The sequence below is a fragment of the Neisseria sp. SLRRB23 genome, assembly GCF_050896295.1.
GTDB lineage: Bacteria > Pseudomonadota > Gammaproteobacteria > Burkholderiales > Neisseriaceae > Neisseria.
In genome coordinates this window covers 1-53298 of the sequence record NZ_JBPBFH010000014.1, presented here as the reverse complement: position 1 = coordinate 53298, position 53298 = coordinate 1, and the positions used below count along the sequence as shown (strand labels likewise).

64 protein-coding genes, 3 tRNA genes, 3 pseudogenes and 1 riboswitch (1 of these 71 only partly in view) are annotated in these 53298 nt (G+C 51.3%); of the genes and pseudogenes, 43 read left to right on the top strand and 27 right to left on the bottom strand.

The window, feature by feature from the left end; translation table 11 throughout:
* From ACRPFF_RS05280 to ACRPFF_RS05265, 4 genes are all read left to right on the top strand, one after another.
* Window positions 1-89: the end of a uracil-DNA glycosylase family protein gene (locus ACRPFF_RS05280; protein WP_118784211.1), read on the top strand. 652 nt of this gene lie to the left of the window's left edge; 89 of the gene's 741 nt are visible here — the last part of the coding sequence; its start codon lies off the left edge, out of view; it ends in the stop codon at window positions 87-89.
* Window positions 90-150: 61 nt separating this feature from the next.
* The gene (pyrE, locus tag ACRPFF_RS05275) at window positions 151-792 is read left to right on the top strand and encodes an orotate phosphoribosyltransferase (protein ID WP_118784210.1); all 642 of its coding nucleotides are present in this window, start codon (window positions 151-153) and stop codon (window positions 790-792) included.
* 73 nt (window positions 793-865) lie between these two features.
* Window positions 866-1294 carry an MJ0042-type zinc finger domain-containing protein gene (locus tag ACRPFF_RS05270; RefSeq protein ID WP_432674010.1) on the top strand — a complete coding sequence of 143 codons (429 nt, stop codon included), beginning with the start codon at window positions 866-868 and terminating at the stop codon, window positions 1292-1294.
* A 194-nt stretch (window positions 1295-1488) separates the two neighbouring features.
* On the top strand, window positions 1489-3507 hold the full coding sequence (locus ACRPFF_RS05265) for a prolyl oligopeptidase family serine peptidase (protein WP_432674009.1): 2019 nt from the start codon (window positions 1489-1491) through the stop codon (window positions 3505-3507).
* A gap of 56 nt (window positions 3508-3563) precedes the next feature.
* Here the strand turns inward: ACRPFF_RS05265 and ACRPFF_RS05260 are convergent, their stop codons facing one another.
* The gene (locus tag ACRPFF_RS05260; RefSeq protein WP_308031037.1) at window positions 3564-3890 is read right to left on the bottom strand and encodes a rhodanese-like domain-containing protein; all 327 of its coding nucleotides are present in this window, start codon (window positions 3888-3890) and stop codon (window positions 3564-3566) included.
* Between the two features lie 79 nt (window positions 3891-3969).
* Window positions 3970-4626, bottom strand: a complete 657-nt coding sequence (locus ACRPFF_RS05255) for a protein-L-isoaspartate O-methyltransferase family protein (protein ID WP_308031038.1) — start codon at window positions 4624-4626, stop codon at window positions 3970-3972.
* A 206-nt stretch (window positions 4627-4832) separates the two neighbouring features.
* Between ACRPFF_RS05255 and tpiA the strand changes: the two genes are divergently transcribed.
* The 4 genes from tpiA (at window position 4833) to ACRPFF_RS05235 (ending at window position 6503) form a co-directional block, all read left to right on the top strand.
* Complete coding sequence (gene tpiA, locus ACRPFF_RS05250) at window positions 4833-5597, top strand: triose-phosphate isomerase (protein WP_432674008.1); 765 nt, start codon at window positions 4833-4835, stop codon at window positions 5595-5597.
* Between the two features lie 15 nt (window positions 5598-5612).
* On the top strand, window positions 5613-5972 hold the full coding sequence (gene secG, locus ACRPFF_RS05245) for a preprotein translocase subunit SecG (protein WP_432674007.1): 360 nt from the start codon (window positions 5613-5615) through the stop codon (window positions 5970-5972).
* A 17-nt stretch (window positions 5973-5989) separates the two neighbouring features.
* A tRNA-Leu gene (locus tag ACRPFF_RS05240) sits at window positions 5990-6075 on the top strand.
* Between the two features lie 221 nt (window positions 6076-6296).
* Window positions 6297-6503, top strand: coding sequence for an Arm DNA-binding domain-containing protein (locus ACRPFF_RS05235; RefSeq protein ID WP_432674006.1), 207 nt, complete (start codon window positions 6297-6299; stop codon window positions 6501-6503).
* A gap of 147 nt (window positions 6504-6650) precedes the next feature.
* Here the strand turns inward: ACRPFF_RS05235 and ACRPFF_RS05230 are convergent, their stop codons facing one another.
* Together ACRPFF_RS05230 and queF are read right to left on the bottom strand one after the other, a co-directional pair.
* Window positions 6651-7337, bottom strand: a complete 687-nt coding sequence (locus ACRPFF_RS05230) for a 7-cyano-7-deazaguanine/7-aminomethyl-7-deazaguanine transporter (RefSeq protein ID WP_432674005.1) — start codon at window positions 7335-7337, stop codon at window positions 6651-6653.
* A 74-nt stretch (window positions 7338-7411) separates the two neighbouring features.
* Window positions 7412-7885, bottom strand: coding sequence for a preQ(1) synthase (gene queF, locus ACRPFF_RS05225; RefSeq protein ID WP_003749980.1), 474 nt, complete (start codon window positions 7883-7885; stop codon window positions 7412-7414).
* Between the two features lie 3 nt (window positions 7886-7888).
* A riboswitch (PreQ1 riboswitch) is annotated at window positions 7889-7933 on the bottom strand.
* A gap of 393 nt (window positions 7934-8326) precedes the next feature.
* On the opposite strand from queF, the gene ACRPFF_RS05220 reads away from it, so the two are divergent.
* The 4 genes from ACRPFF_RS05220 to rpmG all read left to right on the top strand — a co-directional run bounded on the left by ACRPFF_RS05220 (window position 8327) and on the right by rpmG (window position 11704).
* Window positions 8327-9481 (top strand): efflux RND transporter periplasmic adaptor subunit, encoded by a 1155-nt coding sequence (locus ACRPFF_RS05220; RefSeq protein WP_432674004.1) that lies wholly within the window; start codon window positions 8327-8329, stop codon window positions 9479-9481.
* Window positions 9482-9504: 23 nt separating this feature from the next.
* The gene (gene farB, locus ACRPFF_RS05215) at window positions 9505-11031 is read left to right on the top strand and encodes a fatty acid resistance MFS efflux transporter permease subunit FarB (protein ID WP_432674015.1); all 1527 of its coding nucleotides are present in this window, start codon (window positions 9505-9507) and stop codon (window positions 11029-11031) included.
* A gap of 255 nt (window positions 11032-11286) precedes the next feature.
* The gene (rpmB, locus tag ACRPFF_RS05210; protein WP_002216391.1) at window positions 11287-11520 is read left to right on the top strand and encodes a 50S ribosomal protein L28; all 234 of its coding nucleotides are present in this window, start codon (window positions 11287-11289) and stop codon (window positions 11518-11520) included.
* Window positions 11521-11548: 28 nt separating this feature from the next.
* The gene (rpmG, locus tag ACRPFF_RS05205; RefSeq protein WP_002212306.1) at window positions 11549-11704 is read left to right on the top strand and encodes a 50S ribosomal protein L33; all 156 of its coding nucleotides are present in this window, start codon (window positions 11549-11551) and stop codon (window positions 11702-11704) included.
* Window positions 11705-11916: 212 nt separating this feature from the next.
* Here rpmG and ubiM read toward each other — a convergent pair whose 3' ends face one another.
* From ubiM to rplU, 4 genes and pseudogenes are all read right to left on the bottom strand, one after another.
* Window positions 11917-13101 (bottom strand): 5-demethoxyubiquinol-8 5-hydroxylase UbiM, encoded by a 1185-nt coding sequence (ubiM, locus tag ACRPFF_RS05200; RefSeq protein WP_411712766.1) that lies wholly within the window; start codon window positions 13099-13101, stop codon window positions 11917-11919.
* A gap of 163 nt (window positions 13102-13264) precedes the next feature.
* Window positions 13265-13396 (bottom strand): annotated as a pseudogene (locus tag ACRPFF_RS05195) (IS5/IS1182 family transposase); the annotation flags it as partial.
* Window positions 13397-13440: 44 nt separating this feature from the next.
* The gene (rpmA, locus tag ACRPFF_RS05190; RefSeq protein WP_002212328.1) at window positions 13441-13713 is read right to left on the bottom strand and encodes a 50S ribosomal protein L27; all 273 of its coding nucleotides are present in this window, start codon (window positions 13711-13713) and stop codon (window positions 13441-13443) included.
* Window positions 13714-13737: 24 nt separating this feature from the next.
* Window positions 13738-14046 (bottom strand): 50S ribosomal protein L21, encoded by a 309-nt coding sequence (gene rplU / locus ACRPFF_RS05185; protein ID WP_002216394.1) that lies wholly within the window; start codon window positions 14044-14046, stop codon window positions 13738-13740.
* Between the two features lie 223 nt (window positions 14047-14269).
* On the opposite strand from rplU, the gene ispB reads away from it, so the two are divergent.
* The 4 genes from ispB to pilB all read left to right on the top strand — a co-directional run bounded on the left by ispB (window position 14270) and on the right by pilB (window position 17904).
* Window positions 14270-15244: an octaprenyl diphosphate synthase gene (gene ispB / locus ACRPFF_RS05180; RefSeq protein ID WP_061694686.1), complete on the top strand. Its 975-nt coding sequence runs from the start codon at window positions 14270-14272 to the stop codon at window positions 15242-15244.
* A 4-nt stretch (window positions 15245-15248) separates the two neighbouring features.
* Window positions 15249-15695, top strand: a complete 447-nt coding sequence (locus ACRPFF_RS05175; RefSeq protein WP_308031043.1) for a DUF441 domain-containing protein — start codon at window positions 15249-15251, stop codon at window positions 15693-15695.
* A 20-nt stretch (window positions 15696-15715) separates the two neighbouring features.
* Window positions 15716-15787: transfer RNA gene (locus ACRPFF_RS05170), tRNA-Arg, on the top strand.
* Window positions 15788-16227: 440 nt separating this feature from the next.
* Complete coding sequence (pilB, locus tag ACRPFF_RS05165) at window positions 16228-17904, top strand: type IV-A pilus assembly ATPase PilB (protein WP_250314389.1); 1677 nt, start codon at window positions 16228-16230, stop codon at window positions 17902-17904.
* A gap of 92 nt (window positions 17905-17996) precedes the next feature.
* Here the strand turns inward: pilB and yacG are convergent, their stop codons facing one another.
* The 4 genes from yacG to ACRPFF_RS05145 form a co-directional block, all read right to left on the bottom strand.
* A complete protein-coding gene (yacG, locus tag ACRPFF_RS05160; RefSeq protein ID WP_432674003.1) occupies window positions 17997-18206 on the bottom strand; it encodes a DNA gyrase inhibitor YacG in 210 nt (69 codons plus the stop codon).
* Window positions 18199-18831: a dephospho-CoA kinase gene (gene coaE / locus ACRPFF_RS05155; RefSeq protein ID WP_432674002.1), complete on the bottom strand. Its 633-nt coding sequence runs from the start codon at window positions 18829-18831 to the stop codon at window positions 18199-18201. The genes yacG and coaE overlap by 8 nt, the downstream gene beginning before the upstream one ends.
* Before the next feature lies 1 nt (window position 18832).
* A complete protein-coding gene (locus ACRPFF_RS05150) occupies window positions 18833-19693 on the bottom strand; it encodes a prepilin peptidase (protein WP_432674001.1) in 861 nt (286 codons plus the stop codon).
* Window positions 19694-19766: 73 nt separating this feature from the next.
* Entirely contained in the window at window positions 19767-20999 is a 1233-nt protein-coding gene (locus tag ACRPFF_RS05145) for a type II secretion system F family protein (RefSeq protein ID WP_432674014.1), read from the bottom strand.
* 357 nt (window positions 21000-21356) lie between these two features.
* Between ACRPFF_RS05145 and pgi the strand changes: the two genes are divergently transcribed.
* The 4 genes and pseudogenes from pgi (at window position 21357) to fabI (ending at window position 24968) form a co-directional block, all read left to right on the top strand.
* Entirely contained in the window at window positions 21357-23000 is a 1644-nt protein-coding gene (gene pgi / locus ACRPFF_RS05140) for a glucose-6-phosphate isomerase (protein ID WP_432674000.1), read from the top strand.
* Window positions 22970-23104, top strand: coding sequence for a hypothetical protein (locus ACRPFF_RS05135; RefSeq protein WP_432673999.1), 135 nt, complete (start codon window positions 22970-22972; stop codon window positions 23102-23104). Before pgi ends, ACRPFF_RS05135 begins: the two co-directional genes overlap by 31 nt.
* A 103-nt stretch (window positions 23105-23207) precedes the next feature.
* Window positions 23208-24028, top strand: a pseudogene (dapD, locus tag ACRPFF_RS05130) (2,3,4,5-tetrahydropyridine-2,6-dicarboxylate N-succinyltransferase).
* A 154-nt stretch (window positions 24029-24182) separates the two neighbouring features.
* Entirely contained in the window at window positions 24183-24968 is a 786-nt protein-coding gene (fabI, locus tag ACRPFF_RS05125; RefSeq protein WP_432673998.1) for an enoyl-ACP reductase FabI, read from the top strand.
* On the opposite strand, the gene ACRPFF_RS05120 is transcribed toward fabI, so the two are convergent.
* On the bottom strand, window positions 24935-25225 hold the full coding sequence (locus ACRPFF_RS05120) for a hypothetical protein (RefSeq protein ID WP_432673997.1): 291 nt from the start codon (window positions 25223-25225) through the stop codon (window positions 24935-24937). The two genes, fabI and ACRPFF_RS05120, sit on opposite strands and share 34 nt — an antisense overlap.
* Window positions 25212-26210: a branched-chain-amino-acid transaminase gene (ilvE, locus tag ACRPFF_RS05115; RefSeq protein WP_432673996.1), complete on the bottom strand. Its 999-nt coding sequence runs from the start codon at window positions 26208-26210 to the stop codon at window positions 25212-25214. Before ilvE ends, ACRPFF_RS05120 begins: the two co-directional genes overlap by 14 nt.
* Before the next feature lie 301 nt (window positions 26211-26511).
* Between ilvE and ACRPFF_RS05110 the strand changes: the two genes are divergently transcribed.
* Genes ACRPFF_RS05110 through gloA form a run of 3 tightly spaced genes read left to right on the top strand, consistent with a single transcriptional unit; the run spans window position 26512 to window position 28446 of the window.
* Window positions 26512-26826: a LapA family protein gene (locus ACRPFF_RS05110; RefSeq protein WP_432673995.1), complete on the top strand. Its 315-nt coding sequence runs from the start codon at window positions 26512-26514 to the stop codon at window positions 26824-26826.
* 10 nt (window positions 26827-26836) lie between these two features.
* Window positions 26837-28006, top strand: coding sequence for a lipopolysaccharide assembly protein LapB (gene lapB / locus ACRPFF_RS05105; protein ID WP_432674013.1), 1170 nt, complete (start codon window positions 26837-26839; stop codon window positions 28004-28006).
* Between the two features lie 23 nt (window positions 28007-28029).
* A complete protein-coding gene (gene gloA / locus ACRPFF_RS05100; protein ID WP_002241072.1) occupies window positions 28030-28446 on the top strand; it encodes a lactoylglutathione lyase in 417 nt (138 codons plus the stop codon).
* 172 nt (window positions 28447-28618) lie between these two features.
* Here the strand turns inward: gloA and tspA are convergent, their stop codons facing one another.
* Entirely contained in the window at window positions 28619-31543 is a 2925-nt protein-coding gene (tspA, locus tag ACRPFF_RS05095) for a FimV/HubP family polar landmark-like protein TspA (RefSeq protein ID WP_432673994.1), read from the bottom strand.
* 288 nt (window positions 31544-31831) lie between these two features.
* Here tspA and ACRPFF_RS05090 point away from each other — a divergent pair, with 288 nt between their 5' ends.
* The 7 genes from ACRPFF_RS05090 to dusA all read left to right on the top strand — a co-directional run bounded on the left by ACRPFF_RS05090 (window position 31832) and on the right by dusA (window position 36284).
* Window positions 31832-32362 (top strand): septation protein A, encoded by a 531-nt coding sequence (locus tag ACRPFF_RS05090; protein ID WP_250314381.1) that lies wholly within the window; start codon window positions 31832-31834, stop codon window positions 32360-32362.
* Between the two features lie 2 nt (window positions 32363-32364).
* Window positions 32365-32655, top strand: a complete 291-nt coding sequence (locus tag ACRPFF_RS05085) for a YciI family protein (protein WP_192879973.1) — start codon at window positions 32365-32367, stop codon at window positions 32653-32655.
* The gene (locus ACRPFF_RS05080) at window positions 32655-32933 is read left to right on the top strand and encodes a BolA family protein (RefSeq protein ID WP_411712757.1); all 279 of its coding nucleotides are present in this window, start codon (window positions 32655-32657) and stop codon (window positions 32931-32933) included. The genes ACRPFF_RS05085 and ACRPFF_RS05080 overlap by 1 nt, the downstream gene beginning before the upstream one ends.
* A 48-nt stretch (window positions 32934-32981) precedes the next feature.
* On the top strand, window positions 32982-33848 hold the full coding sequence (locus ACRPFF_RS05075; protein ID WP_432673993.1) for a peptidyl-prolyl cis-trans isomerase: 867 nt from the start codon (window positions 32982-32984) through the stop codon (window positions 33846-33848).
* A gap of 69 nt (window positions 33849-33917) precedes the next feature.
* Window positions 33918-34676, top strand: coding sequence for a peptidyl-prolyl cis-trans isomerase (locus tag ACRPFF_RS05070; protein WP_411712755.1), 759 nt, complete (start codon window positions 33918-33920; stop codon window positions 34674-34676).
* A gap of 75 nt (window positions 34677-34751) precedes the next feature.
* The gene (dtd, locus tag ACRPFF_RS05065) at window positions 34752-35243 is read left to right on the top strand and encodes a D-aminoacyl-tRNA deacylase (RefSeq protein WP_115119645.1); all 492 of its coding nucleotides are present in this window, start codon (window positions 34752-34754) and stop codon (window positions 35241-35243) included.
* Window positions 35244-35273: 30 nt separating this feature from the next.
* Window positions 35274-36284: a tRNA dihydrouridine(20/20a) synthase DusA gene (dusA, locus tag ACRPFF_RS05060; RefSeq protein ID WP_432673992.1), complete on the top strand. Its 1011-nt coding sequence runs from the start codon at window positions 35274-35276 to the stop codon at window positions 36282-36284.
* Window positions 36285-36353: 69 nt separating this feature from the next.
* Here the strand turns inward: dusA and gluQRS are convergent, their stop codons facing one another.
* From gluQRS to tal, 4 genes are read right to left on the bottom strand one after another with little or no spacing between them, the layout of a single operon-like run.
* Window positions 36354-37241, bottom strand: a complete 888-nt coding sequence (gluQRS, locus tag ACRPFF_RS05055) for a tRNA glutamyl-Q(34) synthetase GluQRS (protein WP_432673991.1) — start codon at window positions 37239-37241, stop codon at window positions 36354-36356.
* A gap of 18 nt (window positions 37242-37259) precedes the next feature.
* Window positions 37260-37550, bottom strand: a complete 291-nt coding sequence (locus ACRPFF_RS05050; RefSeq protein WP_432673990.1) for a hypothetical protein — start codon at window positions 37548-37550, stop codon at window positions 37260-37262.
* Window positions 37551-37554: 4 nt separating this feature from the next.
* Window positions 37555-37689 (bottom strand): hypothetical protein, encoded by a 135-nt coding sequence (locus tag ACRPFF_RS05045; RefSeq protein WP_301001478.1) that lies wholly within the window; start codon window positions 37687-37689, stop codon window positions 37555-37557.
* A 14-nt stretch (window positions 37690-37703) separates the two neighbouring features.
* Window positions 37704-38759, bottom strand: coding sequence for a transaldolase (tal, locus tag ACRPFF_RS05040; protein WP_432673989.1), 1056 nt, complete (start codon window positions 38757-38759; stop codon window positions 37704-37706).
* A gap of 96 nt (window positions 38760-38855) precedes the next feature.
* Between tal and ACRPFF_RS05035 the strand changes: the two genes are divergently transcribed.
* The 6 genes from ACRPFF_RS05035 (at window position 38856) to ACRPFF_RS05010 (ending at window position 42751) form a co-directional block, all read left to right on the top strand.
* A complete protein-coding gene (locus ACRPFF_RS05035) occupies window positions 38856-39830 on the top strand; it encodes a KpsF/GutQ family sugar-phosphate isomerase (RefSeq protein WP_432673988.1) in 975 nt (324 codons plus the stop codon).
* Between the two features lie 217 nt (window positions 39831-40047).
* A complete protein-coding gene (locus ACRPFF_RS05030) occupies window positions 40048-40584 on the top strand; it encodes a KdsC family phosphatase (protein WP_123821838.1) in 537 nt (178 codons plus the stop codon).
* Complete coding sequence (gene lptC, locus ACRPFF_RS05025) at window positions 40581-41162, top strand: LPS export ABC transporter periplasmic protein LptC (RefSeq protein WP_432673987.1); 582 nt, start codon at window positions 40581-40583, stop codon at window positions 41160-41162. Before ACRPFF_RS05030 ends, lptC begins: the two co-directional genes overlap by 4 nt.
* The gene (gene lptA / locus ACRPFF_RS05020) at window positions 41143-41673 is read left to right on the top strand and encodes a lipopolysaccharide transport periplasmic protein LptA (protein ID WP_432673986.1); all 531 of its coding nucleotides are present in this window, start codon (window positions 41143-41145) and stop codon (window positions 41671-41673) included. The genes lptC and lptA overlap by 20 nt, the downstream gene beginning before the upstream one ends.
* A 73-nt stretch (window positions 41674-41746) precedes the next feature.
* Entirely contained in the window at window positions 41747-42481 is a 735-nt protein-coding gene (lptB, locus tag ACRPFF_RS05015; protein WP_002261126.1) for an LPS export ABC transporter ATP-binding protein, read from the top strand.
* Between the two features lie 194 nt (window positions 42482-42675).
* Window positions 42676-42751, top strand: a tRNA-Phe gene (locus ACRPFF_RS05010).
* Between the two features lie 201 nt (window positions 42752-42952).
* On the opposite strand, the gene mtgA is transcribed toward ACRPFF_RS05010, so the two are convergent.
* Window positions 42953-43654 (bottom strand): monofunctional biosynthetic peptidoglycan transglycosylase, encoded by a 702-nt coding sequence (gene mtgA, locus ACRPFF_RS05005; protein WP_308075178.1) that lies wholly within the window; start codon window positions 43652-43654, stop codon window positions 42953-42955.
* Between the two features lie 2 nt (window positions 43655-43656).
* Entirely contained in the window at window positions 43657-44466 is an 810-nt protein-coding gene (gene aroE / locus ACRPFF_RS05000; RefSeq protein ID WP_432673985.1) for a shikimate dehydrogenase, read from the bottom strand.
* A gap of 303 nt (window positions 44467-44769) precedes the next feature.
* Between aroE and glnA the strand changes: the two are divergent.
* The 7 genes and pseudogenes from glnA to ACRPFF_RS04965 all read left to right on the top strand — a co-directional run bounded on the left by glnA (window position 44770) and on the right by ACRPFF_RS04965 (window position 49873).
* Window positions 44770-46188, top strand: a pseudogene (gene glnA, locus ACRPFF_RS04995) (type I glutamate--ammonia ligase).
* A gap of 20 nt (window positions 46189-46208) precedes the next feature.
* On the top strand, window positions 46209-46334 hold the full coding sequence (locus tag ACRPFF_RS04990; RefSeq protein ID WP_256864599.1) for a hypothetical protein: 126 nt from the start codon (window positions 46209-46211) through the stop codon (window positions 46332-46334).
* Window positions 46335-46337: 3 nt separating this feature from the next.
* Window positions 46338-47621: an MFS transporter gene (locus ACRPFF_RS04985; protein WP_432673984.1), complete on the top strand. Its 1284-nt coding sequence runs from the start codon at window positions 46338-46340 to the stop codon at window positions 47619-47621.
* Window positions 47618-47893, top strand: coding sequence for a GIY-YIG nuclease family protein (locus ACRPFF_RS04980; RefSeq protein WP_014573772.1), 276 nt, complete (start codon window positions 47618-47620; stop codon window positions 47891-47893). The genes ACRPFF_RS04985 and ACRPFF_RS04980 overlap by 4 nt, the downstream gene beginning before the upstream one ends.
* Window positions 47894-48051: 158 nt before the next feature.
* Complete coding sequence (locus tag ACRPFF_RS04975) at window positions 48052-48366, top strand: colicin immunity domain-containing protein (protein ID WP_096109205.1); 315 nt, start codon at window positions 48052-48054, stop codon at window positions 48364-48366.
* Window positions 48367-48807: 441 nt separating this feature from the next.
* The gene (locus ACRPFF_RS04970; protein WP_304675324.1) at window positions 48808-49581 is read left to right on the top strand and encodes an RTX iron-regulated FrpC family protein; all 774 of its coding nucleotides are present in this window, start codon (window positions 48808-48810) and stop codon (window positions 49579-49581) included.
* Between the two features lie 16 nt (window positions 49582-49597).
* On the top strand, window positions 49598-49873 hold the full coding sequence (locus ACRPFF_RS04965; protein WP_002253078.1) for a hypothetical protein: 276 nt from the start codon (window positions 49598-49600) through the stop codon (window positions 49871-49873).
* 86 nt (window positions 49874-49959) lie between these two features.
* Here ACRPFF_RS04965 and ACRPFF_RS04960 read toward each other — a convergent pair whose 3' ends face one another.
* The 6 genes from ACRPFF_RS04960 to ACRPFF_RS04935 form a co-directional block, all read right to left on the bottom strand.
* Complete coding sequence (locus tag ACRPFF_RS04960; protein WP_432673983.1) at window positions 49960-51093, bottom strand: hypothetical protein; 1134 nt, start codon at window positions 51091-51093, stop codon at window positions 49960-49962.
* 63 nt (window positions 51094-51156) lie between these two features.
* Complete coding sequence (locus ACRPFF_RS04955) at window positions 51157-51534, bottom strand: immunity 41 family protein (protein WP_002216453.1); 378 nt, start codon at window positions 51532-51534, stop codon at window positions 51157-51159.
* Window positions 51535-51564: 30 nt separating this feature from the next.
* Window positions 51565-51963 (bottom strand): immunity 41 family protein, encoded by a 399-nt coding sequence (locus ACRPFF_RS04950; protein WP_432673982.1) that lies wholly within the window; start codon window positions 51961-51963, stop codon window positions 51565-51567.
* A gap of 5 nt (window positions 51964-51968) precedes the next feature.
* Window positions 51969-52025 (bottom strand): toxin C-terminal domain-containing protein, encoded by a 57-nt coding sequence (locus ACRPFF_RS04945; protein ID WP_369414993.1) that lies wholly within the window; start codon window positions 52023-52025, stop codon window positions 51969-51971.
* Window positions 52026-52031: 6 nt separating this feature from the next.
* Entirely contained in the window at window positions 52032-52487 is a 456-nt protein-coding gene (locus tag ACRPFF_RS04940; protein WP_432673981.1) for a hypothetical protein, read from the bottom strand.
* Window positions 52468-53298, bottom strand: an 831-nt coding sequence (locus ACRPFF_RS04935; RefSeq protein ID WP_432673980.1) for a MafB family polymorphic toxin, incomplete at its 5' end; no start/stop codon positions are given. The genes ACRPFF_RS04935 and ACRPFF_RS04940, both read right to left, overlap by 20 nt.

Sequence of the window (53298 nt, the reverse complement as noted above, 5' to 3'; positions counted from 1 at the left end):
CCCGGCTTTTACGCCAACCCGAACTTAAAGCCCGAAACTGGCAGGTGTTGAAACAGTTGAAACGCGCCTTGCAGGCAGGCGGCAGTTGAAGCAGGCCGCACGGGGCGGTAGAATCACAACTGCATCGCAATACCTGACAGAAAGCAAAAAATGACCGATTTCCGCCAAGATTTCCTTAAATTCTCCCTCGCCCAAAACGTCTTAAAATTCGGCGAATTTACCACCAAGGCAGGACGGCAGTCGCCCTATTTCTTCAATGCCGGTCTCTTTAACGACGGTTTGTCCACGCTGCAACTGGCAAAATTCTATGCACAATCCATCATTGAAAGCGGCATCCAATTCGATATGCTGTTCGGCCCCGCCTACAAAGGCATTATTTTGGCGGCGGCAACTGCGATGATGCTGGCGGAAAAAGGCGTAAACGTCCCGTTTGCCTACAACCGCAAAGAAGCCAAAGACCACGGCGAAGGCGGCGTGTTGGTCGGTGCGCCGCTTAAAGGCCGCGTGCTGATTATCGACGACGTGATTTCCGCCGGAACATCCGTGCGCGAATCGATCAAGCTGATTGAAGCGGAGGGCGCAACCCCCGCCGGTGTCGCCATCGCGCTCGACCGTATGGAAAAAGGCACGGGTGAATTGTCCGCCGTTCAGGAAGTGGAAAAACAATACGGACTGCCCGTCGTTCCCATCGCCAACCTGAACGACCTCTTCACACTGCTGCAAAACAACCCCGAATTCGGACAGTTCCTTGAACCCGTCCGAGCCTACCGTCGGCAGTACGGCGTAGAATAAAAACAAAGCATATGCCGTCTGAACCGCCTTACGCCTCAGACGGCATCAAACCTGACACACACGAGGAAATACCATGCCCGCCTGTTTCTGCCCCCACTGCAAAACCCGTCTCTGGGTCAAAGAAACCCAGCTCAATGTTGCCCAAGGCTTCGTCGTCTGCCAAAAATGCGAAGGGATGTTTAAAGCCAAAGACCATCTGGCAAGCACGAAAGAGCCTATATTCAACGATTTGCCCGAGGCTGTTTCGGATGTCAAACTCGTTCACCGTATCGGCACGCACGCCATTGGCAAGAAACAGATTTCCCGCGACGAAATCGCCGATATCCTCAACGGCGGTACAACCCTGCACGATACGCCGCCTGTGCCTGCTGCCGCCCCTGCCGCCGCACCGCAGGTTGCCGTACCACCGCCCGCCCGTCAGGAAGGGTTCAACTGGACTATTGCAGCCCTGTTTGCCTTTATCGTCCTCATCATGCAGCTTTTCTATCTCACGCTCTTATAAAAATGCCATGCCGTTTGAACGCTGCTTCAGACGGCATATCGTTTAAATCTTTGCAGGTCGGGAATTAAAAACAGACATTTTCAAACCTGCCGCCTATCGGGCGAACAAGACCTCATCCCATCCTGAACTGCCTTCGTCATCATCTGCCTGAATTTCCGATATAATCCGCCTTCTACTGTTCAGACGGCATATTGATGAAATCCTACCCTGATACCTATCTCCATTTCGAAAACCTCGAATCTCCCGAAACGCAAAACTTTGCTGCCGAAGCGAATGCCGAAACGCGTGCGCGCTTTTTGAACAACGACAAAGCGCGCGCATTGTCCGACGGCATTTTGGCGCAGTTGCAGGACACGCGGCAGATTCCGTTTTGTCAGGAACACCGCGCGCGGATGTACCATTTCCATCAGGATGCGGAATATCCGAAGGGCGTGTACCGCGTGTGTACGGCGGCGACCTACCGTTCGGGCTATCCTGAGTGGAAAATCCTGTTTTCGGTGGCGGATTTCGACGAGCTGCTCGGCGACGATGTGTATTTGGGCGGCGTGTCGCACTTGGTGGAAAAGCCCAACCGCGCGTTGTTGACTTTGAGCAAATCAGGCGGCGATACGGCGTACACGCTGGAAGTGGATTTGGAAGCAGGGGAGTTGGTAGAAGGCGGTTTTCACTTTCCAGCAGGCAAAAACCATGTGTCGTGGCGCGATGAAAACAGCGTGTGGGTGTGTCCGGCTTGGGACGAACGCCAGTTGACCCAATCGGGCTATCCGCGCGAAGTATGGCTGGTGGAACGCGGCAAGAGTTTCGAGGAAAGCCTGCCTGTGTACCAAATCGGCGAAGACGGGATGATGGTGAACGCGTGGCGTTATCTCGATCCGCAAGGTTCGCCGATTGATTTGATTGAAGCGTCGGACGGTTTTTACACCAAAACCTATTTGCAGGTGTCAGCCGAAGGCGAGGCGAAACCGTTAAACCTGCCCAACGATTGCGATGTGGTCGGCTATCTGGCGGGACATCTTTTGCTGACATTGCGCAAAGACTGGCACCGCGCGAACCAAAGCTATCCGAGCGGCGCATTGGTGGCAGTAAAATTAAACCGCGGCGAATTAGGCGTGGCGCAGCTTTTGTTTGCNCCCGATGAAACGCAGGCATTGGAAAGCGTGGAAACGACCAAGCGTTTTGTGGTGGCGAGCCTTNTGGAAAACGTACAAGGCCGTCTGAAAGCGTGGCGTTTTACCGACGGCAAATGGCAGGAAGCCGAACTGCCGCGCCTGCCCTCGGGCGCGCTGGAAATGACCGACCAGCCTTGGGGCGGCGACGTGGTTTACCTTGCCGCCAGCGATTTCACTACGCCGCTGACGCTGTTCGCGTTGGATTTGAACGTGATGGAACTGACCGTCATGCGCCGCCAGCCGCAGCAGTTTGTTTCAGACGGCATCGAAGTGCAGCAGTTTTGGACGACTTCAGCCGACGGCGAGCGCATTCCTTATTTCCACGTCGGCAAAAACGCCACGCCCGACACGCCGACCTTGGTTTATGCCTACGGCGGTTTCGGTGTACCCGAGCTGCCGCATTATCTGGGCAGCATCGGCAAATACTGGTTGGAAGAGGGCAATGCCTTTGTATTGGCAAACATCCGCGGCGGCGGAGAATTCGGCCCGCGCTGGCATCAGGCGGCGCAGGGAATCAGCAAACACAAAAGCGTTGATGATTTGCTTGCCGTCGTGCGTGATTTGTCCGAACGCGGCATGAGTTCGCCCGAACACATCGGCTTGCAGGGCGGCAGCAACGGCGGCCTGATTACCGCAGCCGCCTTCGTGCGCGAACCGCAAAGCATAGGCGCGCTGGTGTGCGAAGTGCCGCTGACCGACATGATCCGTTATCCGCTGCTGTCCGCCGGTTCAAGCTGGACGGACGAATACGGCAATCCGCAAAAATACGAAGTCTGCAAACGTTGGCTGGGCGAATTGTCGCCGTATCACAATCTTTCAGACGGCATCGATTATCCGCCTGTGCTCATTACCACCAGCCTCAGCGACGACCGCGTCCATCCTGCTCACGCGCTCAAGTTCTACGCCAAACTGCGCGAAACCTCCGCGCAATCGTGGCTTTACGCTCCCGACGGCGGCGGACACACCGGCAACGGCACGCAACGCGAATCCGCCGACGAAATGGCGTGTGTCTTATTGTTTCTAAAAGAATTTTTGGCATCATAAATCAAGACGGCATTCCGTACCGTATTTGATAAGGAATGCCGTCTGAAATATCCACCTCAATAACGCATCATATTGCCGTCAATCTCGGCCGCCCATGCATCGATGCCGCCCTGAAGGTTGTACAGGTTTTCAAACCCCGCATCGGCCAAATACATAGCCGTATGCAGGCTGCGGATACCGTGATGGCAATACACCACAAGCGGCACGCCGTCGTCCGGCAGTTCGTTCTGCCGTAGCGGAATCAGATTCATCGGGATATGTACCGCATCGGGCAGCGAACAAATCGCCGCTTCTTCATCCGTACGCACGTCCAACAAACAAAACATCCGTCCTTCGTCCATCCACGCCTTCAATTCCGCCGGCCCAAGTTGCACAATATCCATCGCAAAAACTCCAAAAAACCAAGCAAAATGCCGTCTGAAGCCCCAAACCCGCTTTCAGACGGCATGACCTGTCAACATCTTAAAAATCGAAACCGCCAAACGGATCGGCATCCTTATCGTCCAAATGCGCCACCAAAGTATCGAACAGTGCCTTCTCTTCAAACGTATCGCCTTGACGCGTAATCAAAAGCGCGCGCTGAACAGGCTTGCGTCCTACGATAACCACCATGCGTCCGCCATCTTTTAACTGTTCTTTCAACACTTCAGGCACAAGGTTTACCGCGCCGCCGACGTAAACCGCATCAAACGGCGCGCCTGCGGAAAGTTCGGTCAACCCGTTATTTTGCACATAATCAATGTTTTCCAAAGACAGGCCGTCCAAAACCGCTTTGGCGCGCTTTTGCTGTTCGGCATCGATATCGTCCGAAACCACTTTGCCCGCCAATTTTGCCAAGAGCGCGGTCGCATAGCCCGAACCCGTGCCGATTTCCAAAACTGTATCGTTTTTCGTCAGCTTCAAGCCCTGCGCCAGCCGCGCCACAACTTTCGGCTCCAGCATCTTATGCCCGTTGGCAAGCGGCAGTTCCATATCCGCATACGCCAAACCCTGCAAGGCCTCATTGACGAAAAGTTCGCGCGGAATCTCCTCCAATGCGTCCAACACATCAAAATCCAATACATCCCAAGGCCTAACCTGCTGCTCGACCATGTTGAAGCGCGCTTTATCAAAATCCATTTTATGCTCCGTCAAGTACCTGTTTTACTCATGACATACATTATAAAACCTCAATAAGCACATCGCCAATCTTCAGACGGCATTACACAAACCGGAAACGAAATAAATCATTCATATCTGCTCCCGTTATTGCTAAGCCACCGCATATCTACTAAACTGCACGTCAACTTTGCATACACGCGGTCAAACAGCAGGGAGCAGACAAGATGTATCACGAAATCGGAATGTGGGATCAGAAATGGGTCATCGGCAACTGGAAAATGAACGGCCGACTCCAAAACAACAATGCACTCATGCACCGCTTCCGCATCATGCCCACCGCCGAACGCGTCCTGATCGGACTCGCAGCGCCGACCGTTTACCTGCTGCAACTGCACAACGCCATGCAGATTGTTCTCAATAACCGTATCCTTACTTGCGCCCAAGATGTCAGCCGCTTCCCCGGCAATGGCGCATATACCGGCGAAGTGTCCGCAGAAATGCTTGCCGATATCGGCACCGACATCGTCCTTATCGGACACTCCGAACGCAGCCTTTATTTTGGCGAGAAAAACGAAATCCAACGCCGCAAAATGGAAAACGTCCTTAACGCCGGACTTATTCCCCTTTTATGCGTCGGCGAAAGCTTGGAAGAACGCGAAGCCGGTAAAGAACACGAAGTCATCGCCCACCAGCTTTCCATCCTGCAAGGTTTGAACACCAAAAACATCGCCGTTGCCTACGAACCGGTATGGGCAATCGGTACCGGCAAAGTCGCCACCGTAGAACAAATTGCCGACATGCATGCATTCATCTACAAAGAAATCTTGTCTTTGTGCGGAAGCGATGTTAAAATCCGCGCTCTTTACGGCGGAAGTGTGAAAGCGGATAACGCAGCCGACATCTTTGCAGTACCTCATGTAGACGGCGCATTGGTTGGCGGCGCGTCATTATCATATGATTCATTTGCCGCCATTATCAACGCAGCATAAGCCTCGTAGAAAAATATGGAAGCTTTTAAAACCCTTATCTGGATTATTAATATTATTTCCGCCTTGGCCGTCATCGTGTTAGTATTGCTGCAGCACGGTAAAGGGGCGGATGCGGGTGCCACCTTCGGGTCAGGCAGCGGCAGCGCGCAAGGCGTATTCGGCTCTGCGGGCAAGGCCAACTTCCTCAGCCGATCTACTGCGTTGGCAGCAACCTTTTTCTTTGCAACCTGCATGGCTATGGTGTATATTCACACCCACACGACAAAACATGGTTTGGACTTCAGCAGCGTACAACAAACGCAACAGGCTCCCAAACCGGCAGTTCCTGTTAAAAACAATACCGAACCTGCTGCACCTGTTCCTCGGCAGCAGTAAATAAAAGTAATTCAAATGCCGACATGGTGAAATTGGTAGACACGCTATCTTGAGGGGGTAGTGGCCGTAGGCTGTGCGAGTTCAAATCTCGCTGTCGGCACCAACACACGAAAACGCTTAGAAATTCTAAGCGTTTTTTTCGTTTAATCCTGTCTAATGCCGTCAACCAAGCCTAATAAATACAAGGCTTTCAGACTGGTTACTATCCTATCATCCTCTTTCTGACTGTCCAACTCCGTCTAATTCATATTAATTGAAGCAACCAAAATTAGGGGGTATGTTTTCGGGGGTATCTAAAAATACCCTCGAAAACGTACCCCAGCTATGCCGCTGAACGATCGTCAAATCAAAAACGCCAAACCCGCCGAAAAACCGTTTAATCTGAATGACGGCAAGGGCTTGTATCTGTATATCAATACGAGCGGCGGGAAGTTATGGCGGTTTGATTTTTCGCATAACGGAAAACGTAAAACGCTTTTAATCGGCAAATATCCAACCGTATCACCGGCAGCAGTCTTCTTTACTGAATGATGTTTTTGAAACAATTGTTTGTCGACAATATATCGAAAGCCTAATCTGTTCAAAGGCGATATGCCATACGGATTTTGCAATATTCTAAAATATAAGTTTTTCCTGTTGTCGATTTCAGACGGCCTTCCGATTTCTTAGAACTTGGAATCAGGAATTTTGCAGGGGCGTGGGTGGGCGGTTTGGTATTTCTTCTGTCTGCAGAGTGGTCAGTTTTGCAGTCAGGATGTTGAGCAGGATACCGTAGGCAGGCAGGAAAAATAGGGTACAGATGGTGAGTTTGAACAGGTAATCGACAAAAGCGATGCCCTGCCAGTTTGCCGCCATAAATTCATCGCTGCTTGCGTAAAAGGCAACGGCAAAAAATACTAACGTGTCCAGTGCATTGCCGATGACGGTTGATGCGGTCGGGGCAATCCACCACGCTTTCAGACGACGTAATTTGTTGAACACAAAAATATCAAGGATTTGTCCGAGCGCGTAGGCGGCAAAACTGGCTAAGGCGATGCGTCCGACAAAGGTGTTGAATTCGGATAGTGCGCCGAAGCCTGTCCAACTGCCGTTGTGGAACAAAACGGAAAAGACGTAGGAAAGCAAAAGGGCGGGGAACATCACCCAAAAGATAATCCGCCGTGCCAAGTGCGAACCGAAAATGCGGACGGTCAGGTCGGTGGCGAGGAAGATGAAGGGGAAGGAAAACGCACCCCAAGTGGTGTGGATGCCGAAAATTTGGAAGGGGAACTGCACCAGATAGTTGCTGGCGGCGATGATGAGGATATGGAAAAGCACCAGCCAGAAGAGTGCCTTCTGTTGCTGTGCGGCAGTAAATGCGTACATAAAAATCTTTCGGAAAGGCGTTCAGACGGCATATCGTATCGAAGGAATGCCGTCTGAAATATGGGAAGGATGGTTTATTGTGCGTCGTGCTCAAACAGGCGTTTACGCGCCAATGTTTCGAACTCGGTGCCTGCTTTGCCGTAATTGGCAAAAGGATGAATGGCGATGCCGCCGCGCGGTGTGAACTCGCCGAATACTTCGATGTATTTCGGATCCATCAGGGCAATGAGGTCTTTCATGATGATGTTGACGCAGTCTTCATGAAAATCGCCGTGGTTGCGGAAGCTGAAGAGGTAGAGTTTTAGGGATTTGCTTTCCACCATTTTGATGTGCGGAATGTAGCGGATGTAGATGGTGGCGAAGTCGGGCTGGCCGGTCATGGGGCAGAGGCTGGTGAACTCGGGGCAGACGAATTTGACGAAATAGTCGTTGTCGGGATGTTTGTTGTCGAATGCTTCGAGAATTTCAGGCGCGTAGCCGATCGGATATTGGGTTTTTTGATTACCCAAAAGCGAGATGCCTTGCAGCTCTTCGGTATTGCGGGACATAGGGTTTCCTTAGTTTTTTAGTGTGGGAGGTTTTCGAACCACGGGCGGCGATTGTAATATAAGTGGCGGTATCTGTGTAGTTTTCTTCAGACGGCATGGTTTGGACGGCGGCGTTTTCCGTGTCATATATAGTGGATTAACTTTAAACCAGTACGGCGTTGCCTCGCCTTAGCTCAAAGAGAACGATTCTCTAAGGTGCTGAAGCACCAAGTGAATCGGTTCCGTACTATTTGTACTGTCTGCGGCTTCGTCGCCTTGTCCTGATTTTTGTTAATCCACTATATAAACGAAATATATTTTCAGTTTTGCCGCCTGAAGCATTGTTTTTTGAATATTGCATCTAAAATACTGACTTGATTGCGTTATTGCGCGGATATAGAATCTGCCTCCTATTGAAAGAACATTGTTTATATGAAATCAGGAAATTTGGAACCCAATCTTATGGATACGCACACGGACGAAACAAAACTTCAAAACACGCAAGCCAAACGCAAACGCCGCCTGACGGCATTGACGCTGCTGTTCGCGCTTGCCGCCGTAGCCGCCGGGTCGGCGTTTTTTTTATGGTGGCAGCACGAAGAGGAAACGGAAGACGCTTATGTTGTCGGACGCGTGGTTCAGATTACGCCGCAAACGGGCGGTATGGTGCGGAAGGTGTTGCATGATGATACGGATGTTGTGAAGAAAGGCGATGTGTTGGCCGTATTGGACGANGGCAATTATGTGTTGGCGTATGAACGGGCAAAAAACGAGCTGATTCAGGCGGTGCGGCAAAACCGCCAGCAAAATGCCGCCACTTCGCAGGCGGGGGCGCAGGTTGCCTTGCGCCGTGCGGATTTGGCGCGCGCGCAGGATGATTTGCGCCGCCGGTCCGCTTTGGCGGAATCGGGTGCGGTGTCCGCCGAAGAGCTGGCACATGCCCGTGCGGCAGTGTCTCAGGCTCAGGCGGCAGTTAAGGCGGCTTTGGCGGAAGAGTCTTCGGCGCGTGCGGCTTTGGGTGGTCAGGTCGCTTTGCGCGAACAGCCGGCGGTTCAGACGGCAGTCAGCAGGTTGAAAGATGCGTGGTTGAACCTTCAGCGGACGCAAATCCGCGCGCCGGTGGACGGTCAGGTGGCAAAGCGTTCGGTACAGGTTGGACAGCAGGTGGCGGCCGGTGCGCCACTGATGGCGGTGGTGCCGTTGTCGGATGTGTGGGTTGATGCCAATTTTAAAGAGACGCAGTTGCGGCATATGAAAATCGGACAGCCTGCCGAGCTGGTGTCCGATTTATACGGTAAACAAATTGTTTATCGCGGCAGGGTGGCAGGGTTTTCGGCAGGTACGGGCAGCGCGTTTTCGCTGATTCCGGCGCAAAATGCCACGGGTAACTGGATTAAAGTGGTGCAGCGTGTCCCTGTCCGTATCGAATTGAACCGTGAAGATGTAGACAGGCATCCGTTGCGCATCGGTTTGTCGATGACGGTAAAAGTGGATATTTCCGCCGCAGGTGCGCCTATTTCAAAAACGCCGGATGCCGTGTTGCCGGAAACTGAAGGCACGGATTGGTCGGAAGCCGACAGGCTGGTGGACGAAATTCTTGAGCAATACGCGCATTGATGCCGTCTGAAACGGAGGACACAATGGATTATCCACCGCTTAAAGGTGCGGCATTGGTATGGCTTACGCTGTCTTTGGGACTTGCCGTATTTATGGAAGTTTTAGATACGACTATCGCCAATGTCGCCGTTCCCGTTATCGCCGGCAACCTCGGTGCGGCAACCACTCAGGGGACGTGGGTCATTACTTCTTTTGCTGTGGCAAACGCCGTTTCCGTGCCGTTAACGGGATTTTTGGCAAAACGTATCGGCGAGGTCAAATTGTTTACCGCCGTCGCCGTCGGTTTCGTCGTCACATCGTGGCTGTGCGGCATTGCGCCCAACCTTCAGTCGCTGGTTGTTTTCCGCATTTTGCAGGGCTTTATCGCCGGGCCGCTGATTCCCCTGTCGCAAAGCCTGTTAATGGCATCCTATCCGCCCGCAAAACGGACGCTGGCACTGGCATTGTGGGCAATGACCGTCGTTGTCGCCCCTGTTCTCGGGCCGATACTCGGCGGTTGGATTTCCGGAAACTGGCATTGGGGTTGGATTTTCTTCATTAATATCCCTATCGGTATCATATCGGCATGGATTACATGGAAACATTTGAAATATCGGGAAACGGAAACCGTTAAAATGCCGACCGACTATGTCGGGCTTACATTGATGGTAGTCGGTATCGGCGCGTTACAGATGATGCTGGACAGGGGTAAGGAACTCGACTGGTTCGCCTCTGGAGAAATCATTACCTTGGGCGTAGTCGCACTGGTGTGCTTGTCGTATTTTATTGTTTGGGAATTGGGAGAAAAATATCCGATTGTCGATTTATCGCTGTTTAAAGATCGGAATTTTACCGTCGGCGTAATTGCCACCTCGTTGGGTTTTATGGTGTATATGGGGACGCTGACCCTGCTGCCGTTAGTGTTGCAGACCAACCTGGGCTATACCTCCACGTGGGCAGGGCTTGCCGCCGCGCCCGTCGGCATCCTTCCTGTTTTCCTGTCACCCATTATCGGCAGATTCGGCAACAAGGCCGATATGCGCCTGCTCGTAACTGCCAGCTTCCTGACCTTTGCCTTTACTTTCTATTGGCGTACGGATTTTTATGCCGATATGGATATTGGCAACGTCATCTGGCCTCAGTTTTGGCAAGGTGTCGGTGTTGCCATGTTTTTTCTGCCGCTGACGACCATCACCTTGTCACACATGAAGGGAGGGCAGATTGCCGCTGCCAGCAGCTTGTCGAACTTCTTGCGCGTGCTTATGGGCGGTGTCGGCGTATCATTCGTCAGTACCCTGTGGGAACGGCGCGAAGCGTTGCACCACACACGCTTTGCCGAACACATCACGCCATATTCCGCGACATTGCATGAAACGGCCGTTCATTTGTCCCAGCACGGCGTTTCCGACATTCAAACCGCAGGTATTATCAACAATACCATTACCCAGCAGGGTTTCATTATCGGCTCGAACGAAATCTTTATGGCAGGCAGCTTGTTATTCATTATCATGATACCCGTCATATGGCTGGCAAAACCGCCGTTCCACAATAATGGAGGGGGAGGACATTAATACTCCCTGCCTCGACTAAAATGCCGTCTGAAAATACATGTGGAAACATGTTCGGACAGTATTTTAGAATGCAGGCATCTGTGAAATCCGCTATAATCGCATTCCGTCTGTTTCGTATCGGCAAACGTTTCCCGAATGCAACAATCGGCAGGATAATTCGCGTAAAACAGCCGTTTTTCTCTAAAACACTTGAACTAACACTGTTTTTCGTGGTATAAATCACGTTTTACTATTTTAGAAGTTTGGAGACTGACCATGGCACGAGTTTGCAAAGTGACCGGTAAGCGCCCGATGTCTGGCAACAACGTATCACACGCCAACAACAAAACCAAACGTCGTTTTTTGCCTAACTTGCAATCACGTCGTTTTTGGGTAGAAAGTGAAAACCGCTGGGTTCGCCTGCGCGTTTCTAACGCTGCATTGCGTACCATCGACAAAGTAGGCATTGATGTCGTATTGGCTGATTTGCGTGCTCGCGGTGAAGCTTAATTTAAACCCTTAGTTAAGGATTACTGCAATGCGCGATAAAATCAAACTGGAATCCAGTGCAGGTACTGGTCACTTCTACACCACTACCAAAAACAAACGCACTATGCCCGGCAAATTGGAAATCAAAAAATTTGATCCGGTTGCCCGCAAACACGTAGTGTATAAAGAAACTAAACTGAAATAATTTCCGTTTGGCAAACAAAGCCTCCGATTGTTCGGAGGCTTTGTTTTTAAGTATTGTAAATTTCTTATTTTCAGTCGGTGTCAGATGATATTGTGTAATCAGTCAACTTATACAGGGTAATGGATTTGTCTGTCGAACTTGAACGGCAATATAGCAGGCAGTCAAATAAAATGCCGTCTGAACATGTTTCAGACGGCATTTTTTATATGATTTTAACCGGTCAGTTGTTTGGTGATCAGTTTCTTCAGCGGCGGGAAATTGTTGCTGGCACGCAATACCAAGCTGCGCAACAGTTTTGCCGGTGCGGTCTCATTGGTAAACAGTTTCAGCATCATATTGGTTCCGTGATAAAGCGGCTGGGCATGCAGCATATGTTTGTTACTGTATTTTTCCAATAAGGAAGCCGCGCCGATGTCCTGACCGCGCTGTTCGGCTTCGAGTATCAGTTTGGCCAGAATATCTGCGCTGGACAGACCCAAGTTGAAACCGTGTGCGGTAACGGGGTGCATACCGACCGCCGCATCGCCGATCAGCGCGCTGCGTTTGCCGTAGAAACGTTTGGCAATCATGCCGACAAGGGGGTAATGGTGGATGCTGCTGACCAGTTCCATGTCGCCGAGCCTACCCTTGAGTTGTTCTTTTACGCTTGCGGCCAATTCTTCAGGCGAAAGGTTTTGAACGCTGTTGATTTTATCGGTATCGACGGTAATGACGGTATTGGTTAGGTGCTCTTCTAATGGCAGCAGTGCGATGGTGCGCCCGTAATGGAAGCATTCGTAAGCGGTATGCTGGTTGGAAAGAGTATGCTTCATGCGGCAGACGAACATGGTTCGGCTGTAGTCGTGCATATCTGAAGAAATGCCGAGTTGACGGCGGGTTTGTGAGAAACGGCTGTCTGCTGCCAAAAGGAGACGCGCGGTCAGAATGTCTCCATTTTCCAAAAAGACTTGCGCTTCATTATCAGATGTTTTGACTTCTTTAACGGCCGTATCGGTCAGAATGGTAATGTTGTCGAGTTGGGATACGACTTCGTAGGCGGCGCGTCGGATATTGTGGTTGGAAATCAAATAACCCAAACAGTCGGCAGGTTCGCCGCGCGCTTCAGTCGGTTGGGGAAAGTGGAGCTGGTAGTCGGAACGTCCGTTCAGTACTTTGGCATCGCGCAAAGGGTAGATTTCGTTTTCGGGAATTTTGTCCCACATACCCAGACGCTGCATGATTTCGCGGGAAAAATGGGTCAGGGCGATTTCGCGTCCGTCATATGGAGGATTTTGCAGAACAGTCAGTGGGCTGCGTTCGATCAGGGTAACTTTCAAACCGCTGCCGGCAAGTTCGGCTGCAAAACTTAAACCCGCCGGGCCTGCGCCGACGACGAGGATGTCGCTGTGTAAACTCATAAAATATCCTTTGCATAGGCGGATGCCGATGATTTCAGACGGCATTTGTAAGGGTTTGAATGCCGTTTGAACTATCTGTAACAGATAGGCGATTATATCAAAACCCACTGTTGAAGAAATATGCAGGGGAGGGTGTATGCGGATTTTTACTTTCAGCTTAATGTGTATCAAATCGGGTGTGGGGTATGTATAGTGGATTAAATTTAAACCAGTACGGCGTTGCCTCGCCTTGCTGTACTATTTGTACTGTCTGCGGCTTCGTCGCCTTGTCCTGATTTAAATTTAATCCACTATAAAAAGCCGCATCGTGAAAAGATGCGGCTTCAGGTATCGGTTGGATTATTCTTCAGAACCGGTGTAAGGACGGATGCTGACAGTTTTACGGTTCAGCGCGCCTTTGGTTTTGAATTCGACATAACCGTCAACTTTGGCGAACAAAGTGTGGTCTTTGCCCATGCCTACGTTGTCGCCTGCGTGGAATTTGGTACCGCGTTGGCGTACGATGATGGAACCTGCGGGAATCAGCTCGTTGCCGTAGGCTTTAACGCCCAAGCGTTTGGCTTCTGAATCGCGACCGTTGCGGGTGCTGCCGCCTGCTTTTTTACTTGCCATTTGTAATGCTCCTAAGTTTTAAGGTTAGGCGATTGCCACGATTTCGATTTGGGTGAAATTTTGGCGGTGGCCTTGGCGTTTTTGGTAGTGTTTGCGGCGGCGCATTTTGAAGATGCGGACTTTTTCGCCACGACCGTGTGCCACTACTTTAGCCGTTACTTTTGCACCTTCGATAAAAGGTGCGCCAACTTTTACAGATTCGCCGTCAGCAATCATCAAAACTTCGGTCAGTTCGATTTGGCTGTCGAGTTCGGCTGGTATCTGTTCTACTTTCAATTTTTCGCCAACGGAAACTTTATACTGTTTGCCGCCGGTTTTTACGACCGCGTACATACTCAACTCCATAAGGGTTATGGTTAATATCCGCACACCATTGTGCGGAATTCGGCATTATATTGTTATTTGCCTGTTTTGTCAAAGTTTGCGCGGTTCGGATAACCATATGCCGTCTGAAAAGATGTACCCTGATGGCTTTGCTGATATAATTGCCCGCTATTTGAATCAGCTTTCAAGCGGTATCTGCCGTTTGACGGAAACGTAAACCTGAGAGTCTGCCATGCTCGAGAATCTGCCCTATTTCCAGCGACATCTGCCTGAAGACCTTGCCAAAGTCAATGAAGTCATCAACCGTGCGGTGCAATCCGATGTCGCACTGATTTCGCAAATCGGTACATATATCATCAGCGCGGGCGGCAAACGTCTGCGTCCGATTATGACGATTTTGGCGGGTAAGGCGGTCGGTTATGATGACGAGAAACTGTATTCGCTGGCGGCGATGGTCGAGTTTATCCACACTTCCACCCTCCTGCACGACGATGTCGTCGATGAAAGCGATTTGCGCCGTGGGCGGGCAACGGCAAACAATCTGTTCGGCAATGCGGCGGCAGTGTTGGTTGGCGACTTTTTATACACGCGCGCCTTTCAACTGATGGTTGCCTCGGGCAGTATGCGCGTTTTGGAAGTGATGGCGGATGCAACCAACATCATTGCCGAGGGCGAAGTCATGCAGCTGATGAACATCGGCAATACGGACATTACCGAAGAACAATATATCCAAGTCATCCAATATAAAACGGCCAAACTGTTTGAAGCTGCCGCTCAAGTCGGCGCAATTTTGGGCAAGGCTTCCCCCGAGCACGAACAGGCGTTGAAAGACTACGGTATGTATGTCGGTACGGCATTCCAAATTATTGACGATGTGCTGGATTATTCGGGGGAAACCGAAGAAACCGGCAAAAACGTCGGCGACGATTTGGCAGAAGGAAAACCGACTTTGCCTTTGATTTATCTGATGCGTCAGGGTTCCGAACAGGTTGCGAACGATGTGCGTACTGCTTTGGAAAATGCAGATCGCAGCTATTTTGAGAAAATCCACGATTATGTCGTCCGTTCGGATGCTTTGGCATATTCAATAGGCGAGGCGCGCAAAGCAGTCGATTGTGCCGTTGCCGCCTTGGATGCCCTGCCCGACAGCGAAGTGAAGGATGCCATGATTCAGCTGGCGAAGGAATCTTTGGTCAGGGTGTCTTGAGGCGATGAATGTCAGTTTTGTTTCCCTGTTTCTGGTTGCGATGATTTTTTTGGGGGTAATCAGCCAAAACAATTCGATTACGATTTCGGCAACCATATTGCTGCTGATGCAGCAGACGGCATTGGTGCAGTTTGTCCCTCTGATTGAAAAACACGGTTTGAATATCGGCATCATTATATTGACCGTGTCCGTTTTGAGCCCTTTGGTTTCAGGCAGAATTCAGATACCGCCTGCCGCCGGATTTCTCAACCTTAAAATGGCGGCAGCCGTCGCCATCGGTATTTTTGTAGCGTGGATTGCCGGGCGCGGCGTACCTTTAATGGGTCAGCAGCCTGTTTTAATTACAGGGCTGTTAATCGGGACGGTCATCGGGGTGACATTTATGGGCGGTATCCCTGTCGGGCCGTTGATTGCGGCTGGTATCTTGTCTTTTGTCGTCGGAAAGGGTTAAAATCTCCATCTTCATTTTGGCTCGCCATAGTTCAACGGATAGAACGTATGCCTCCTAAGCGTAAAATACAGGTTCGATTCCTGTTGGCGAGGCAGAAGACCTAAAAACGGGGTTTCCAAGCCGATGCAATGCGTAATAATCGGCGATAGCAAACCAAAGTAAAACAAGCCTTTCAGCGATATGAAAGGCTTTTTGCGTTGTACGGGAACTTTTTTGCCGGGAAACGGGGGTGTTTTTGGGGCGCATTTTTTAATGCGGATGATATGGCAGAAGAAAATATTAATTTTGATGACGACATAAAAAAAGCCCCTTTCACTTGGTCGTCAGAGGGGTTTGTTAAGAAAAGCAATGCGCCCTTTGACGGGACGTAATATATTAAGGAAGGAAAGGCGTATGCCGCCCGTTTGCTGGGATATATGGAAATATGCCGAATTTGCAAGGCGGTTGTTTTTTTGATAATCTGTTCGCCGATAATATTCAATGACAAAAGTTATATTGGTATAACAATGAATGAATTTGGGGAAAAGGCTGTATGAGCGTAGGTTTGCTGAGAACCTTGGTTCAAAACCAAGTGGTTACTGTCGAACAGGCCGAACACTATTATAAGGAGTCGCAGGCAGGTAAAGAAGTGTTGCCGATGCTGTTTTCAGACGGCGTCATTTCGCCTAAATCCCTTGCGGCACTGATTGCGAGGGTGTTCAGTTATTCGGTTCTTGATTTGCGTCATTATCCGCGCCACAGGGTGCTGATGGGGGTGTTGACTGAGGAACAGATGGTGGAGTTCCGTTGTGTGCCGATTTTCCGCCGGGACGACAAGGTATTTTTTGCGGTTTCTGACCCGACACAGATGCCTCAGATTCAGAAGACCGTTTTTGCGTCAGGGATTTCGGTTGAGTTGGTGATTGTCGAAGACGATCAGCTGGCCGGGCTGTTAGAGTGGGTGGGTTCACGCTCGACTGCGTTGCTTCAGGAAATCAGTGCGGAACAGGAAGAACAGGAAAGCCATACTCTGTATATTGATAATGAAGAGGCGGAAGACGGTCCTGTTCCGAGGTTTATCCATAAAACTTTGTCGGATGCTTTGCGCAGTGGGGCATCGGATATTCATTTTGAGTTTTACGAACATAATGCGCGTATCCGGTTCCGTGTGGATGGGCAGCTTCGCGAGGTAGTCCAACCCCCGGTTGCGGTGAGGGGGCAGCTTGCTTCTCGGATTAAGGTGATGTCGCGCTTGGATATTTCCGAAAAACGGATACCCCAGGACGGTCGGATGCAATTGACCTTCCAAAAGGGTGGCAAGCCTGTCGATTTCCGTGTCAGCACTTTGCCGACGCTGTTTGGTGAAAAGGTTGTGATGCGGATTTTGAATTCTGATGCGGCTTCTTTGAATATCGATCAGCTTGGTTTCGAACCGTTTCAGAAGAAATTGCTGTTGGATGCCATCCACCGTCCTTACGGGATGGTGTTGGTAACCGGTCCGACAGGTTCGGGAAAGACTGTGTCGCTCTATACCTGTTTGAATATTTTGAATACGGAGTCGGTAAATATTGCAACGGCGGAAGACCCTGCCGAGATTAACCTGCCGGGCATCAATCAGGTTAACGTCAATGATAAGCAGGGTCTGACTTTTGCCGCTGCTTTGAAGTCTTTCCTGCGTCAGGATCCGGACATCATTATGGTCGGTGAGATTCGCGATTTGGAAACTGCCGATATTGCGATTAAGGCGGCGCAGACCGGTCATATGGTGTTTTCCACCCTGCACACCAATAATGCTCCAGCGACGTTGTCGCGTATGCTGAATATGGGTGTCGCGCCGTTTAATATTGCCAGTTCGGTCAGCCTGATTATGGCGCAGCGTCTTTTACGCAGGCTGTGTTCGAGCTGCAAACAGGAAGTGGAACGTCCGTCTGCCTCTGCTTTGAAGGAAGTCGGTTTCACCGATGAGGATCTTGCAAAAGATTGGAAACTTTACCGCGCCGTCGGTTGCGACCGTTGCCGGGGTCAGGGTTATAAGGGGCGTGCCGGTGTTTATGAGGTTATGCCTATCAGCGAGGAAATGCAGCGTGTCATTATGAACCATGGTACGGAAGTGGATATTATGGACGTTGCTTATAAGGAAGGTATGGTTGATTTGCGCCGTTCCGGTTTGTTGAAAGTTATGCAGGGTATTACTTCGTTGGAAGAGGTAACGGCAAATACTAACGATTAGGTTTAAGAATGAAAATGCCGTCTGAAACATGTTTGTTTCAGACGGCATTTATTTTGAGCAGTAGAGGGGGCGGTCAGGCGGATTTTTTAAAATCAGCGGTATATACACTCAAATTCGGATATTTCCAATAAACCTTCTTCTTGGGCTGTAACCGTATATTCCTCATCTGCCCATCCGCCCAAGTCGATCAGTTTGCAGCGTTGCGAACAGAAGGGGCGGAATGCGTTTTCGGGTTTCCATACTACTGCCGTTTGACAGGTCGGACATTTGACTTGAAGGCGTATTTGCCGCGACTCAGCCATTGTGTTTTCCTTGTGTTGGTTTTGAGGCGAAAATCCCTGAATAAAACGCGTGCAGGAGCATTGTTTTCTCACGTAGGCTTTTGAGGCTGCCGTCATTGAGCAGTACATCGTCTGCAAGCAGCAGGCGTTCGGATTCGGATGCCTGATGGCTGATGATGGTCTCCACCTCGCCGCGCGTCAGCCCGCTGCGGACCATCACCCTGCCGATACGTTTTTCCACAGGGGCACTTATTGTCAGCACGCGCTGTATCAATTTCATGAATTGACGTTTTTCTGTCAGCAGTGGGATTTCGATAATGCCGTAGGGTGCGTCGTTAAATGTTTCTTGCTGTTTTTTGATTTCTGAGAAAATCAGCGGCAACATCACGGATTCGAGCAAGGCTTTTCGCGATGGGGAGGCAAAGACTTCTTTACGCAATATGTCGCGCCGCAACAAACCCTGTGTGTCGAAAACGGTGTCGCCGAACAGCCGCCTGATTTCCGGCAGGGCGATGCCGTCTGAATCTGTCAGTGCATGTGCTGCCGCATCCGCATCGATACGCGGTACGCCTAAATCGGCAAAACATTGCGCGGCTGCTGATTTGCCGCTGCCGATTCCTCCGGTCAGTCCGACCCATACCGTCATCTTACAGCACCGGATGGGTCAGCCACCAGTTGACCGCCCGCCATACGGAATCGTTTGCCGTAAAAATTATCCAGCCCGAAACTGTCAGTGCGGGGCCGAAGGCAAAATGCCGCCCCTTGGCGACGCGCATAACGATTGCCGCGACCAAACCGATCAGAGAGGAAACAAAAATCAGCACGGGCAATGCGGATATGCCGAGCCACGCGCCCAATGCGGCAATCAGTTTGAAATCTCCGTTGCCCATACCGGTTTTTCCTGTGAGCAGTTTATACACCGCACATAAGAGCCATAATGAACCATAGCCGGCAACCGCACCTAAAACGGCAGACTGCAAAGGCACGAAGCCGCCGTCCAAATTAAATATCAGCCCCAGCCAAATCAAGGGCAGTGTCATCGAGTCGGGCAGGTATTGGGTGTCCGCATCGATAAAGGTCAGGGAAATCAGAAACGCGGTCAGTACCAATCCGCCCAGCGTAATCCAAGACCAGCCGTATTGCCAGGCGACCAGCCCGAACAATACGCCGGTCAGCAGTTCGATTAAGGGATAACGTATGCTGATTTTGGTTTGGCAGGAGGCGCATTTGCCGCGCAGGAGCAGGTAGCTGACAATCGGGATGTTCTGCCACGCGCGTATCGGCACGCGGCATTTGGGACAGCAGGAATCCGGTTTCATCAGGTTGAAGGTACGGCTTTCCTCTTCGGTCAGCGGCAGGTTTAAATGTTCTTTGGCAAATACCGTCCAGCCGCGTTCCATTATGACCGGCACGCGGTAAATGACGACGTTTAAGAAACTTCCGACCAATAAACCGAAAACTGCTGCCAAAGGCACGGCAAACGGCGACAATACAGACAAATCAGACATATTTTGTTCTCAATGTATTCAAAACAAAAACAAACCGGCGCAGAGCGAATCCGCGCCGGATCTGTGCGGCAAATCAGCCGACCACGTTACCCAAGTTGAACAGCGGCAGATACATCGCTACCAGAAGCGTACCGATGATCAGACCCAAAACCACGATGATAATCGGTTCCATCATGGCGGACAGTCGGCCGACCGCATTATCCACCTCGTCTTCATAAAACTCGGCAGCTTTGTTGAGCATGTCGTCTAAAGAACCCGATTCCTCGCCGATGGAGGACATCTGCACCATCATATTGGGAAACAGTTCCGTTGCACGCATCCCGGAAGTCATGGACAGACCTTGAATTACTCGAGTACGGATTTCTTGGGTGGCTTCTTCGTAAATCAGGTTGCCCGCCGCACCTGCAGTCGAATTCAATACATCGACCAGCGGTACGCCTGCTGCAAACAGTGTTGCCGTCGTCCTGCCCCAGCGTGCAATAGTTGCTTTTTGTACAATGTTGCCAAAAATAGGCATACGTAGCAGAAAGGCATCCATACGGCGTTGGATTTTGGGTGAACGCTCTTTAAGTTTGAGAAAGCCGTATATCGAGCAGCCAAGCGCAATCAGAATTATCCAGCCGTATGCGACAAAAAACTCGGAAATATCCATGACGGTCTGAGTCAGTGCGGGCAGTTCGGCACCCATATTGGAATAAACTTCTTTAAACGCCGGCAGTACGAAGATCATCATCACAAATACCAAGCCGATGGCGACGGCGATGACGGATACCGGATAGGTTAGCGCGGTTTTTACCTTTTTGCGGATGGCCTGGGTTTTTTCCTTGTAAATTGCCAATTTGTCCAGCAGGCTTTCCAATACGCCGCCCGTTTCGCCCGCCGCAACCAAGTTGCAGTAGAAGCGGTCGAAGTATTTGGGATAGCGTGAGAACGCGCGACTCAGGGTGGTGCCCTGTTCTACTTCACTACGGATTTCCACCAACATTTCCGTCATGGACGGGTTGGCATGACCGCGCGCCACAATCTCAAATGCCTGCATCAGCGGCAGGCCCGCTTTCATCATAGTTGCCAACTGGCGTGTGAAGACGGTAATGTCTTCTTGTGTAATTTTGCGTTTTGAAGTTGTTTTTACACGGCTAATCTGTAACGGGCGGATGCCGCGTTTTGCCAGTTTCTTGCGTGCCTCTTCTTCGGTAAACGCAGATGCTTCACCGTTGACTATTTTGTCGGAGGCAGAATGCCTGCCTTCAAAGATAAAGCGTTTTTCTTTCTTTGAAAATAAAGAAAGTCCTCCGTTTTTAGCCAGATCCCAGTCCCGTAAAATAATTGGAATAAATAAATATAAGAAATACCGTTAAAACAATAAGATCGGTATTTTACCGATTAAATGTAATCACTAAGTATGCCCATATGCGTCCGGCAAATGGAGCGTACCTGGGCGTAATTATACCTTATTAAACGGTTGTCTGGCATCTATGCGCACGCAATAAATCTTGTAGGATATTGTTGTGGGTTAAATTCCGACCAAGGGTATTTTCGCTATATGGAAATAAGATGTTATTGAATGCGGATGGCGGTATTTCGGAGATTCGCCAAAGCGGCTTTCGTTTGTTACACTGCATCCTGTTATATTTTTAATCCGAATCTAGAATCAAGGAAAATCATGGATGCTTTTACCCAGGCGTGGCGGGAGCTTGAACAACATTGTCAGGATACGCGACATATTCTTTTGCGCGACCGCTTTGCCTGCGAACCGGACCGCTTTGACCGTATGCACGAACGTTTGGACGGCATGTTGTTCGATTACAGCAAGAACCGGCTTGGGGAAGATACGCTTCAACTGCTCTGTAGCCTTGCAGATGCGGCAGGGCTCGGACGGAAAATGCATGATTTGCAGACGGGTGCGAAGGTCAACAACAGTGAGGGGCGTGCCGCGCTGCATACGGCTTTGCGCCTGCCCGACGGTGCGGATGCCGTTTATGTGGACGGCAGGGACGTGTTGCCCGAAATCCGCCGCGAGTTAAATCGTGCGTTGAAGTTTGCACACAGTTTGGACGACGGTTCGTATCAGGGGATAACTGGGAAACGGATTACGGATTTTGTCCACATCGGCATAGGCGGATCCGACCTCGGGCCGGCAATGTGCGTTCAGGCACTCGAGCCGTTCAGACGGCATATCNCCGTCCATTTTGCCGCCAACGCCGACCCTGCCTGCCTGGATGCGGTTTTATGCCGTCTGAACCCTGAAACGGCGGTGTTTTGCGTTGCCAGCAAGTCCTTTAAAACACCGGAAACCCTGCTCAATGCACAGGCGGTCAAGGCGTGGTATCGCGGTGCGGGGTTCTCGGAATCCGAAATGGCGCGCCATTTTTGCGCGGTGTCTGCCGATACGGAAGCGGCGCAAAGTTTCGGCATTGCGGCGGAACGTGTGTTTGCGATGTACGACTGGGTGGGCGGACGCTATTCCGTCTGGTCGCCTGTCGGGCTTCCTGTGATGGTCGCCGTCGGCGGGGCGTGTTTTCGGGAATTGTTGGCGGGGGCGCACGCGATGGACAGGCATTTTTTCAGTACGCCGACGCGTCNTAATATCCCCGTTTTAATGGCACTGATTGCCGTGTGGTATAACAATTTCCAGCACGCGGATGGGCAGACTGCCGTTCCGTACAGCCACAACCTGCGCCTGCTGCCGGCGTGGCTGAACCAGCTCGATATGGAGAGTTTGGGCAAAAGCCGCGCTTCAGACGGCAGTCTCGCCGCGTGCAAAACGGGCGGCATCGTGTTCGGCGGTGAAGGGGTCAACTGCCAGCACGCCTATTTCCAACTGCTCCACCAAGGCACGCGCCTGATTCCCTGCGACTTTATTGTCCCGATGACGGCGCAGGGCGTGGAGGACGGACGCAGCCGTTTTACTGTTGCCAACGCCTTTGCACAGGCTGAAGCCTTGATGAAGGGCAAAACCTTGGACGAAGCACGCGCCGAACTGGCAGATTTGCCCGAAGCGGAACGCGAACGCCTCGCGCCGCACAAAGAGTTCCCCGGCAACCGCCCCAGCAACAGCATCCTGCTCGACCGCCTCACGCCCTACAATCTGGGTATGCTGATGGCGGCTTACGAACACAAAACTTTTGTCCAAGGCGTAATCTGGAACATCAACCCCTTCGATCAGTGGGGTGTGGACTACGGCAAACAGTTGGCAAAAACCATCATCGGAGAACTGGAAGGCGGCACGTCTGTACACGATGCCTCGACCGAAGGGCTGATGGCGTTTTACCGCGAATGCCGTCTGAAAAACGACGGCGCGGCATAAAAGTACCGCCGCCGTTCTGTATTGATTCGGGTGCGGAAAAGGCAATGCCTGCCGCCCGCCCGATTCCGAAACGCCGGCATCCGGCAAACCCACAGCGCGGCTGACGGGCGGGTGTTTGTATGGCACAATAGCACGTTTGTTCCAACCGCCATGCCGTCTGAACAATACCGGCAAGCGTCCCGAAATATCTCGAACCAAGGAAACATTATGTCTTTGCAAAACATCATCGAAACCGCCTTTGAAAACCGCGCGGACATCACCCCGTCCACTGTTGCTCCCGAAGTCAAAGAAGCCGTGTTGGAAACCATCCGCCAGCTCGATTCCGGCAAATTGCGCGTCGCCGAACGCTTGGGCGTGGGCGAGTGGAAAGTCAACGAATGGGCGAAAAAAGCCGTGTTGCTGTCCTTCCGCATCCAAGACAACGAAGTCCTCAACGACGGCGTGAACAAATACTTCGACAAAGTGCCGACCAAATTTGCCGACTGGTCTGAAGACGAGTTCAAAAACGCAGGCTTCCGCGCCGTACCGGTGCCGTTGCCCGACGCGGCAGCTTTGTGGCGAAAAATGTCGTGCTGATGCCGTCTTACGTCAACATCGGCGCATACGTTGACGAAGGTGCGATGGTTGACACTTGGGCGACTGTCGGCTCTTGCGCGCAAATCGGCAAAAACGTGCACTTGAGCGGCGGCGTCGGCATCGGCGGCGTACTCGAACCCCTGCAGGCCGCACCCACCATCATTGAAGACAACTGCTTCATCGGCGCGCGTTCTGAAATCGTTGAGGGCGTGATTGTCGAAGAAGGCAGCGTGATTTCTATGGGCGTGTTCATCGGTCAATCCACCAAAATCTTCGACCGCACTACCGGCGAAATTTATCAAGGCCGCGTACCGGCCGGTTCGGTTGTCGTGTCCGGCAGTATGCCTTCCAAAGACGGCAGCCACAGCCTCTACTGCGCCGTCATCGTCAAACGCGTGGACGCGCAAACCCGTGCGAAAACCAGCGTGAACGAATTGTTGCGCGGCATCTGATGCCTTAAACCGTATTTGAAACGTCCAATGCCGTCTGAAATCCGCTTCAGACGGCATTGCCGTTTGCACGCTGCAACGTGAAAACACAGAAACAGGGACAATTTGCTATAATCAACGGTTTAGAACGAACCGAACACTATTTGAAGGATACAAAATGGGTTTTCTGCAAGGCAAAAAAATTCTGATTACCGGCATGATTTCCGAGCGTTCCATCGCTTACGGCATCGCCAAAGCCTGCCGCGAACAAGGCGCGGAACTGGCGTTTACCTACGTTGTGGACAAACTGGAAGAGCGCGTCCGCAAAATGGCCGCCGAATTGGATTCCGAACTCGTATTCCGCTGCGATGTCGCCAGTGACGACGAAATCAACCAAGTGTTCGCCGACTTGGGCAAACATTGGGACGGCTTGGACGGTTTGGTGCATTCCATCGGCTTCGCACCGAAAGAAGCCTTGAGCGGCGATTTCCTCGACAGCATCAGCCGCGAAGCGTTCAACACCGCACACGAAATTTCCGCATACAGCCTGCCCGCATTGGCAAAAGCCGCCCGTCCGATGATGCGCGGCAGAAATTCCGCCATCGTCGCCCTGAGCTACTTGGGCGCGGTGCGCGCGATTCCGAACTACAACGTGATGGGTATGGCAAAAGCCAGCCTTGAGGCGGGCATCCGCTTTACCGCCGCCTGTTTGGGCAAAGAAGGCATCCGCTGCAACGGCATTTCCGCAGGCCCGATCAAAACGCTTGCCGCCTCCGGCATCGCCGATTTAGGCAAACTCTTGGGACACGTCGCCGCCCACAATCCGCTGCGCCGCAACGTTACCATCGAAGAAGTCGGCAATACCGCCGCCTTCCTGCTGTCCGACCTGTCGTCCGGCATTACCGGCGAAATCACTTATGTTGACGGCGGTTACAGCATCAATGCCTTGAGCACCGAGGGATAATCCGCCGTTTTCAAATCCGTGCGCCGTCCGTGCCGCGTATCGGTTTCGGGCGGCGTTTTGCCGTCTGAAGCGTATTTCCAGAGAAATGCCCGACTTGCGGCAGGCGGGATGAGAAATGCGGACGCTTGTTTTAACCGATTGCCTTTGTGCCGACTTGCTGCAGGTGCGGCGGAAACGGTCTGGACGTGAAAATGCCGTCTGAAACGCCAAACGGGTTTCAGACGGCATTTTTTATTTAAAGCATCAGCACACTTCAACCAGCCAGCCGTATTTGTCTTCCGCCAAACCATACTGGATGTCGGTAATCGCCTTACGGATGGCATAGCCGCGTTCTTGGCTCTTCACTTCGATTTCTTTGCTGCCGATGACGAAGGAAGTAACGGGCGAGATGACGGCTGCCGTACCGGTCAAAATGGCTTCCGCACCGTTTTCCACCGCAGCTTTCAGTTCATCAACCGTGAAATTACGTTCGCTGACGGTATAGCCCAAATCTTTGGCGACAGTCAGCACGGAATCGCGGGTAACGCCGTGCAGGAATTCGTCTGTCAACGGTTTGGTAATGATTTCATCGCCGTTAATCAAGATAAAGTTGGACGCGCCGGTTTCTTGTACGTCGCCGTTCGGGCAGAACAGAACCTGATTTGCGCCGTATTCGGCTTTCGCCTTCAGCACCCAGTGCATGGCGGAAGCGTAGTTGCCGCCGCATTTGACGCGGCCCATATGCGGGGCGCAGCGGATGTGTTCGGTTTCCACCAAGATTTTAACGGGCGAGCCGACTTTGAAATAGTCGCCGACGGGGGAAGCCAAAATATACAGCAGGGCGGTTTCGGAAGGAGAACCGGCCTTGCCGATAACGGGATCGGTACCGATTAAGGTCGGGCGCAGGTACAGCGCGGCAGGTGCATCGGGAATCTCATCGGCAGCGCGTTTAACCAATTCAACCAAAGCATCGAGATAAGCTTGGGTTTCGGGGCGCGGCAGGTGCAAAATGTCCGCACTTTGCCGCATACGCGCGATATTGGCGGTCGGGCGGAACAGCACGATTTTACCGTCTGCCTGACGGAAAGCTTTCAGTCCCTCGAAACATTCGCTGCCGTAGTGCAGGGCGTGCGCGCCGGGTGCGAGGGTGAGGTCTTGGGAAGATTGCCATTCGGTCGGCTGCCATTTGCCTTCGCGGTAGGCGAGGACGGGCATTTGACTGTGAAAAACGCTGCCGAATACGGCGGGTACGGGTCTGCTCATGATGAAAAGCCTTTCTTATTCTGATATGAACGGTTTAAATTTGAAGACTGTAAAGATACGCCTGCAAACAGGGTTTTGACAAGTGCGCGGCGGGTTTTTCTGTCGATGCGGTGTCCAATCCGTTATTTTTCAAATGGAAAGGAACGGTGTATTTGGTAAAATTGTCGGCAATCGCATACTCCGTATGCCGTCTGAACACGCTGCCGCATCCTATCCGAAACCGTGCAAATCGTTTAAACTAGCGCAATCTTGGTTCAGAGTGCGAAGCTGTCGGCGCGGCGTTTTTATTTACGGAGCAAACATGAAACTTATCTATACCGTCATCAAAATCATTATCCTGCTGCTCTTCCTGCTGCTTGCCGTCATTAATATGGATGCCGTTACCTTTTCCTATCTTCCGGGGCAGAGTGTCAATCTGCCGCTGATTGTCATATTGTTTGGCGCATTTGTAGTCGGTATTGTTTTTGGAATGTTTGCCTTGTTCGGACGGTTGTTGTCGTTACGTGGCGAGAACGGCAGGTTGCGTGCCGAAGTAAAGAAAAATGCGCGTTTGACGGGGAAGGAGCTGACCGCACCACCGGCGCAAAATGCGCTCGAATCTGCCAAACAGCCTTGAGAAAGCCGATATGGACAATGAATTGTGGATTATCCTGCTGCCGATTATCCTTTTGCCCGTTTTCTTCGCGATGGGCTGGTTTGCCGCCCGCGTGGATATGAAGACTGTATTAAAGCAGGCAAAAAGCATACCGTCGGGATTTTATAAAAGTCTGGATGCCTTGGTTGACCGCAACAGCGGACGTGCCGCCAGGGAATTGGCAGAGGTCATCGATCAGCAGCCTCAGTCATACGACCTGAACCTCACCCTAGGCAAGCTTTACCGTCAGCGTGGCGAAAACGACAAAGCCATCAATATGCACCAAACATTGCTGGACTCTCCCGATACAACCGGAGCCAAGCGTGCGCGCGTATTGTTTGAATTGGCGCAAACCTATCAAAGTGCGGGGTTGGTTGACCGTGCCGAACAGATTTTCCTCAGTCTGCAAGACGGTGAAATGGCGCGTGAAGCCAGACAGCACCTGCTCAATATCTACCAGCAGGACAGGGATTGGGAAAAAGCGATTGAAACCGCCCAACTTCTCAGTCACGACGAACAGACATATCAGTTTGAAATCGCACAGTTTTATTGCGAACTTGCACAGGCTTCATTGTTTAAGTCCAATTTTGATGTTGCACGTTTTAATGTCGGCAAAGCCCTTGAGGCCAACAAAAGATGTACCCGTGCCAATATGATTTTAGGCGACATTGAATACAGGCAGGGCAATTTTCCTGCATCGGTTGAAGCGTATGCCGCCATCGAGCAGCAAAATCATGCCTATTTGAGCATGGTCGGAGAGAAACTTTATGACGCTTATGCGGCGCAAGGAAAGCCTGAAGAAGGATTAAATCGCCTGATAGGGTATATGCAGACCTTCCCGGAACTTGATTTGATTAACGTCGTGTACGAGAAATCCTTATTGCTCAGGGGGGAGAAAGAGGCTGCACAAACTGCTATCGAGCTTGTTCGGCGCAAACCGGACTTGAACGGTGTTTACCGCCTGCTCGGTTTAAGAATCAGCGATATGGATCCGACTTGGAAAGCCGATGCCGATATGATGCGTTCGGTTATCGGACGGCAGCTCCAGCGCAGCGTGATGTACCGTTGCCGCAACTGCCACTTCAAATCCCAAGTCTTTTTCTGGCACTGTCCCGCCTGCAACAAATGGCAGACGTTTACGCCAAACAAAATCGAAGTTTAACCACCACCGAGAGGAACACAAAAATGCGCTTACTCCATACTATGCTCCGCGTGGGCAATCTCGAAAAATCCCTCGATTTCTACCAAAACGTTTTGGGTATGAAACTGCTCCGCCGAAAAGACTATCCCGAAGGCAGATTTACCCTTGCCTTCGTCGGTTACGGCGACGAAACCGACAGCACGGTTTTGGAACTGACGCACAACTGGGATACGGAACGATACGACTTGGGCAACGCCTACGGACACATCGCGATTGAAGTGGACGATGCCTACGAAGCCTGCGAACGTGTGAAGCGGCAGGGCGGAAACGTCGTCCGCGAAGCCGGCCCGATGAAACACGGCACAACTGTGATAGCCTTCGTCGAAGACCCCGACGGATACAAAATCGAGTTCATTCAAAAGAAAAGCGGCGACGATTCGGTTGCCTATCAAACTGCCTGATACCGCCGCCACCAATGCCGTCTGAAGCCTTTAGGGGGTTCAGACGGCATTTTGTTGCCGGCAGTCTGCTGTTTGAGCCTGTGCCGGGTCAAACTTTATCCGTTACACCGATAAGGCAAAAAAAGATGCCGTCTGAAACGGCATCCTTGATCTGCAAAAGGGCAGTTGGGAATCAAATACCCAATTCTTGCGCCAATGCTTGGGCACGTTTGAGTACGTCGCCTTCCGCTTCTTCCAGCAATTCCTGCACTGTCTCGGCAGCGGCATCGCGGTCGCCGATTTCGAGATACATTTTGGCAAGGTCGTATTTCGCTTCGGACGGTGCGTCAGAACCCACAGATTCCGAAGTGAAACCGGTACCCGCATTATTTGGAATATTTTCTTCCGCAAGGGAAATGCTCCAATCTACCGTTTCTTTTTCCCCGTCTTTCAGGAAGTCGGGCAAAGCGTCTGCTTCAGAGGTGTTGGAATCAGGCGTTTCCAAAGTGATTTCCGCTGCATTTTCCTCAACGGCCGGTGCTTCGGCAGGTTGCAGCAGCGCGGACAAATCGTCGGCAACGGTGTGGAAGTCGGGCGTTTTATCAACGGTTTCCGCTGCTTTTTCTTCAACAGCCGGTGCTTCAAATTTCTCAACGGCAGGTGTTTCAAAAGGTTGCAGCAGCGCGGACAAATCGTCTGCGGTGGCGTTGAAATCAGCTATTTCGGCAACGGTTTCTGCTGCGGTTTCCCCAACGTCAGGCGTTTCAAACGGTTGCAGCAGCGCGGACAAATCATCGGCAACGGTTTCCGTTACATTTTCCTCAACAGCCGGTGCTTCAGCAGGTTGCAACAGTGCAGACAAATCGTCGGCAACGGTGTGGAAGTCGGGCGTTTCGGCAACGGTTTCCGCCGCTTTTTCCTCAACAGCCGGTGCTTCAGCAGGCTGAAGCAATGCGGACAAATCGTCTGCAACGGTATGGAAGTCGGACGTTTCGGCAACAGTTTCCGTTACATTTTCCTCAACAGCCGGTGCTTCAGCAGGTTGCAGCAGTGCGGACAAATCGTCGGCAACGGTGTGGAAGTCGGACGTTTCGGCAACGGTTTCCGTTACATTTTCCTCAACAGCCGGTGCTTCAGCAGGTTGCAGCAGTGCGGACAAATCGTCTGCGGTGGCGTTGAAATCGGGCGTTTCAGGCGCAGTTTCCGCGACGGCATCGGTTTCGTACACTTTCAGGAAATCGTGCAACTCTTCCGGTGTTTGGACTTCGGCAACTGTTTTTTCCAAGATGGTTTCGGGCGAGGAAGCCTTCAGGAAGCCTGCCAGTCCGGAGGGTGCGGCAGGTTTTGCGGAAGCTGTTTCTTCTGTGCCGATATGGTTGTTTGAGAACAGGTTGTTGTAGAAATCGGTATCGACGGTTTCCGGTTTGTTTTCGGCAGTTTGGGCGACAGATTCCGGTTTGGGCGTGTCGATGACGATTTTGACAGGGTTGTACGGGTTGAAGGTCTCAGGCTCGTACACGCTGTCTGTGGATTCGATGGCGTTCCAATCGGCATCCGCGCGTTTTTGGGTTTCTTCATCCTGCGTAAGTGCGCCGGACAAAATGCCGTTTTGCGCGGCTGCCAGGCTGTCGAAATCCAAGTCGATGCGGTTGGAAGGCGTATCGGTTTCGACATCGAACGTTTGTTTTGCCGATAACTCTTCTTCAGATTCCCCACCTAAGGCAAGTGTGTCGTTTACATCGTTTTTCGGAGCGGGTTCGGGCGTTGCCGGAGTTTCGACTTCGGCAAAGGTGATTTCTATGCCGTCGTCTGCCGCGTCGTCAAGGTCAAGCTCTTCTTCAGGGACGGATTCTTCGGTACGGCGCGCGCGTTTGGATTGGGCAAGGCGCAAAAGCAGCAGCAGGGCAATCAATGCCGCGCCTCCGCCGGCAAGCAGCAAGGTGTACGAACCGTCGAACAGACCGTCAAACAGTCCGCTTTCGGTTTCTTCTTCGGCAGGAACCTGTTCGACAGGTTCGGCAACGGGTTCGGCGGCAACTTCACTGGCTGTTTCCGCAATAGGTTCGGAAACGGCGTTGCCGATTTCGTCGGTCGGCGTGTCGATGGCAGAAGCGGCGGCTTCTTGAGGGGCGGATTCGGCAGCAGTTTCCGATGCGGCAGTATTTGCAGCGGGTACAGGTTCGGGTTGGCGTTCTGTCGCCGAAGCCGGAGTTTCTGACACTGCGGGTTTGGGTTCGGGTCGAACGGCCGGTTTTTCCGCTTTTGCTTCGAGCGCGGCAACTTTTGCTTCAGGTTTTTCAACCGGTTTTTCGACAGGTTTCTCTATCGGTTTCTCTACCGTTGCCTGTTTGGACGGTTCAGATGGCATGGATACGGTTTCGGCTTTGGGTTTCGCCGTTTGCGGTTTGGGTTGTTCCGCTTTGATTTTTTTGGGTGCTGCCGCTTTGATCCTATTCAGATTCGGAATGTGAAGCACGCTGCCCGCACGCAGTCTGCCGTGTGCGGAAACATTTGGGTTTGCCTTCAGTAGCGCATCGGCAACCTGTTCGAGCGTCAGGTGTTTCGGACGGATGGCGGCGGCAATCTGTTTGAGCGTTTCGCCTTTGCGGACGGTATGGGTTTTGCCGTTATGCGCCGATTTGACGGCTGCGTTCGCGCTGTCTTTTTTATCGGTTTTGCGGAGGGCTTTGGTGTTTTGATTTTCTTGGGACTCTGCTGTCGGAGTGGTTTTGCGGTGTGTCTTGCCGTCTGAAAGTGCAGATTTGGTTTTGGGCGAGTAGCCGACAGGATCGAGGATGGCGGTGTATTCGCGTACCTGCGCGCCTGCACCGATGCGGAACACCAGGACGGGATCGCGGACTGCCTGCGCGGAAGAAACGGCAATGACGGCTTTGTCGCCCAACTTGTGGACTTTGGCGGTCAGGCCTTTTTCGGAAACGGTAACGCTGCCGCCGCCTAGCAGGGCTTTGGCTTCTTCGCCGGTTACGGTAATGCTGCCGGAAAAGGGTTCGTCAAGGTTGGACCGGATATTCAGTCCGCCCAGTCGCGCATGTGCCTGAAAGGATGCGGCAACTGCGATGGAGGCGGCAATCAGTTTGATTTGTCTGTTGTTTTTCAAGATGTATCCCCTGTGGGTTGGCGGCTGAATACGGTTTGACCGCGTACAGTCTGTAAATTTCGTCATCAGGCATCGGCAATACGGACGATAGGGTGCGGATAGGCAGAGGTCCCAGCCGAAGCTGTATTTTAAAGCCAATTTTACAAATTATGACATATCTCCATCTTTTTTCAAAAACATCTGTGCATATTTTCATTAATCAAAACAAAATTTGTTGGCTTTGCAGGTGCAAAAATAGGGTTCTGCCTGTATGATTAGCGTTTATTTGATTTGCTTTCTCATTTGGATATGAAATTTGTCAGCGACCTTTTATCCGTCATCCTGTTTTTCGCCACTTATACCGTTACCAAAAATATGATTGCCGCCACGGCGGTCGCATTGGTTGCCGGTGTGGTTCAGGCAGTTTTCCTGTATTGGAAGCATAAAAGGCTGGATACGATGCAGTGGGTCAGTCTGCTGTTGATTGTCGTATTCGGCGGCGCAACCATTGTTTTGGGCGACAGCCGCTTCATTATGTGGAAGCCGACAGTATTGTTCTGGTGCGGGGCGTTATTCCTGCTGGGTAGCCACCTTGCGGGTAAAAACGGTTTAAAGGCAAGTATCGGCAGGGAGATTCAGCTTCCGGATGCCGTATGGGCGAAATTGACTTATATGTGGGTCGGTTTTCTGATTTTTATGGGTATTGCCAACTGGTTTGTGTTTACTAGGTTTGAAGCGCAATGGGTTAACTATAAGATGTTCGGTTCGACTGCGCTGATGCTTGTTTTCTTTATTATTCAGGGTATTTATCTGAGTACCTATCTGAAAAAGGAGGATTGACTGTGGAATATTTTATGTTGCTGGCAACAGACGGGGAGAATGTGCATGAAGCGCGTATGGCGGCACGTCCCGAACACCTCAAACGCTTGGAGGTGCTGAAATCGGAAGGGCGGTTGCTGACCGCAGGTCCGAATCCTTTGCCGGAGGATCCGAACCGCGTTTCGGGTAGTTTGATTGTGGCGCAGTTCGAGTCTTTGGATGCGGCGCAGGCTTGGGCGGAAGACGATCCCTATGTTCATGCCGGCGTGTATAGCGAAGTGCTGATTAAACCGTTTAAAGCGGTGTTCAAATAATGCCGGCCGTCGATTTGATCCGCGAACGCCTGCAGACGCTTGATCCTCTGGTGTTGGAAATCGGCGATGAGAGTCATCTGCACAAAGGACACGCGGGCAATACCGGCGGCGGACATTATGCTGTTTTGGTCGTCAGCGGCCGTTTTGAAGGCGTAAGCCGCCTGAACCGTCAGAAAACGGTCAAATCGCTGCTCAAAGATTTGTTTTCAGACGGCATCATCCACGCGCTCGGCATCCGGGTGGCTGCCCCTGACGAGTATTTCCATACGGCGGACTGAATGAAGTCTGCCCGAATATTTCAATTTAAAATTTAAAGAGAGAAGATTATGAAAGCAAAAATCCTGACTTCCGTTGCACTGCTTGCCTGTTCAGGCAGCCTGTTTGCTCAAACACTGGCAACCGTCAACGGTCAAAAAATCGACAGTTCCGTCATCGATGCGCAGGTTGCCGCATTCCGTGCGGAAAACAGCCGTGCCGAAGACACGCCGCAACTGCGCCAATCCCTGCTGGAAAACGAAGTGGTCAACACCGTGGTCGCGCAGGAAGTCAAACGCCTGAAACTCGACCAGTCGGCAGAGTTTAAAGACACGGTGGCCAAATTGCGTGCCGAAGCGAAAAAGTCGGGCGACGACAAGAAACCGTCCTTCAAAACCCTCTGGTCGGCTCTAGAATACGAATTGAACGGCAGGGCATACGCGCTGCACGTTGCGAAAACCCAACCGGTTTCCGAGCAGGAAGTAAAAGCCGTTTACGACAATATCAGCGGTTTTTATAAAGGTACGCAGGAAGTCCAGTTAGGCGAAATCCTGACCGACAAGGAAGAAAATGCGAAAAAAGCCGTTGCCGATCTGAAGGCGAAAAAAGGTTTTGATGCCGTTTTGAAACAATACTCGCTCAACGACCGCACCAAACAAACCGGCGCGCCGAACGAATATGTGCCGCTGAAAGATTTGGAACAGGGTGTTCCGCCGCTTTATCAGGCAATTAAGGACTTGAAAAAAGGCGAATTTACGGCAACGCCGCTGAAAAACGGCGATTTCTACGGCGTTTATTATGTCAACGACAGCCGCGAGGTGAAAGTGCCTTCTTTTGACGAAATGAAAGGACAGATTGCCGGCAACCTTCAGGCGGAACGGATTGACCGTGCCGTCGGTGCGCTGTTGGGTAAGGCAAACATCAAACCTGCAAAATAATCTGAAAACGGGATACGGCGGCAAGACGTTCAGACAAGCGTTTTGCCGCCGCACAGGACAGGGAATACCATGAAACAGAAAAAAACCGCTGCCGCAGTTATTGCTGCAATGTTGGCAGGTTTTGCGGCAGCCAAAGTACCCGAAATCGACCCGGCTTTGGTGGATACGCTGGTGGCGCAGATCATGCAGCAGGCAGACCGGCATGCGGAGCAGTCCCAAAAACCGGATGGGCAGGCAATCCGAAACGATGCCGTCCGTCAACTGCAAACTTTGGAAGTTTTGAAAAACGGGGCGTTGCAGGCCGGATTGGATAAGGATCAAGGCGTTCAAAACCGCTTTAAAATCGCCGAAGCGTCTTTTTACGCCCAAGAATACGTCCGCTTTCTGGAACGTTCGGAAACGGTTTCCGAAAGCGAACTGCGTCAGTTTTATGAGCGGCAAATCCGCATGATCAAATTGCAGCAGGTCGGTTTTGCCACGGAGGATGAGGCGCGTCAGGCGCAGCAGCTTCTGCTCAAAGGGCTGTCTTTTGAAGGGCTGATGAAGCGTTATCCGAACGACGAACAGGCGTTTGACAGTTTCATTATGGCGCAGCAGCTTCCTGAGCCGCTGGCTTCCCGGTTTGCCGCGATGAATCGGGGCGACGTTACCCGCGATCCGGTCAAATTGGGCGAACGCTATTATCTGTTCAAACTCAGCGAGGTCGGGAAAAACCCCGACGCGCAGCCTTTCGAGTTGGTCAGAAACCAATTGGAGCAGGGTTTGAAACAAGAAAAAGTCCGCTTGAAAATCGATGCCCTTTTGGAAGAAAACGGTGTCAAACCGTAATGGCATTTTCGATACCGATGCCGTCTGAATCCTTTTCAGACGGCATTATCCGCTTTTAGACAAGGAGGACGGCTTATGCGTGCGGTCATACAGAAAACGACGGGCGCGAAGGTAGATGTCGTGTCTGAAAACGGCACGGAAACCTGCGGCAAAATCGACGGCGGATTCGTTGTGCTGCTCGGTGTAACGCACGACGACACGGAAAAAGATGCGCGCTATATTGCCGACAAAATCGCCCATTTGCGCGTGTTTGAAGATGAAGCGGGCAAGCTGAACCTGTCTTTGAAAGATGTCGGCGGCTCCGTGCTGCTGGTGTCGCAGTTTACGCTTTATGCCGATGCGGCAAGCGGGCGGCGGCCTTCGTTTTCGCAAGCCGCACCTGCAGAACAGGCGCAGCAGCTTTACCTGCGAACGGCGGAACTGTTGCGCGGACACGGAATTCATGTCGAAACAGGGCGTTTCCGCACGCATATGCAGGTGTCGCTCTGCAACGACGGGCCGGTAACCATACTGCTGGACTCTTTCATGACGCGGATTTCCCCAAAAATGAAGGTTGTTCCGGATTGAAATTGAATCCGCAATGATGAAATATCGACAATGAACGACAACACGCAACCCCTTCCTCCCCGCCGCCTGTCTGTCGCCCCGATGTTGGACTGGACGGACAGGCACTACCGTTATATGGCGCGCCAGATTACCCGCAATACTTGGCTGTACAGCGAAATGGTCAACGCCGGCGCGATTGTTTACGGCGACAAAGACCGCTTTTTGATGTTTAACGAAGGCGAGCAACCCGTCGCCCTGCAACTGGGCGGCAGCGACCCGTCCGATTTGGCGAAAGCCGCCAAAGCCGCCGAGGCATACGGTTACAACGAGGTCAACCTCAACTGCGGCTGCCCCAGTCCGCGCGTGCAGAAAGGTTCGTTCGGCGCGTGTCTGATGAACGAAGTCGGGCTGGTTGCCGACTGCCTTAACGCGATGCGGGACGCGGTCGGTATTCCCGTTACCGTCAAACACCGCATCGGCGTGGACAGGCAGACCGAATACCAAACCGTTGCCGATTTCGTCGGCACGCTGTGCGACAAAACCGCCTGCAAAACCTTTATCGTCCACGCCCGCAACGCATGGCTGGACGGTCTTTCGCCCAAAGAAAACCGCGACGTTCCGCCCTTGAAATACGATTATGTTTACCGCCTCAAGCAAGAGTTTCCCGAGCTGGAAATCATCATCAACGGCGGCATCACGACCAATGAGGAAATCGCGCAACACCTGCAACACGTTGACGGCGTGATGGTCGGGCGCGAGGCGTACCACAACCCGATGGTGATGCGCGAATGGGACAGGCTGTTTTACGGCGATACCCGCAGCCCGATTGAATACGCCGATTTGGTGCAGCGTCTCTACACATACAGCCAAGCCCAAATCCAAGCCGGACGCGGCACAATCTTGCGCCATATCGTCCGCCACAGCCTCGGGCTGATGCACGGTTTGAAAGGCGCGCGGACTTGGCGGCGTATGCTTTCCGATGCGGCGTTGTTGAAAGGCAACGACGGCGACCTGATTCTCGAAGCGTGGAAAGAGGTCGAACGGGCAAATATGCGCGAATAGGGCGGGGCTGTATGTGTGAAATGCCGTCTGAAGGTTTCAGACGGCATTTGTGCGTTTGTCGGGCGGTGTTTAGGGGGCGGTAATGGCGTGTTTCGGCACTTTGTCCATATCCCAGTGTGCCACCGCCCAGTCGAGCAGTTCGGCAGGGCGGTCGGTTTCCGGTGCTTCGGGCAGCTTGAGGTAACGGAACACTTGGCGGAGGAGTTGTTCGCGGCGGTTTAAATCCAATGCGGGGGCGAGCGTCTGTTTCGACCATTTCTGCCCTTGCGCGTTGGTCAGCAGCGGCAGGTGGGCATATTGCGGTGTCGGAACGCCCAAACACTGCTGCAAATAGATTTGGCGTGGCATGGAAACGAGCAGGTCTTGTCCGCGGACGATGTGGGTAACGCCCTGTTCGGCATCGTCGGCAACGACGGCGAGCTGGTATGCCCAGTAACCGTCTGCACGAAGCAGGACGAAATCGCCGATGTTGCGGGCGAGGTTTTGGGCGTAACCGCCGACGATGCCGTCTGAAAAACCGATAACGCGGTCGGGGACGCGGATGCGCCACGCCGGCTGTTTGCCTTGCGGTGCAGGGCGTTGGTCGGGGTGGCGGCAACGTCCGTTATAGACGAACCCGTCTGCGCCCCGCCTTGCCCCGGCCTGCCAGTCTTTGCGGCTGCAATGGCAGGGATAAACCAGACCGGCGGTTTGCAGACGGCATAGGGTTTCTTCATACAGGGCGTAACGGCGGCTCTGATAGGCGACTTCTCCGTCCCACTCGAATCCGAATGCCTCAAGCGTGTGCAGAATATGGCTTGCCGCCCCCGGCATTTCGCGCGGCGGATCGAGGTCTTCTATGCGGACCAGCCATTTGCCGCCGTTTGAACGTGCATCGGCATAGGAAGCGACGGCGGTCAGCAGCGAGCCGATGTGGAGCAGCCCGGTCGGGCTGGGGGCGAAACGTCCTGTGTACATATCCGGTACAGCCCCCTTTTATTTAAGACTATTAATCAAAGCCATTATCTCATCTTTATTCAGTTCCATCCCAGGCTCTTCAAGCAAGGTTAAATCATATAGAGCATTATATTGCTCTTCGGTAGCTGAATCATCCATAAGACCGAGCGAGAAAAAATCGAAGGCTCTATCTGCAATTCTCTCATTACCTGCATTTCTATCAACCAGTTTCATCAATTCTGTATATATAGTATGGGGAGGTACCGGATCCTTAAAAATTAGATCTGAATAAATTTCATTGGGTGAAATGATTTCGAGTGCTTTTGCCATGATTCTATTTCCTTTTGTGTTGGTGGGTAATGTCGTGTATTAACTTCTTGTTGATTAATATTTTTAGGGCGAATCCTTGATATGCCGCACTGTGTCCGGTCAAACGGGCGATGCCGTCTGAAAGCCTTTCAGACGGCATCGGGGATGAAAAGTTTAAACCAACGGTGCGAGCAGTTTTTCAAACGCTTCTTCAAATTGTTTCAAACCGTCTTTCTGTAAACGCGCCGCCAAGGTTTCGACATCTATGCCGAGCGCGGCGGTTTCGGCAAGCTGCGCTTGTGCTTCTTCTACGCCTTCGGTCAGCGTGGCTTTGGCTGTGCCGTGGTCGATAAAGGCTTTGAGGGTGGCATCGGGAACGGTGTTGACGGTGTGCGCGCCGATTAGGCTGTCAACGTAGAGCGTGTCGGGATAGGCTGGGTTTTTCACGCCGGTAGATGCCCATAAAAGCTGCACGCGGTTTGCGCCTTGGGCTTCCAGTGCGGCAAATTCGGGGGCGGTGAAATATTGCGCCCAGTCTTGATAGGCGGCTTTGGCAAGGGCGATGGCGATTTTGCCTTTGAGGTAGTTGGGCAGGGTGGCGTCTAATGCGGCATCAACACGGGAAATAAAGAAGCTGGCGACAACTTGGATATGGGAAACGTCGTGTCCTGCTTCCAAACGTTTGGTAATGCCGCGCGTGTAGGCTGCATAGGCTTTGAGGGTTTGGGCGCGTGAGAACAGCAGGGTCAGGTTCACGCTGATGCCGTCGGCGATGAGGGTCTCGAGCGCATCGATGCCTGCCTCGGTGGCAGGCACTTTAATCATGGCGTTTTTACGCGCGATGGCGGCATGGAGGCGGTGGGCTTCCTTTACCGTGCCTTGAGCGTCTTTAGCAAGTTCGGGAGAAACTTCGAGGCTGACGAAACCGGTTTTGCCGCCGGTGGATTCGTGTTCGGCAAGGCAAACGTCGCAGGCTGCCCGTACGTCGGCAACCGCCATGGTTTCGTAGCGTTGTTTCGGGCTGAGGTTTTGCTGCTTGAGGGCGGCAATTTCATCGGCGTAAAGCGCGTCGCCGGCAAAGGCTTTTTGGAAGATGGCGGGATTGGAAGTTACGCCGCACACGCCTTGTTTCAGCATTTGCGCCAATTCGCCGCTTTGCACGAGCGAGCGGGAAAGGTTGTCCAGCCAGATTTGTTGTCCTAATGCTTTAACGTCCGATAAAATAGTCATTTCTGATTCCTTTGGACAGATGTGTATGTTTCAAAGGTTTATGCTACCCCGATTCGGAAATTTTGGGTAGTTTTATTACAGCAAAGGCGGATTGCGATGGCAGGAAACGAAAAATATCTCGATTGGGCGCGCGAAGTGTTGCACACCGAAGCGGAAGGCTTGCGCGAAATTGCGGCGGAATTGGACGAAAACTTCGTCCTTGGGGCAGACGCGTTGTTGCACTGCAAGGGCAGGGTTGTTATCACGGGCATGGGCAAGTCGGGACATATCGGGCGCAAAATGGCGGCAACCATGGCCTCGACCGGCACGCCCGCGTTTTTTGTCCACCCTGCGGAAGCGGCACACGGCGATTTGGGCATGATTGTGGACAACGACGTCGTCGCCGCCATTTCCAATTCCGGCGAAAGCGACGAAATCACCGCCATCATCCCCGCGCTCAAACGCAAAGACATTACCCTCGTCTGCATCACCGCCCGCCCCGATTCAACCATGGCGCGCCATGCCGATATCCACATCACGGCGTCGGTTTCAAAAGAAGCCTGCCCGCTGGGGCTTGCCCCGACCACCAGCACCACCGCCGTTATGGCTTTGGGCGATGCGTTGGCGGTTGTCCTGCTGCGCGCACGCGCGTTCCCGCCCGACGATTTCGCCTTGAGCCATCCTGCCGGCAGCCTCGGCAAACGCCTGCTTTTACGCGTTGCTGACATTATGCACAAAGGCGGCGGCCTGCCTGCCGTCCGACTCGGCACGCCCTTGAAAGAAGCCATCGTCAGCATGAGCGAGAAAGGTTTGGGCATGTTGGCGGTAACGGACGGGCAATGCCGTCTGAAAGGCGTATTCACCGACGGCGATTTGCGCCGCCTGTTTCAAGAATGCGACAATTTTACCGGTCTTTCGATAGACGAAGTCATGCATACACACCCTAAAACCATCTCCGCTGAACGCCTCGCCACCGAAGCCCTGAAAGTCATGCAGGCAAACCATGTGAACGGGCTTCTGGTTACCGATGCAGACGGCGTGCTGACAGGTGCGCTGAATATGCACGACCTGTTGGCGGCACGGATTGTATAGTGGATTAACAAAAACCAGTACGGCGTTGCCTCGCCTTAGCTCAAAGAGAACGATTCTCTAAGGTGCTGAAGCACCAAGTGAATCGGTTCCGTACTATTTGTACTGTCTGCGGCTTCGTCGCCTTGTCCTGATTTTTGTTAATCCACTATATAAGGCGTTGCAGCCGTTTCAGACGGCATTTGTGGTAAGATATGCCGTCTGAAAACAAGGAAATCCCATGCAGGCAATTTCTCCCGAATTACAGGCGCGCGCCGCCAAAATCAAACTGCTGATCTTGGATGTGGACGGCGTTTTGACCGACGGGCGCATCTTTATCCGCGATAACGGCGAAGAAATCAAATCGTTTCACACACTGGACGGACACGGTCTGAAAATGCTTCAGGCAAGCGGCGTGCAGACTGCGATTATCACAGGTCGGGACGCGCCCTCCGTCGGCATCCGCGTCAAACAGTTGGGCATAAATTACTACTTCAAAGGCATTTCGGACAAACGCGCCGCGTATGAAGAGCTGCGCGTTCAGGCAGGCGTGGAAGAAGCCGAGTGTGCCTTTGTCGGCGACGACGTGGTCGATTTGCCGGTGATGGTGCGCTGCGGATTGCCGGTTGCCGTCCCCGACGCGTATTGGTTTACGCTGCAACATGCCGCCTATATTGCCAAACGCCCCGGTGGTGCGGGCGCGGTGCGCGAAGTGTGCGACCTGATTATGCGCGCGAAAGGTACGCTGGGCGCGGCTTTGAACGAGTACATCAAATGAAAGTAAGATGGCGGTACGGAATTGCGTTCCCATTGATATTGGCGGTTGCCTTGGGCGGTCTGTCGGCATGGTTGGGTCGTATCAGCGAAGTCGAAATCGAGGAAGTCAGGCTCAATCCCAACGAACCCCAATACACAATGGACGGCTTGGACGGAAGGCGGTTTGACGAACAGGGATACTTGAAAGAACATTTGAGCGCGAAAGGTGCGAAACAGTTTCCCGAAAACAGCGACATCCATTTTGATTCGCCGCATCTCGTGTTCTTCCAAGAAGGCAGGTTGTTGTACGAAGTTGGCAGCGATGAAGCCGTTTACCATACCGAAAACAAACAGGTTCTTTTTAAAAACAACGTGGTGCTGACCAAAACCGCCGACGGCAAACGGCAGGCGGGTAAAGTTGAAACCGAAAAGCTGCACGTCGATACCGAATCTCAATATGCCCAAACCGATACGCCTGTCAGTTTCCAATACGGCGCGTCGCACGGGCAGGCGGGCGGTATGACCTACAACCACAAAACAGGCATGTTGAACTTCTCATCTAAAGTGAAAGCCGCGATTTATGATACAAAAAATATGTAAAATTTTTGTTTTAATAGCATTTTTTTCGGCATCCCCCGCTTTTGCCCTTCAAAGCGACAGCAGGCAGCCTATTCAGATTGAGGCCGACCAAGGTTCGCTCGATCAAGCCAACCAAAGCACCACATTCAGCGGCAATGTCGTCATCAGGCAAGGTACGCTCAATATTTCCGCCGCCCGCGTCAACGTAACGCGTAATGACAAAGGCGAACAGTTTATGAAGGCCGACGGCTCGCCTGTACGCTTCAGCCAAACGTTGGACGGGGGCAAAGGGACGGTGCGTGGTCAGGCAAACAACGTTGCTTATTCGTCTGCAGGCAGCACCGTAGTCTTAACCGGTAATGCCAGAGTACAGCGCGGCGGCGATGTCGCCGAAGGCGCGGTGATTACATACAACACCAAAACCGAAGTCTATACCATCAGCGGCAGCACAAAATCCGGCGCAAAATCCGCTTCCAAATCCGGCAGGGTCAGCGTCATCATCCAGCCTTCGAGTACGCAAAAATCCGAATAATCCCAAAATGCCGTCTGAAACATAAACCCGGTTCGGACGGCATATGCCGACCGAAGATATTGAAGAGATATTTATGAGCGCAAACGTCAGCCGCCTTGTTGTTCAAAACCTGCAAAAAAGTTTTAAAAAACGCCAAGTCGTTAAAAGTTTCTCCCTCGAAATCGAAAGCGGAGAAGTTGTCGGCCTGCTCGGGCCCAACGGTGCGGGTAAAACCACCAGCTTCTACATGATAGTCGGACTCATTGCCGCCGATGCGGGCAGCGTGATGCTGGACGGGCAGGAATTGCGCCACCTGCCCATACACGAACGCGCCCGCCTGGGTGTCGGCTACCTGCCGCAGGAAGCCTCGATTTTCCGCAAAATGACCGTCGAACAAAACATCCGCGCCATTTTAGAAATCAGTACCAAAGACAAAAGCCGCATCGACGGCGAAGTTGAAAAACTGCTTGCCGACCTGAATATCGAGCGTTTGCGCAATAATCCTGCCCCATCTTTGTCGGGCGGCGAACGCCGACGCGTCGAAATCGCCCGCGTGCTTGCCATGAAACCGCATTTTATTTTGCTGGACGAGCCTTTTGCCGGTGTCGATCCCATCGCCGTCATCGACATCCAGAAAATCATCGGATTTCTCAAGTCGCGCGGTATCGGCGTATTGATTACCGACCACAACGTACGCGAAACCCTCAGCATCTGCGATCGGGCCTACATTATTTCAGACGGCACGGTGTTGGCATCGGGAAAACCTGATGATTTGGTCGGAAACGAACAGGTTCGTTCTGTTTATCTGGGTGAGAACTTCAAATATTGAAGCGTTTTGCCGTCTGCAAAGCAGAACATCGCCGAACAAACGGCAAAAAACCGATTTGCACTATTTTTCTGTGAAATTAATTTAAACTTAAAACATCGACTTAGTCGGTTGGGTAAAAAATATCGACAAATCCGCTTGCGTGTTGTCCCGAAGTTTGGTTTAATACGCATCTCTTAACTAACGAGACAGACAAAGGCCAGATAGCTCAGTTGGTAGAGCAACGGATTGAAAATCCGTGTGTCGGCGGTTCGATTCCGCCTCTGGCCACCAAAAAACCGCTGATGAGCGGTTATTTTTTTGCCTGCCGTTTTTGGGAAGTTGTCCGTGTCGGACACGTTTTGTGTCTGACCATTATGTAGAAGGACAAAAGTGATAATGATCGCCCCGTTGCGTTTTGGAGAAGAGGGTAAAGGCAGAAAGTATATGCCGTCTGAATGATATTTCAGACGGCATTTTATATTGCGGCGGCACTCAGTCCGTGTCGTCTTCGGGCAATTCTGCCGAACCCATGCGTTTGAGCACGATATTGGTTTTGTTGCGCAGCCGTTTGCTTTTCGGATGGTCGGCGTAGTAGAGCGGGGCGGGGACGCGTGCCGTCAGTTTTGCCGCCTGCTGTTTGGTCAGGTCTGCGGCCGGTTTTTTATAAAAATATCGGGACGCGGCTTCCGCGCCAAACACCCCGTAGTGCCACTCGATTGAATTCAGATACAGTTCGAAAATCCTGTCTTTGTCGGTAACGGCTTCCATCATCGCGGTAATCGCCGCTTCTTCGCCTTTGCGGATATAGCTGCGGCTTTCGTTTAAAAACAGGTTTTTGGCAAGCTGCTGGCTGATGGTCGATCCGCCTGCCTTCACTTCGCCGCTGTTCCGGTTGCGCCTGATGGCGTTTTGAATGCCGCCCCAATCGAAGCCGCCGTGTCCGGCAAAATGGGCATCTTCGGAAGCAATCAGGGCTTTTTTCAGGTTGGTGGAAATGCGGTCGTAGGGAACCCAGCGGTAATCTAGGGCGACATTGCGGCCTTCTTGTTCAAACTGCTTCATCCGCATCGACATAAAGGCGGTTTGATGCGGCGCGACGGCACGGTAGGTGATGATGTTGCCGTACACATAAGCGTTGAAGAAAATGAAGATGCCGATGGGCAGGGCAATCAGCCATTTGATGATACGGAACATGGTTACAGGGCTTTCATGTGTTCGATGACGGGGCGGATATCGGGCGTAAACCCGCGCCAGAGGGAGTAGGAAGCGGCAGCCTGACCGACCAGCATACCCAGGCCGTCTGAAACTTCGGCCGCACCGTTGCTTTGGGCAAAGTTCAAAAACGCCTGCGCCGCGTCGCCGTAAACCATATCGTAGGCAAGGCGGCAGTTGCGAAAAATTTCACGGCTGACGGCAGGAAGCTGACCGCTCAAGCCGCCGGACGTGCCGTTGATGATGATATCAAAACCGCCGTTCAAATCCGCCATCGGGACGGCTTCAATGCCGAAAAGCCGCGACAATTCCTCGGCTTTGGCGTGGGTACGGTTGGCAATGACGATACGGGCAGGGCGGTGTTCTTTCAATACCGGAATCACGCCGCGCACCGCACCGCCTGCGCCCAAAAGCAAAATGGTTTTGCCTTCGATGGCAATGTTTTTGACCTGCGTGATGTCGTTGGCCAAACCGATACCGTCGGTATTGTCGCCACGCAGCTTGCCGTTTTTCAACAGAATCAGCGTATTGACCGCGCCGGCAGCCAAAGCGCGTTCGGAATGCTCGTCCGCCAGATGAAACGCTTCCTGCTTGAACGGTACGGTAACGTTTGCCCCGCAACCGCCTGTTTCAAAAAATGTCGAAACCGCCTGCGCGAAACCGCCGATGTCGGCGCAAATGCGCCCATATTCGATGTCGACGCCTTCCTGAAGGGCAAATTGTTGATGAATCTGCGGCGACTTGCTGTGTGCAACGGGATTGCCGAAAACGGCGTAGCGGGGGAGGGCTGTCATGGTCGTGTTCCAAAAGACGGGACGGCTATTTTATAACGGCGGCGTACAGATGGAAACGATGCCGTCTGAAACGGTTGTCAGGCGGTACGGTTTTTCCCTGTATAAGCTGGGGAGAAATCCGGACATGATATGCAATTTTATCCATATTGTTGACAATCTTGCCGTCTGAAACTATATTTTACAGCTTGAAATTTGACGCAGGGCGAGTTTCAGACGGCATGGACGTGGTAGAATCATGCTGGCTTTGAGCTAATCTGCCGCGTTCCGTATATTTTGCTATTTCCCTTTTCCAGGAGCTGAAAAATGTCTATTAAAAACGCCGTAAAATTGATTGAAGAAAGCGAAGCCCGCTTTGTCGATTTGCGCTTCACCGATACCAAAGGCAAGCAGCACCACTTTACCGTGCCTGCGCGCATCGTGTTGGAAGACCCCGAAGAGTGGTTTGAAAACGGACCGGCGTTTGACGGCTCGTCCATCGGCGGCTGGAAAGGCATTGAGGCTTCCGATATGCAGCTGCGTCCCGATGCGTCTACAGCCTTCGTCGATCCTTTTTATGATGATGTTACCGTCGTCATTACCTGCGACGTCATCGACCCTGCCGACGGTCAGGGTTACGACCGCGACCCGCGCTCCATCGCACGCCGCGCCGAGGCCTATTTGAAATCTTCCGGCATCGGCGACACGGCATACTTCGGCCCCGAACCCGAATTCTTCGTCTTCGACGGCGTAGAATTTGAAACCGATATGCACAAAACCCGTTACGAAATCACGTCCGAAAGCGGCGCATGGGCCAGCGGTCTGCATATGGACGGTCAAAACACCGGTCACCGCCCTGCCGTCAAAGGCGGTTACGCGCCCGTTGCGCCGATTGACTGCGGTCAGGATTTGCGTTCCGCGATGGTAAACATTTTGGAAGGACTCGGCATCGAAGTCGAAGTCCACCACAGCGAAGTCGGTACCGGCAGCCAAATGGAAATCGGCACGCGCTTCGCCACTCTGGTCAAACGCGCCGACCAAACCCAAGACATGAAATACGTGATTCAAAACGTTGCCCACAACTTCGGCAAAACCGCCACCTTCATGCCCAAACCGATTATGGGCGACAACGGCAGCGGTATGCACGTTCACCAATCCATCTGGAAAGACGGTCAAAACCTGTTCGCAGGCGACGGCTATGCCGGTTTGAGCGACACCGCCCTTTATTACATCGGCGGCATCATCAAACACGCCAAGGCCCTGAACGCGATTACCAATCCGTCCACCAACTCCTACAAACGCCTCGTGCCGCACTTTGAAGCGCCGACCAAACTGGCCTACTCCGCCAAAAACCGTTCCGCTTCCATCCGCATTCCGTCCGTGAACAGCAGCAAAGCACGCCGCATCGAAGCGCGTTTCCCCGATCCGACCGCCAACCCATACTTGGCGTTCGCCGCCCTGCTGATGGCCGGTTTGGACGGTATTCAAAACAAAATCCATCCGGGCGACCCTGCCGATAAAAACCTGTACGATCTGCCGCCGGAAGAAGATGCATAGGTGCCGACCGTTTGCGCTTCTTTGGAAGAAGCACTTGCCGCCCTCAANGCCGACCACGAATTCCTCCTGCGCGGCGGCGTGTTCAGCAAAGACTGGATCGACAGCTACATCGCCTTTAAAGAGGAAGATGTCCGCCGCATCCGCATGGCGCCGCACCCGCTGGAATTTGAAATGTATTACAGCCTATAAACTCTCAGGTTTCAGTAGAAATGCCGTCTGAACACAGTTTCAGACGGCATTTTGCATTTGAACGGCAAAACGGCGGAGCAGGGGCGGTGTTTTTCAGCGGTTGGGCGATATTTGCTACAATAGGCTTTTATTTCTTGGCTGTTTGAACCATGACTGTATCGAAATCAGGTTTTATCGGGCAAATCTTTTCCCGCAATATGCTTGTCTGTATTTTTACGGGGTTTACCTCGGGGCTGCCGCTGTACTTTCTGATTAACCTGATTCCGGCATGGTTACGCAGCGAGCAGGTGGATTTGAAGAGCATCGGGCTGATGGCGTTAATCGGTCTGCCGTTTACTTGGAAATTTTTGTGGTCCCCGCTGATGGACGCGGTCAGGCTGCCCGTTTTGGGGCGGCGGCGCGGGTGGATGCTGCTGACGCAGGCAGGTTTGCTGGCGGCTTTGGCGGCATATGCCTTTTTAAACCCCCGTAATCATCTGCCGCTGATTGCTGGCTTGTCGGTGCTTGTTGCTTTTTTTTCCGCCAGTCAGGATATTGTATTGGATGCGTTCAGGCGCGAGATTTTGTCAGACGAAGAATTGGGTTTGGGCAACTCGGTTCATGTGAACGCCTACCGGATTGCCGCTTTGGTTCCAGGTTCATTGAGTTTGGTGCTGGCGGACAGGATGCCGTGGTCAGAAGTATTTGTTATCACTTCATTATTTATGCTGCCCGGTCTTCTGATGACGCTGTTTCTCGCGCGCGAACCCGTGTTGCCGCCTGCCGTTCCTAAAACGTTGAAGCAGACCGTGGTAGAGCCGTTTAAAGAATTTTTTACACGTAAAGGCATCGCTTCGGCTGTATGCGTGCTGCTGTTTATCTTCCTTTACAAACTCGGCGACAGTATGGCAACCGCGTTGGCAACGCCGTTTTATCTGGATATGGGTTTCAGCAAGACCGACATCGGTTTGATTGCCAAAAATGCAGGACTGTGGCCGGCAGTGGCGGCAGGTATCTTGGGCGGCGTGTGGATGCTGAAAATTGGCGTAAACAAAGCCTTGTGGATATTCGGCGCGGTGCAGGCTGTAACCGTTTTGGGGTTTGTATGGCTGGCAGGGTTCGGACATTTCGATACAGTCGGTACAAGCGAGAGGCTGATGCTGGCGGCAGTTATCGGCGCAGAGGCAGTCGGCGTGGGTTTGGGGACGGCGGCGTTCGTATCGTATATGGCGCGCGAGACCAATCCCGCATTTACCGCAACGCAGCTTGCACTGTTTACCAGCCTGTCCGCCGTTCCCCGTACGGTCATCAATTCCTTTGCCGGTTATCTGATCGAATGGCTCGGTTATGTACCGTTTTTCCAGCTGTGTTTCATACTTGCCCTGCCGGGTATGCTGCTGTTGCTGAAAGTTGCGCCTTGGAACGGGGAGAAAACTCAGGATGCAGGCAGATGAACGCGTCAAACTGGAGCGTTTACCTGATATTGTGTGAAAACAGCGCGTTCTATTGCGGTATCAGCCCGAATCCGCAACAGCGGCTTGCCGCCCACACAGCCGGAAAAGGCGCGAAATATACCCGCGTATTCAAACCGGTAGCGATGCGTATCGTTGCAGGCGGGATGGATAAAGGCACTGCGCTCAAACAGGAAATCGCCGTCAAAAAACTGACCGCCGCACAAAAACGGCAATTGTGGGAACAGGCGGAAAAAATGCCGTCTGAAACCTGACGGTTCAGGTTCGGACGGCATGGGTACAGCAGTTGGCAACAATCAGGACAAAGCAGGGCAGGCGACGCTGTCGTTTTTGATAAAGACAATAGGTTTGTAACGGCAATGAAGATAAGTGGAAAACAGCGCGAGCATTATTTGAATACGGATTATCTGCAATGAAAAGAACGGTTTTTTCCAAGATGGCGCAAGATTTCTTCGACGGGAAAACGGATGCCGAAACGTTTTACAACCGGTTTATGGACGATTGGATTGCCAACAGTAGCAAGCCGGATGACGTGCGTGTGCCTGTTCCCTATATCGAACAGTCTTTGAGTTTGGCTGTCGACAGTTATTGTCCTGTGGAGTTTCGGGATGATATGCAGCCGTATGATTATGATGAAGAGCAGTTGAAGCGGGTTGTCGGTATTTATCTGCAAACCGATGATGTGGATGAGGCTTATCGGATGATGAGGAGGCAGGGTTTGATTTGATGGCTTGATGCCGTCTGAACTTGGTTTCAGACGGCATTTTTATTGCCCTTTGTTTGGAAAAACGGGGCGTTTTGCGGCGGATGCCGCTTTTTTTTACGGAGTTTTGAAAAAGGAAAACCGACGTTTCAACAAACAGGACGGCACATAAAGCGTCGCCCTATGAAAGTGAAGGCATATATCAGTATTTTTTATACGCCAACAGAAAAGAAAATGATAAACTGTTTGTTGGATTTGTATTGATTAATCAGTATATTTTTTATGCCGAGGTATTTTTCCTTATCGGTATCCCTTCTTTTATGAGGATGCCTGCCGCTCATATAAAGAACGGGGAAGACCCGATGGGAAAATATGGTACAGCCCTCGATATCGCACAATATGTCAACTTAAAGAGTTAGTATCTACCATGAATATATTCTTTAACTAATTTCTAAGCTTGAAATTATGAGACCATATGCTACTACTATTTATCAACTTTTTATTTTGTTTATTGGGAGTGTTTTTACTATGACCTCATGTAAACCTGTTAATGAACAAACCAGTTTCAACAATCCCGAGCCAATGACAGGATTTGAACATACGGTTACATTTGATTTTCAGGGCACCAAAATGGTTATCCCTTATGGCTATCTTGCACGGTATACGCAAGACAATGCCACAAAATGGCTTTCTGACACGCCCGGGCAGGATGCTTACTCCATTAATTTGATAGAGATTAGCGTCTATTACAAAAAAACCGACCAAGGCTGGGTTCTTGAGCCATACAACCAGCAAAACAAAGCACACTTTATCCAATTTCTACGCGACGGTTTGGATAGCGTGGACGATATTGTTATCCGAAAAGATGCGTGTAGTTTAAGCACGACTATGGGAGAAAGATTGCTTACTTACGGGGTTAAAAAAATGCCATCTGCCTATCCTGAATATGAAGCTTATGAAGATAAAAGACATATTCCTGAAAATCCATATTTTCATGAATTTTACTATATTAAAAAAGGAGAAAATCCGGCGATTATTACTCATCGGAATAATCGAATAAACCAAACTGAAGAAGATAATTATAGCACTGGCGTAGGTTCCTGTATTAACGGTTTCACGGTACAGTATTATCCGTTTATTCGGGAAAAGCAGCAGCTCACACAGCAGGAGTTGGTAGGTTATCACCAACAAGTAGAGCAATTGGTACAGAGTTTTGTAAACAATTCAAGTAAAAAATAATTTAAAGGATCTTATTATGAATGAGGGTGAAGTTGTTTTAACACCAGAACAAATCCAAACCTTGCGTGGTTATGCTTCCCGTGGCGATACCTATGGCGGTTGGCGTTATTTGGCTAATTTGGGCGACCGTTATGCGGATAATGCTGCCGCAATTGTCGGTAAGGATGCAAACTTAAATGGTTTGAATTTATGGATGAAAAAAGGTGTGGAAAACCTATGGGATGATACGGTCGGTAAAAAGATCCGTTTAATGTGTATTTCCGTTTTTTGGATTGTGGTTTTCAATTTATAGCGAATTGGGTTCGGCATATACGGCATTGCAAAAAGCGTTTGACTCTCCAATGCCGTCTGAAAACCGGTTTCAGACGGCATTTGCGTTCAGTGAGAAAGGCCGCGCCTGCCGCCCGAACGTCTCGCCGCAGCCTCTGCATAACGGCTCACCTCTTTTTCCAAGTCTTCCAAGTTCAAAGGAAAATCAGGCAGTCTGTCTCCCTGTTTCTCTTCGCGGACAATCCGCCTGCCATCCAAATACCACGTCTGTTGCGCATGATAGGTCTGTATATCCGCCGTTACGCCATCCGCTTTCAATGCTACCGTCGAAGATTGTGCAATAAAAAGATTTCCGTTTTTCAAATAATATTCGAAACTCTGGCGTTTTTTCCCATTGTCGAAACTCCAATAGACTTTTTGCGGCAGACCGTCCGCATCATAGCCGACCACAAGACTGTTTGCCTTCATCCCCCGTGGCATCAATTCCCGCATATTCTGATAAAACACATAATCGCGTGAGTCCGACGCAATCCGGTTGCTCTCTTCGCGGAAGTCCCAAACCTTCTGCTCATCATTCGCGACATCCCGGTATTTCGCCAAATATACCTGAGCCATCTGATAACACCCGAGACAATGCTCATAAACATCTTCCCCGATTTTCCCGCGCCCCGCCGCATCAAATACCGAACCGTCCGGTTGCCAAATAACCCGATATTCTCCTGTCGTTTCATAATTTTCCCCGTGAACCGTTCCGCCGTACACATTTACAGAAAACGGACGATCGTTCCGATACAGATATTCGGCATTAACAAACGCTTCCGGCGAGCGTTGCAAAAGCGAAACCGCAACCAAACCGCCCTCGCCGATATAGTAATCCAGCCAGACCTCTTCCCCATGTTCCTGCTCCGTTACGTGAAACCATTTCGCCTTTTCTTTCAAACGACTGAGCCGGATAGCGAGCGCGAGATAATCCTTCTCCGACTGCAACGGACCGTCATCCGCAGTTCCGGCAAGACTTTCCTCCGTCCTCATCGATTCCTTCACGATGACAACCGCCCTGTCGGCATTTCGGAACAGGCGGGCAAGTTTCGCCACAAAAGCATTCGGATTTTCAGGTATTTCAGTTGCCGTATCGCTCAAAAACCAACGCGGATTAATCTCATAGGCAATACCCTTCCCCAGCCAAAAGGCAAATACAAGTGCAAAAAATGACAACAATACCAGTTTGAATTTTTTAAACATATTTATTTTTCGTTTAAAAGGATATATCGATTATATCAGACGAGCTTTGATTGCCGGGGTTTGCTATTTTTTGTTGTAATAATCAAATCGCACGTTGACTATGTCTTTCTCGGTAAAAATATAACGGAGCATTGTTTTAAGCCTTTCATAACGTTCATTAATTCCTACGCTATCAGGTAGCCAAGGGGAAGCTTTAATTTCAAAAAGTTTCCAATTTGGAACCATTAAGAAATCAATAATGGTACCGATTCCAATGACAACATATCTTGGTATATCCATCGGATAAGGATATTTTTTTCTAACCTCAATTAAATCATTCTCCAACTTCCAATATTCTTCATCATCCCACACCCCGTCATCATACCATTTGCCAATAAATGAATTTTCGTCATACCCCTCAAAATAAGGAACGTTTCTTATAATATCCTTGAACTCACACATAATAATGTATCTCCAATATAATTAAACTTTTCATCTCAATCTACCTTTACTATGTTGTATTGGAAAGTAAAAAAATTTCCAGTCCTCTACATCTAGATCAGTAAAAATATAACGAAGCATTACTCTGAACCTTTCATAACGCTCATTAATTTTGACACTTTTAGGCAACCAAGGAGAAGCTTTAATTTCAAAAAGTTTCCAATTTTGAACCATTAAAAAATCAATAATGCTACCGATTCCAATCACGATGTCCCTTGGTATATCCATCGGATAAGGATATTTTCTCCTAACCTCGATTAAATTATTCTCCAATTTCCAATATTCTTCATCATCCCACACCCCGTCATCATACCATTTGCCAATAAATGAATTTTCGTCATACTCTTCAAAACAAGGGATGTTTCTTCTAAAATCCTTGAACTCGCACATAATAATTAATCTCCAATACGATTTAGGTTTTTATCAAATGTACCGTTTCTTGTTTCTTTTATATAATGTTATTCATCGTAGTAAGGTTCTGTTGAATAATTGTCTTTGCCCCCGGCAATGATAGTAACAATTTTCCCTTTTGCTTCCCATGCTTGTACTCCTATTTCATCAAACTCATAGACATATGTCGGATAAGATTCATTTGATAAATAATATTCATCAATACCGTATGATTTAGGGTGATGGAAAAGTTGTTTAAAATCTTCAAAATTTAGACCTATTAAATTAACGCCCATAAAATATAGCTCCTGATAACAAAATATCGAAATAATTTTGTTTTTTTTGACGGAAATGAGTAAATTTGAGTCGGGAGATTCATAATATTCTGTTCCAAACTCATCAGGAGGTTCATACATAAAAGTTTCCAGTATGTTTTTGTACTGTGTTATATCAGCACCAAAACGGAATATTCCTACAGAAGTAAAAGGTAAAAATTCGGGAGTTTTAACGACCGCGTCGACCATGCTCTTCTCCTTTTGCTTTTCGATTGGCATTTTTTGTAATATTTCTGATTTTTCGCTCAATCTTTAAGCGTTCATTTTTGGACATTCCGGGAATAATTTTATTTGTTAATTCAGCAATTTTTGATTCCGCTGATATTTGACTTCGACCGCCATCTCCATGTTTTTCATTCTTGGAGCTTCCTGTTCTTTTTGGCGGACACGCATTATGAACCCAAACCCCTTCCGTTTCCGCCTTATCACCCTTGACAAAGTAGGTATGCCAGTCGGCAACGGTCAGATTGTAGGCTTTGAGCGGTTTTGGTTTGACAACGATGTTGCGGACGGTTTGGGTTTTGCCGCTTTCGGATAACAGCCTGTTTCCCGTTTTCAAATCTTCCGCTTTAATCCATTTGCCGCCCGAATAAAACGGGTGGATTTTATTGGAAATCAGGGTTTGGCTGTTGCCGATGCCGTCTGAAACTTTAATGTAAACGGTTTCTTGATACGGATTGCCGTATCGGGCGGTAACGGGTTTGTATCCCGTTACCCCGCTTGCCTCGTCCTTGGCGAAGACGCGGTCGCCGACCCGGATACGGGCGATGGCTTTGTAGCCGTCTGCCGTTTTGACCAAGGTGCTGCCGTGGAAGGAGCAGGTGTAGGATTTTGAGAAATCCCCGCTAACCGCAGCCTTCCCCGGTTTTGCCGCCCTTCCTAGTTTTGCCGCCTTCCCCAGTTTCGCCAACTTCTCAGCTTTGGCAAACGGCAGGATGTTGGCCAGGGCTTCGACGGTTTCGGCGGCATTGGGATTTTCCTGTATCCACCGATCAACGGC

What these genes read in the sequence shown, in the direction of transcription:
- pyrE (WP_118784210.1), top strand. Translation starts at nt 151, where the DNA reads ATGACCGATTTCCGCCAAGATTTCCTTAAATTCTCCCTCGCCCAAAAC.
- ACRPFF_RS05270 (WP_432674010.1), top strand. Translation starts at nt 866, where the DNA reads ATGCCCGCCTGTTTCTGCCCCCACTGCAAAACCCGTCTCTGGGTCAAA.
- ACRPFF_RS05260 (WP_308031037.1), bottom strand. Translation starts at nt 3,890, where the DNA reads ATGGATATTGTGCAACTTGGGCCGGCGGAATTGAAGGCGTGGATGGAC.
- ACRPFF_RS05255 (WP_308031038.1), bottom strand. Translation starts at nt 4,626, where the DNA reads ATGGATTTTGATAAAGCGCGCTTCAACATGGTCGAGCAGCAGGTTAGG.
- tpiA (WP_432674008.1), top strand. Translation starts at nt 4,833, where the DNA reads ATGTATCACGAAATCGGAATGTGGGATCAGAAATGGGTCATCGGCAAC.
- secG (WP_432674007.1), top strand. Translation starts at nt 5,613, where the DNA reads ATGGAAGCTTTTAAAACCCTTATCTGGATTATTAATATTATTTCCGCC.
- ACRPFF_RS05235 (WP_432674006.1), top strand. Translation starts at nt 6,297, where the DNA reads ATGCCGCTGAACGATCGTCAAATCAAAAACGCCAAACCCGCCGAAAAA.
- ACRPFF_RS05230 (WP_432674005.1), bottom strand. Translation starts at nt 7,337, where the DNA reads ATGTACGCATTTACTGCCGCACAGCAACAGAAGGCACTCTTCTGGCTG.
- queF (WP_003749980.1), bottom strand. Translation starts at nt 7,885, where the DNA reads ATGTCCCGCAATACCGAAGAGCTGCAAGGCATCTCGCTTTTGGGTAAT.
- farB (WP_432674015.1), top strand. Translation starts at nt 9,505, where the DNA reads ATGGATTATCCACCGCTTAAAGGTGCGGCATTGGTATGGCTTACGCTG.
- rpmB (WP_002216391.1), top strand. Translation starts at nt 11,287, where the DNA reads ATGGCACGAGTTTGCAAAGTGACCGGTAAGCGCCCGATGTCTGGCAAC.
- rpmG (WP_002212306.1), top strand. Translation starts at nt 11,549, where the DNA reads ATGCGCGATAAAATCAAACTGGAATCCAGTGCAGGTACTGGTCACTTC.
- ubiM (WP_411712766.1), bottom strand. Translation starts at nt 13,101, where the DNA reads ATGAGTTTACACAGCGACATCCTCGTCGTCGGCGCAGGCCCGGCGGGT.
- rpmA (WP_002212328.1), bottom strand. Translation starts at nt 13,713, where the DNA reads ATGGCAAGTAAAAAAGCAGGCGGCAGCACCCGCAACGGTCGCGATTCA.
- rplU (WP_002216394.1), bottom strand. Translation starts at nt 14,046, where the DNA reads ATGTACGCGGTCGTAAAAACCGGCGGCAAACAGTATAAAGTTTCCGTT.
- ispB (WP_061694686.1), top strand. Translation starts at nt 14,270, where the DNA reads ATGCTCGAGAATCTGCCCTATTTCCAGCGACATCTGCCTGAAGACCTT.
- ACRPFF_RS05175 (WP_308031043.1), top strand. Translation starts at nt 15,249, where the DNA reads ATGAATGTCAGTTTTGTTTCCCTGTTTCTGGTTGCGATGATTTTTTTG.
- pilB (WP_250314389.1), top strand. Translation starts at nt 16,228, where the DNA reads ATGAGCGTAGGTTTGCTGAGAACCTTGGTTCAAAACCAAGTGGTTACT.
- yacG (WP_432674003.1), bottom strand. Translation starts at nt 18,206, where the DNA reads ATGGCTGAGTCGCGGCAAATACGCCTTCAAGTCAAATGTCCGACCTGT.
- coaE (WP_432674002.1), bottom strand. Translation starts at nt 18,831, where the DNA reads ATGACGGTATGGGTCGGACTGACCGGAGGAATCGGCAGCGGCAAATCA.
- ACRPFF_RS05150 (WP_432674001.1), bottom strand. Translation starts at nt 19,693, where the DNA reads ATGTCTGATTTGTCTGTATTGTCGCCGTTTGCCGTGCCTTTGGCAGCA.
- ACRPFF_RS05135 (WP_432673999.1), top strand. Translation starts at nt 22,970, where the DNA reads ATGCCGTCTGAAAAACGACGGCGCGGCATAAAAGTACCGCCGCCGTTC.
- fabI (WP_432673998.1), top strand. Translation starts at nt 24,183, where the DNA reads ATGGGTTTTCTGCAAGGCAAAAAAATTCTGATTACCGGCATGATTTCC.
- ilvE (WP_432673996.1), bottom strand. Translation starts at nt 26,210, where the DNA reads ATGAGCAGACCCGTACCCGCCGTATTCGGCAGCGTTTTTCACAGTCAA.
- ACRPFF_RS05110 (WP_432673995.1), top strand. Translation starts at nt 26,512, where the DNA reads ATGAAACTTATCTATACCGTCATCAAAATCATTATCCTGCTGCTCTTC.
- lapB (WP_432674013.1), top strand. Translation starts at nt 26,837, where the DNA reads ATGGACAATGAATTGTGGATTATCCTGCTGCCGATTATCCTTTTGCCC.
- gloA (WP_002241072.1), top strand. Translation starts at nt 28,030, where the DNA reads ATGCGCTTACTCCATACTATGCTCCGCGTGGGCAATCTCGAAAAATCC.
- ACRPFF_RS05090 (WP_250314381.1), top strand. Translation starts at nt 31,832, where the DNA reads ATGAAATTTGTCAGCGACCTTTTATCCGTCATCCTGTTTTTCGCCACT.
- ACRPFF_RS05080 (WP_411712757.1), top strand. Translation starts at nt 32,655, where the DNA reads ATGCCGGCCGTCGATTTGATCCGCGAACGCCTGCAGACGCTTGATCCT.
- ACRPFF_RS05075 (WP_432673993.1), top strand. Translation starts at nt 32,982, where the DNA reads ATGAAAGCAAAAATCCTGACTTCCGTTGCACTGCTTGCCTGTTCAGGC.
- ACRPFF_RS05070 (WP_411712755.1), top strand. Translation starts at nt 33,918, where the DNA reads ATGAAACAGAAAAAAACCGCTGCCGCAGTTATTGCTGCAATGTTGGCA.
- dtd (WP_115119645.1), top strand. Translation starts at nt 34,752, where the DNA reads ATGCGTGCGGTCATACAGAAAACGACGGGCGCGAAGGTAGATGTCGTG.
- dusA (WP_432673992.1), top strand. Translation starts at nt 35,274, where the DNA reads ATGAACGACAACACGCAACCCCTTCCTCCCCGCCGCCTGTCTGTCGCC.
- gluQRS (WP_432673991.1), bottom strand. Translation starts at nt 37,241, where the DNA reads ATGTACACAGGACGTTTCGCCCCCAGCCCGACCGGGCTGCTCCACATC.
- ACRPFF_RS05050 (WP_432673990.1), bottom strand. Translation starts at nt 37,550, where the DNA reads ATGGCAAAAGCACTCGAAATCATTTCACCCAATGAAATTTATTCAGAT.
- ACRPFF_RS05045 (WP_301001478.1), bottom strand. Translation starts at nt 37,689, where the DNA reads ATGCCGTCTGAAAGGCTTTCAGACGGCATCGCCCGTTTGACCGGACAC.
- tal (WP_432673989.1), bottom strand. Translation starts at nt 38,759, where the DNA reads ATGACTATTTTATCGGACGTTAAAGCATTAGGACAACAAATCTGGCTG.
- ACRPFF_RS05035 (WP_432673988.1), top strand. Translation starts at nt 38,856, where the DNA reads ATGGCAGGAAACGAAAAATATCTCGATTGGGCGCGCGAAGTGTTGCAC.
- ACRPFF_RS05030 (WP_123821838.1), top strand. Translation starts at nt 40,048, where the DNA reads ATGCAGGCAATTTCTCCCGAATTACAGGCGCGCGCCGCCAAAATCAAA.
- lptC (WP_432673987.1), top strand. Translation starts at nt 40,581, where the DNA reads ATGAAAGTAAGATGGCGGTACGGAATTGCGTTCCCATTGATATTGGCG.
- lptA (WP_432673986.1), top strand. Translation starts at nt 41,143, where the DNA reads ATGATACAAAAAATATGTAAAATTTTTGTTTTAATAGCATTTTTTTCG.
- lptB (WP_002261126.1), top strand. Translation starts at nt 41,747, where the DNA reads ATGAGCGCAAACGTCAGCCGCCTTGTTGTTCAAAACCTGCAAAAAAGT.
- mtgA (WP_308075178.1), bottom strand. Translation starts at nt 43,654, where the DNA reads ATGTTCCGTATCATCAAATGGCTGATTGCCCTGCCCATCGGCATCTTC.
- aroE (WP_432673985.1), bottom strand. Translation starts at nt 44,466, where the DNA reads ATGACAGCCCTCCCCCGCTACGCCGTTTTCGGCAATCCCGTTGCACAC.
- ACRPFF_RS04990 (WP_256864599.1), top strand. Translation starts at nt 46,209, where the DNA reads ATGCCGTCTGAACACAGTTTCAGACGGCATTTTGCATTTGAACGGCAA.
- ACRPFF_RS04985 (WP_432673984.1), top strand. Translation starts at nt 46,338, where the DNA reads ATGACTGTATCGAAATCAGGTTTTATCGGGCAAATCTTTTCCCGCAAT.
- ACRPFF_RS04980 (WP_014573772.1), top strand. Translation starts at nt 47,618, where the DNA reads ATGAACGCGTCAAACTGGAGCGTTTACCTGATATTGTGTGAAAACAGC.
- ACRPFF_RS04975 (WP_096109205.1), top strand. Translation starts at nt 48,052, where the DNA reads ATGAAAAGAACGGTTTTTTCCAAGATGGCGCAAGATTTCTTCGACGGG.
- ACRPFF_RS04970 (WP_304675324.1), top strand. Translation starts at nt 48,808, where the DNA reads ATGAGACCATATGCTACTACTATTTATCAACTTTTTATTTTGTTTATT.
- ACRPFF_RS04965 (WP_002253078.1), top strand. Translation starts at nt 49,598, where the DNA reads ATGAATGAGGGTGAAGTTGTTTTAACACCAGAACAAATCCAAACCTTG.
- ACRPFF_RS04960 (WP_432673983.1), bottom strand. Translation starts at nt 51,093, where the DNA reads ATGTTTAAAAAATTCAAACTGGTATTGTTGTCATTTTTTGCACTTGTA.
- ACRPFF_RS04955 (WP_002216453.1), bottom strand. Translation starts at nt 51,534, where the DNA reads ATGTGTGAGTTCAAGGATATTATAAGAAACGTTCCTTATTTTGAGGGG.
- ACRPFF_RS04950 (WP_432673982.1), bottom strand. Translation starts at nt 51,963, where the DNA reads ATGTGCGAGTTCAAGGATTTTAGAAGAAACATCCCTTGTTTTGAAGAG.
- ACRPFF_RS04940 (WP_432673981.1), bottom strand. Translation starts at nt 52,487, where the DNA reads ATGGTCGACGCGGTCGTTAAAACTCCCGAATTTTTACCTTTTACTTCT.